At 48.3% G+C, this 51,730-nt stretch carries 37 protein-coding genes and 1 riboswitch (1 of these 38 only partly in view); of the genes, 35 read left to right on the plus strand and 2 right to left on the minus strand.

Going from position 1 to position 51,730, the window contains the following annotated elements; all coding sequences use genetic code 11:
• The 27 genes from H8B09_RS31055 to H8B09_RS18915 all read left to right on the plus strand — a co-directional run.
• Positions 1-985, plus strand: partial view of an S-layer homology domain-containing protein gene (locus H8B09_RS31055; RefSeq protein ID WP_191205069.1) — the final stretch only. Its footprint begins 3,167 nt before the window's first position; the window shows 985 of its 4,152 coding nt (coding positions 3,168-4,152); its start codon lies beyond the left edge, outside the window; it ends in the stop codon at positions 983-985.
• A 567-nt stretch (positions 986-1,552) separates the two neighbouring features.
• Positions 1,553-4,339 (plus strand): S-layer homology domain-containing protein, encoded by a 2,787-nt coding sequence (locus H8B09_RS18790; protein WP_191205070.1) that lies wholly within the window; start codon positions 1,553-1,555, stop codon positions 4,337-4,339.
• A gap of 243 nt (positions 4,340-4,582) precedes the next feature.
• Complete coding sequence (locus H8B09_RS18795; RefSeq protein ID WP_191205071.1) at positions 4,583-7,090, plus strand: hypothetical protein; 2,508 nt, start codon at positions 4,583-4,585, stop codon at positions 7,088-7,090.
• 62 nt (positions 7,091-7,152) lie between these two features.
• Positions 7,153-7,707 carry a hypothetical protein gene (locus H8B09_RS18800; protein ID WP_191205072.1) on the plus strand — a complete coding sequence of 185 codons (555 nt, stop codon included), beginning with the start codon at positions 7,153-7,155 and terminating at the stop codon, positions 7,705-7,707.
• Between the two features lie 201 nt (positions 7,708-7,908).
• Positions 7,909-8,199, plus strand: coding sequence for an alpha/beta-type small acid-soluble spore protein (locus H8B09_RS18805; RefSeq protein ID WP_191205073.1), 291 nt, complete (start codon positions 7,909-7,911; stop codon positions 8,197-8,199).
• A 144-nt stretch (positions 8,200-8,343) separates the two neighbouring features.
• Entirely contained in the window at positions 8,344-9,546 is a 1,203-nt protein-coding gene (gene metK / locus H8B09_RS18810) for a methionine adenosyltransferase (protein ID WP_191205074.1), read from the plus strand.
• Positions 9,547-9,673: 127 nt separating this feature from the next.
• On the plus strand, positions 9,674-14,032 hold the full coding sequence (locus tag H8B09_RS18815; protein WP_191205075.1) for an Ig-like domain-containing protein: 4,359 nt from the start codon (positions 9,674-9,676) through the stop codon (positions 14,030-14,032).
• Between the two features lie 192 nt (positions 14,033-14,224).
• Positions 14,225-16,954 (plus strand): stalk domain-containing protein, encoded by a 2,730-nt coding sequence (locus H8B09_RS18820; RefSeq protein WP_191205076.1) that lies wholly within the window; start codon positions 14,225-14,227, stop codon positions 16,952-16,954.
• A gap of 156 nt (positions 16,955-17,110) precedes the next feature.
• Entirely contained in the window at positions 17,111-18,271 is a 1,161-nt protein-coding gene (locus H8B09_RS18825; protein ID WP_191205077.1) for a sensor histidine kinase, read from the plus strand.
• 7 nt (positions 18,272-18,278) lie between these two features.
• A complete protein-coding gene (locus H8B09_RS18830) occupies positions 18,279-19,007 on the plus strand; it encodes a response regulator (RefSeq protein ID WP_191205078.1) in 729 nt (242 codons plus the stop codon).
• Between the two features lie 310 nt (positions 19,008-19,317).
• Complete coding sequence (locus tag H8B09_RS18835) at positions 19,318-19,767, plus strand: glycosyltransferase family protein (protein ID WP_191205079.1); 450 nt, start codon at positions 19,318-19,320, stop codon at positions 19,765-19,767.
• 323 nt (positions 19,768-20,090) lie between these two features.
• Positions 20,091-22,631 (plus strand): helicase-related protein, encoded by a 2,541-nt coding sequence (locus H8B09_RS18840; protein WP_224753729.1) that lies wholly within the window; start codon positions 20,091-20,093, stop codon positions 22,629-22,631.
• 4 nt (positions 22,632-22,635) lie between these two features.
• Positions 22,636-23,520: a ComFC family protein gene (locus H8B09_RS18845; RefSeq protein WP_191205080.1), complete on the plus strand. Its 885-nt coding sequence runs from the start codon at positions 22,636-22,638 to the stop codon at positions 23,518-23,520.
• Between the two features lie 116 nt (positions 23,521-23,636).
• Positions 23,637-24,038 carry a TIGR03826 family flagellar region protein gene (locus H8B09_RS18850; RefSeq protein WP_191205081.1) on the plus strand — a complete coding sequence of 134 codons (402 nt, stop codon included), beginning with the start codon at positions 23,637-23,639 and terminating at the stop codon, positions 24,036-24,038.
• 123 nt (positions 24,039-24,161) lie between these two features.
• Positions 24,162-24,446: a flagellar biosynthesis anti-sigma factor FlgM gene (flgM, locus tag H8B09_RS18855; protein ID WP_191205082.1), complete on the plus strand. Its 285-nt coding sequence runs from the start codon at positions 24,162-24,164 to the stop codon at positions 24,444-24,446.
• Between the two features lie 18 nt (positions 24,447-24,464).
• Positions 24,465-24,962: a flagellar protein FlgN gene (locus tag H8B09_RS18860; RefSeq protein WP_191205083.1), complete on the plus strand. Its 498-nt coding sequence runs from the start codon at positions 24,465-24,467 to the stop codon at positions 24,960-24,962.
• A gap of 69 nt (positions 24,963-25,031) precedes the next feature.
• Entirely contained in the window at positions 25,032-26,567 is a 1,536-nt protein-coding gene (gene flgK, locus H8B09_RS18865; protein WP_191205084.1) for a flagellar hook-associated protein FlgK, read from the plus strand.
• 90 nt (positions 26,568-26,657) lie between these two features.
• On the plus strand, positions 26,658-27,566 hold the full coding sequence (gene flgL / locus H8B09_RS18870; protein ID WP_191205085.1) for a flagellar hook-associated protein FlgL: 909 nt from the start codon (positions 26,658-26,660) through the stop codon (positions 27,564-27,566).
• 30 nt (positions 27,567-27,596) lie between these two features.
• Positions 27,597-28,166, plus strand: coding sequence for a DUF6470 family protein (locus tag H8B09_RS18875; RefSeq protein WP_191205086.1), 570 nt, complete (start codon positions 27,597-27,599; stop codon positions 28,164-28,166).
• A 144-nt stretch (positions 28,167-28,310) separates the two neighbouring features.
• Entirely contained in the window at positions 28,311-28,721 is a 411-nt protein-coding gene (fliW, locus tag H8B09_RS18880) for a flagellar assembly protein FliW (RefSeq protein ID WP_191205087.1), read from the plus strand.
• 2 nt (positions 28,722-28,723) lie between these two features.
• Positions 28,724-28,990, plus strand: a complete 267-nt coding sequence (csrA, locus tag H8B09_RS18885; RefSeq protein WP_191205088.1) for a carbon storage regulator CsrA — start codon at positions 28,724-28,726, stop codon at positions 28,988-28,990.
• Between the two features lie 94 nt (positions 28,991-29,084).
• Complete coding sequence (locus tag H8B09_RS18890) at positions 29,085-29,894, plus strand: flagellin N-terminal helical domain-containing protein (RefSeq protein WP_191205089.1); 810 nt, start codon at positions 29,085-29,087, stop codon at positions 29,892-29,894.
• Positions 29,895-30,081: 187 nt separating this feature from the next.
• Positions 30,082-31,014, plus strand: coding sequence for a flagellar filament capping protein FliD (gene fliD, locus H8B09_RS18895; RefSeq protein ID WP_191205090.1), 933 nt, complete (start codon positions 30,082-30,084; stop codon positions 31,012-31,014).
• A gap of 19 nt (positions 31,015-31,033) precedes the next feature.
• Complete coding sequence (locus tag H8B09_RS18900) at positions 31,034-31,387, plus strand: flagellar protein FlaG (RefSeq protein ID WP_191205091.1); 354 nt, start codon at positions 31,034-31,036, stop codon at positions 31,385-31,387.
• 8 nt (positions 31,388-31,395) lie between these two features.
• Positions 31,396-31,785 (plus strand): flagellar export chaperone FliS, encoded by a 390-nt coding sequence (gene fliS, locus H8B09_RS18905; protein WP_191205092.1) that lies wholly within the window; start codon positions 31,396-31,398, stop codon positions 31,783-31,785.
• The gene (locus H8B09_RS18910) at positions 31,782-32,141 is read left to right on the plus strand and encodes a hypothetical protein (protein WP_191205093.1); all 360 of its coding nucleotides are present in this window, start codon (positions 31,782-31,784) and stop codon (positions 32,139-32,141) included. The genes fliS and H8B09_RS18910 overlap by 4 nt, the downstream gene beginning before the upstream one ends.
• Positions 32,142-32,206: 65 nt before the next feature.
• Positions 32,207-32,305: riboswitch (cyclic di-GMP riboswitch) on the plus strand.
• 69 nt (positions 32,306-32,374) lie between these two features.
• Entirely contained in the window at positions 32,375-35,272 is a 2,898-nt protein-coding gene (locus tag H8B09_RS18915; RefSeq protein ID WP_191205094.1) for an IPT/TIG domain-containing protein, read from the plus strand.
• 72 nt (positions 35,273-35,344) lie between these two features.
• Here the strand turns inward: H8B09_RS18915 and H8B09_RS18920 are convergent, their stop codons facing one another.
• Positions 35,345-37,270 (minus strand): glycosyltransferase, encoded by a 1,926-nt coding sequence (locus tag H8B09_RS18920; protein WP_224753730.1) that lies wholly within the window; start codon positions 37,268-37,270, stop codon positions 35,345-35,347.
• Between the two features lie 168 nt (positions 37,271-37,438).
• The gene (locus tag H8B09_RS18925) at positions 37,439-41,137 is read right to left on the minus strand and encodes a FlgD immunoglobulin-like domain containing protein (RefSeq protein WP_191205096.1); all 3,699 of its coding nucleotides are present in this window, start codon (positions 41,135-41,137) and stop codon (positions 37,439-37,441) included.
• A 240-nt stretch (positions 41,138-41,377) separates the two neighbouring features.
• Here H8B09_RS18925 and H8B09_RS18930 point away from each other — a divergent pair, with 240 nt between their 5' ends.
• The 8 genes from H8B09_RS18930 (at position 41,378) to argB (ending at position 51,419) form a co-directional block, all read left to right on the plus strand.
• A complete protein-coding gene (locus H8B09_RS18930; protein ID WP_015847290.1) occupies positions 41,378-41,575 on the plus strand; it encodes a cold-shock protein in 198 nt (65 codons plus the stop codon).
• 297 nt (positions 41,576-41,872) lie between these two features.
• A complete protein-coding gene (gene hpf / locus H8B09_RS18935) occupies positions 41,873-42,418 on the plus strand; it encodes a ribosome hibernation-promoting factor, HPF/YfiA family (protein ID WP_191205097.1) in 546 nt (181 codons plus the stop codon).
• Between the two features lie 286 nt (positions 42,419-42,704).
• On the plus strand, positions 42,705-45,218 hold the full coding sequence (secA, locus tag H8B09_RS18940) for a preprotein translocase subunit SecA (protein WP_191205098.1): 2,514 nt from the start codon (positions 42,705-42,707) through the stop codon (positions 45,216-45,218).
• A 257-nt stretch (positions 45,219-45,475) separates the two neighbouring features.
• Positions 45,476-46,595 (plus strand): peptide chain release factor 2 gene (gene prfB, locus H8B09_RS18945; protein WP_191205099.1). Its coding sequence is split into 2 segments (ribosomal slippage): positions 45,476-45,547 and positions 45,549-46,595, totalling 1,119 coding nucleotides; the frame shifts between segments, so codons are not numbered across the junction.
• A 328-nt stretch (positions 46,596-46,923) separates the two neighbouring features.
• Entirely contained in the window at positions 46,924-47,823 is a 900-nt protein-coding gene (locus H8B09_RS18950) for a YitT family protein (RefSeq protein ID WP_191205100.1), read from the plus strand.
• Between the two features lie 225 nt (positions 47,824-48,048).
• On the plus strand, positions 48,049-49,101 hold the full coding sequence (gene argC / locus H8B09_RS18955; RefSeq protein ID WP_224753731.1) for an N-acetyl-gamma-glutamyl-phosphate reductase: 1,053 nt from the start codon (positions 48,049-48,051) through the stop codon (positions 49,099-49,101).
• Between the two features lie 278 nt (positions 49,102-49,379).
• Positions 49,380-50,612 (plus strand): bifunctional ornithine acetyltransferase/N-acetylglutamate synthase, encoded by a 1,233-nt coding sequence (argJ, locus tag H8B09_RS18960; RefSeq protein ID WP_191205101.1) that lies wholly within the window; start codon positions 49,380-49,382, stop codon positions 50,610-50,612.
• Positions 50,613-50,633: 21 nt separating this feature from the next.
• Complete coding sequence (gene argB, locus H8B09_RS18965) at positions 50,634-51,419, plus strand: acetylglutamate kinase (RefSeq protein ID WP_191205102.1); 786 nt, start codon at positions 50,634-50,636, stop codon at positions 51,417-51,419.
• Positions 51,420-51,730 lie beyond the last annotated feature (311 nt).

Genomic DNA, 51,730 nt, shown 5'->3' on the forward strand with positions numbered 1-51,730 from the left:
ATCGCGCTTCTCGAAAGCTTCGCCAGTTTACTGGATCGATGCTGGTCTGGCCGATGATACGACGACCAAGGCAACTTATGATCCGCTTACTAATGGCGTTGAGCCTTATCAATTCCCGAACAGCGGAGTTCCTTCGTATAACGATCGCGCGAGCGATCGTGAATTGATTGCTTCGAAGTCAGGCCAACTGACGTTGTCGTTCGACAAGAATATGAAGGATGCGATCGGAACGCTCATAACGGTGTACCGTTATGACAATCAGAATAAGTACTGGGAGAATGTCGGCGGTGTCGTAGATAACAAGAAGAATACGATCACCGTTCCATTCACGAAGTTTGGCTATTATGTAGTTGGTAAGATGGTTTACTCGTTCAGCGATATTACGGGTCATCCATACGCACGTAACTACATGGAGGCGATCTTCTCCAAAGGTATTTCTAATCCGGTAGGCTATGATGATTTCGGTGCTGATATGTATACGACGCGCGGCGAGTTCGCCCGCATGATCGTCAAGGCACTTGATCTTCCGCTTAATTACGAGATGGGCAACCCGTCGTTCGACGATGTGCCGGTCATCGTCAATGCAGATGCGATCTGGGATTACCGTTACATTGAGACGGCAGCTCGCGCGGGTATTATCCGCGGTACGCAGCCTCGTACTTTCGATCCAAGCGGCAACCTGACTCGCGAAGAAGCGGCTGTTATTCTGGCAAGGGCGCTTGAATTGAAGCTGGATACAGATCCAACGAAGATCAGCAAGGCGTTGGAGAAACAATTCAAGGATCACGGCGATATCAACTACTATGCGAAAGCGTCGGTATCTGCCATTGCTAAGAAGGGCTACATTGTAGGCGCTCCTGTCGATCCGAAGGATCCGAAGAAAGGCAATGTTTTCGAGCCGCGTTCGAATCTGCTTCGCTCCGACGCAGCGATTATCGTAGGCAAAATGCTCATTGATTTGAAGAAACTTCCGAAGTTGAACTAAATAGGCGAGACGAGGCGGTGCTTGCTATGATGCAAGCGCCGCTCTTATATTGTCGACCAGCTGATAGATTTCGACACGAACCGATTCATAGATTCTTGGTAAAACTTTAGCATCGACGTTATTCGTCCTTACAAGCTATACTTAAGAAGTTCCTGAGAGGGAACGAATGTCTAGAACAAAAAGAATTAACCAAAGGAAGAAAAAGTTTTAGCTATACCGCAACTTTTCATTTCCTGCTGCGTCTAACGATAAGAACGAAGAAACACAAGCTACTTAATTCTCTGATAGAAGCGATACTTATTCTTATCGACCTCTTTACGCTACAGGTAGTCTACTGTATAATGTTATAGTGGCCTAGCTTCTCTACCAGAATTTTCTTCATGTGTTTACAAGTTTCTGCGACATGTTTTTACATAATGGGTTTAACATGATTGCAGACATCATTTATATCCAATTACTGCTCAACTCTGGAAAGGGGGTGAATCGGCGATGAGGGAAACGAGCAATTCACTATCCACTCAACACTCTCAACAACCGAAGCAATTTAGAGGAGGAGAAAAAAAGGTTATGAAGAAAAGTTTGTCTCTGCTCGTAGCTATCACCATGGTGTTCTCGATGTTCGCATCGGTAGCATTCGCGGCTGATAAAGCGGCACCAACACAAAATGATAAATTCAACGCACTGAAAGATCTCGGTATTTTCACTGGTTTCCCAAATGGTGACGCAGGTCTTGACCAAAACATGACTCGCGCACAATTTGCTAAAGTTCTCGCATTGGGCCTTAACCTGGATGAGAACGCAGCAGCTTCTAAGTACAGCGACGTATCCGCTTCGCACTGGGCTAAGCCATTCATCGGTGCTGTAACGGCTGCTGAACTGATGCAAGGTAAAGGCAACAACAAATTCGATCCTAACGGCAACGTAACGATCGAAGAACTCGCTAAAACGCTTGTTCTGGGTCTCGGCCTTGAAGAGGTTGAAGGCGCAACTGTTACAGGCGCAAGCGCTTGGGCAGCAGGTTATGTGCAAGCAGCACTTGATGCAAAAATCATTCCTACTTTCACGAACTACAAAGCAGCTGCAACGCGCGGTCAACTTGTTGACGCTATCTACGAAGTTGTAGGCGGCGAAGTAGTAACAGTTAAATCCGCAGTAGCAACTGATGCTAAAACGGTAGAAGTAACGTTCTCCGATGACAAAAAAGTAACGAAAACGCTTGACACGGCTCTTGAGATCGGTAAAGCGACTAAAGTATCCGTTGAGTACAACGGCAAAACGTATGAAGTTGAAGTGACGCTCGAAGGTCTGAAAGTAGCAAAAGCTACGCAAACAGGCGCTAAGAAAATCACGCTCGAATTCAACAAAGCAGTAACGAAAGATCTGGCGATCGAAGTTAAATACCTGTCGACGACAGTTGCAGTAACGAAAACTTTCGCAGAAAACCTGAAATCGGTTGTTCTCGAAGCTGGTTACCTGCCTGCAGGCGACCTCACAATCAAAGCTGGCGATGCTGAAGCTGTAACGGTTAAAGCTGAAGCAGAAAAAGCAACGAAAGTAAGCATCACGACTGAATCCCTGCAAAAAGCTGATGGCCAAGATCTGGGCATCAAGAAGTTTAACCAATTCGGCGAAGAAACTTCCGTTGGTCAAACAGTAAACAAAAACGTTTACAACTCCACGCAAGGTAAAGACCTGGTAACGGGTGGCTTTACGACTAGCGTAGCATCGAGCAAAGTAAACCTTTCGACTGATGCTGCTGCTAAAGTAGACGACACGATCATCGTTTCTGCATACACGAACGATGGCCTGAGCGATACTAAATCGTTCAAAGTAACGGCTGCAAGCTCGGCAACGAAGATTGAACTGTCCGCTGTTCAACCTAAGAAAGACAAAACGCGTATCACGGTTGGTGAAACAGGTCTGGTTCTTCCAGTTAAACTGACTGACCAATTCGGTAAAGAACTGAAACTGGCTGCTGGTACTGCAACTGTAGCTAACGGTCAAGTTAAACTGAGCGGTATCACGTTCCTCGTGGGCGGCGACGGCGCAGTTGATAACTTCACTGTAGACAGCAACAATGTAGTAACGGTTGATGCAACAAAAGCTGGTAACGTTATTCTTTCCGCAAGCAACCCAGCAACGGGCGCTTACAGCACGACTACGTTCAAAGTAGAAGCTGCATCAGCTTTGAAAGAACTGAAACTGCAAAACCCTGTTGGAATGGCTGTAGTTGGTGAAGATGTTGTAATTCCTTTCACAGCACTTGATTCGTTCGGTGGTACGATCGCAGGTAAAGACGTTGATCTGTCGAAAGTGCAACTGCTCACGACGCAAACGGTTGCTGCTAAATATCCAAAAATCAATGCTAAAGGCGAACTCGTTCTGAACTTCACGACGAACGGCACTGCAACGATCCAAGCGGTAATCGGCGGTGTTATCACGTCGACGATCTCCTTCGACGTTCTGGCTAAAGCAAAGATTGAATCGGTTCAAGGTCTGAAAGACGTAGCTACGACGCTGGAAAGCGGCGCGAGTGTAGATCTTGCAGCTAAACAAATCAAAGTTGTTGACAACTATGGTCGCGTTAAAACGATCGACGAAATCAGCGCACTGAACCCTACGTTCAGCGTGGGCGTTGTTAGCGGTGACTTCACTTACGCTAATGGCAAACTGACTGCAACGGCTGGTAAAAACGGTACAGGTAAAATCCAAATTACGTACAACGATGCTGACCATGTAGGTGCAGCAAACGCACTGAAATCGTCCGAAATCGTTGTAACTTCGGTTAAAACGAGCGACATCAAATCGTACGAAATCAAATCGGTTGGTACGGTTTATGGTAACAAAGACAACAAATTGGGTGACAAATACTCGAAAACAATTGAGCTGAACGGTAAAACGGAAGGCGGCACAGTTGTTGCTCTGGTATCCCCTGCACCTGCATTCGTAACGAGTTCCGATGAGTCTGTACTGGCTGTAAATTCGGCTGCTGCAAACGTATCGGGTCTGAAAGCTGGCAAGTCCACGATCGCAGCTTACCTGAACGGTAACAAAGTAGCAGAAACTGAAGTAACGGTTTCTGATGCTACTCCAGTTGCAACGACAGTTAAGCTCGACAAATCGGAATACTCCGTATTCGTACTTGCTGCAAACGGTAGCCAAACGGCAACTGTTTCTGTAGAAGTTAAAGACCAATATGGTGTGGTTATTACGCCAAATGGCTTCCTTACTTCTAAAGACGACACGGTTTCGATCAGTGGTCTTACTGTAACAGCTGTTAAAAAAGGTACGGCTACAATCACTTATGTAACGTCGAACGGTGCTTCGGCAACGGCTACGGTACTCGTAGAGTAGTCTATCCAAAACAGGTAGAAGCTTAAGCTTCTACCTGTTTTTTTTGTGTTTAAAGTTTCGAGTATTTCTTAAATCTTAACCTTGCATTAGTTAACATCAAATCTCATGTGTAGTAAAAGTGAAAAATTATTCATGTAAAGTTCATAAATGGAAGTTATAATGAGAAGGGAGATATTTCGAATTTAGAGAAACTATCTGTAAGCTTTTTACGTCTATTTGATAAACCGATTAGGAGGAATATCATTGAAGAAGAAATGGATTAAGAGAAGCACAACTAGTATCGCTGTGGCTGCATTGATGTTAGGCGCTGCTCCAGTATGGACAGAACAGGCAGTAGTAAATGCAGCAGTATCTGAGAAAACTCTAAGCTCACAGGTGGTTAATTTAAGTGCCAAGTCTACGATTTCAGTTCGCAGCGCACAATTCCTTATGCAGGATAAAGGAAAAGTGTTAGCGTTTACCGTCAATATTACGAATAATGAGAATAAAACAATTGATCTTGGTGACTACACGCTGCGCGTGAAAACAAAAGACGGTAAATCGTTCAAGGTGAATGTAGCGAGCGCCAATAAAGATACAACGTCAATTACAGCGAATACAAGTCAGTACATAACCTATTACGCAACTGTTGATAATGGTACCAAGCTTTCCGACCTTCAATTTGAAGTCGTGAAATGGGACTTCGATGCTCCGAATTATGAGAGAAAGCTTGGAACCATTAAAGCGGCAAGCAATGAGAGCAATCAGGTTGCACCATTCGCGGCGAAGACAATGAATGTGAATAATGCGAGTCTTCGCTCAGCAATCAAAGGTGCGTTTATTACGAAAGATCAGACAAGCGCTTATCTAACGATTAATTATTTGTTCGAAAATACAGGGCTTCAAACGATTGATTTGTCCAAATATAGCTTTTACATTCAAACGCCTAGTTATTCTGTTTATAAAGTAAGCGCATCGGAGCTCTCGCAGCTAACATTGCAGCCTAATGAGAGAAAAATTTCGACAATGACGGTTAAGCTCCCATTAACAGTAGCAGGCAAGAAGCTTTCCCTCGTAGTAGCGACGACGGACGATGCGAACAAGGTCGACCTTCCAGCAGGCGAGTTTCTGCTTCCAGCGTTGGCAGCTGCGCCAATAACGGCTGTTGGTCAGAGCAGAAACGTATTCCTCTCCGGCCAGTCGGTCAAAACGACATTAGGGAAAGCATCGTTGGATGATTCGGGCGCTACCGAGAAGGGCATTTCGATTGACTACACGTTGTTGAACCAAGGGACCGACTCGATTAAGCTGCCAGACCTTGAAGTGTATCTGAAGACGAAGCAAAACGTAAATTATCCGCTTACGTTCACGAAGGATGACACCAAGCTGCTGCCAGGCATTGAGAAAACATTGACGCTGACGGGCAGCATTCCAACAACTGTTAAAGTAGAAGACGCAGAAATCGTCGTCAGAACGGTTGGAACAGATAAAGATCTAGGCTATGTAATCGGCTCTTACAAGACGACTTCAACAATTCAACAAGGCAGTCTTGGAAGCACATTCGCCATGGGAGATTATCGTGTGTCCCTGAACGCTATACAGAGATCGCCGCTTGAAGATGTGGATATGCTCGTAGCTGATATAAGCATTACCAATACGACTTCTGTATCGAAGAAGATCCCAGTCCTTAGCGGTTATTTCCTCGTTAACGGCGTTAAGATTGAGAATGCATATAACGTAGTAGGTCTAGACGATTCGATTACGATCGCGCCAGGCCAGTCCTACAATATGATCGTTTATACACAAATTCCTTATACGGCGGTCGTCAGCAACATTGCTTTCGTGGCAACCGAGCCTGTGACGGATAAGACATCGAAGGTGCTTTATCAATTCACAAGCCAGAACCTGAGCACGATTCCGGTCATCAGCAAGGATAAAGCTTATGAGATTAATAGTACAGGCAAAAAAGCTTCCATTCAGCTTACGCGCAATGCGATCTTCAAAGGTACGGCGAATAACCAGTTCTACGCGGAATTCGTTATTCAGAACAAAGAAAGTCGTCTAGCCGCAGTGAGCAATCTTGGCGGATATCTACTTGATCTGAATGGACAAGTCGTACCAATAACGTTCGCAACGATGAAGAATAAAGTGCTTCCGAACGGCAAAGTGCTGTTGTCCGCGTATGCGACACTTCCGAACGGATTTGACGAAGGGCACTATGATCTCTATTTGGGTCAAGCCATATCGAAAGCAGCTGGAACCGGTGAGACGGCTGCACAAAACGCAATTGCCAAAATTGTATCCTATCGTCTGAATGGCGAGAAACCGGCAGCAATCAAAACCGATTTCCAGCATATTAAGATTGCCGGATTTGATATTTCGTTTAACAACATCCGTGCAAGTCTCAGATCAAGTGGAGGCTTTGCAGTTGACGGCATGAACTTGAACTTGGATTATTCGCTTGCTAGAGAGACAGAGTACGACTACGTTGCAGGCGACCACAAGCTGGTTATTGAATTTGTGAACAACGATAACCAAAAGCTGACTTTCAAGAAATCGTACAGTTTTACAGCAACAGAAGGATCGCAAAACGAGATTCTGAAAGAAGGCAAGGATCTCGCATTGTTAACTTCCTTCGACGAGAATTCGATTCAAGCGAAAATCACAGACTATAAAAAATATACAATTAACGTATATGACGAGTTCCAAGGCAACCAATTGCTGATTGCGAGCAGCAATTTCGATTGGTTCCCAACTAAATCATCACAATAGGAGTAGCCTCCACCCTCGTAATCTAGTATCCTAGAGACACGAGAAGGAGGAATGAACTGGATATGAAACAAACAGGAAGAAAGCTGATATTGGCGGCTGTCCTTCTCGGAGGCGGAGCGCTAATCGGGGCACAATTCACGGACAAGGCCAGTGGTGATGGAGTAACCGTCACGCCTGGTTCCATAGACGATCCGGTCGTTACGAAGAGTTATGTGGATCAGAAGTTGGGAAGCCAGAGCGGCGGTATGACAGCTGATGAGGTTCAACAATTGCTGGATCAGAATAAGCAGGAATTGACGAAGCAGCTGACCCAACAAATCACAGAGCAGCTAAGTGCTAACAGTAATGAAGTCGTCGTTGTCAGTGTGCCATCAGGCAAGACACTTATTGCAAAGGACGGAGCTGAATTCGTTGTACGTGCAGGCAAGGCTGTTGCTTACAGCAACGATGCCAACGGCATTTCGGATCTAACAGATGGCAAAGATATTACGAGCGGTAAATCCGTTCCTAATAATCATCTCATTCTGTTCCCTCGCGGCGGAAGAGGCGTTCAGCCTGATCCGAAGCAGAAGAATGGTCTGACTGTACTCGTTCGCGGTCAATATCAACTGCAATAATATTTTGTCACCATAGTAGGAAAAAGATGTACATAAGGCGGTCTCCCCTCGGAGGCCGTCTTTGTGTATTTGTTCACACTATGCAATGCCACCTAATTCTTCCCTTGCTGACAAAAGGTTATACGCTTCAAAAGGGCTCGAAGCGAGCACGATAATAGCACGTTCCTAACTATCCATTATGACTTCGGAGGTGCTCTAATTATGGGTCGTTCTCGCTCTAATCGTAAGGTTGTTCCGGAATGTCGTGAGGCCCTCAATCAAATGAAATATGAGATTGCCGCTGAGCTCGGACTTGTTCAGCCATCAGGATTTGCAGGCGATGCTGATACCGAATTCGCCGGCGAGTTCGGAATGATGGGAGCTGCTACAAGCGGCAGCGTCCCATGGTCACAGCTGGAAACTCGCCAAGCAGGTGCCGTAGGTGGTGCAATTACGCGCAGGCTTGTACAGCAGGCAGAGGCTGTCCTGAATGGAAACGGGTCATTCCATTGACACACCATATTCGATCGCGTATCATAATATGTTAGAAGTGTTGTAACTAACAACCTTTTCCTACCGGAAAAGGTTCATTTTTTGTGTATGGGCATAACGCAATTATTGCGCATAATAAAGTAAAGGTTTTAGGAGGTTGATGAGATGTCGTTGAAAGGTAAACATCTGTTTACTTCGGAATCTGTAACAGAAGGTCATCCGGATAAGATCTGCGACCAGATCTCTGATGCAGTACTAGACGCATTCCTTGAAGCGGATCCGAACGCGCGTGTAGCGTGCGAAGTGTCGGTAGCGACGGGGCTCGTGCTTGTCATTGGCGAAATTAGCAGCCGAGCAGACTACATTGATATTCCAGCCATTGTGCGTCGCACGATCAAAGAAATTGGCTATACCCGTGCCAAATACGGCTTTGATTCGAGCACTTGCGCTGTTCTTACTTCGTTGAATGAGCAGTCGGCTGATATCGCGCAAGGCGTTAACGCTGCTCTCGAATCTCGTGACGGTAAAGACGTTCAGCAAGAGAATGAAGATATCGGAGCAGGCGACCAAGGCCTTATGTTCGGCTTTGCTACGAATGAAACGCCTGAACTGATGCCGCTTCCTATCGCGTTGTCGCACCGTATCGCACGTCGTCTGTCCGAAGTTCGCAAGAACGGTCAACTCGACTATCTGCGTCCGGACGGTAAAACGCAGGTTACGATCGAGTACCAAGACGGCAAGCCTGTTCGCGTCGACACGATCGTCGTATCCACGCAGCATGCAGAAGAAATTACGCTGGAGCAAATTCAGAAAGATATCCGTGAGCATGTCATTGCACCGGTTGTTCCAACGGAATGGCTGGATGAGCAAACGAAATACTTCATCAACCCTACGGGTCGTTTCGTCATTGGCGGACCACAAGGTGATGCGGGTCTGACGGGACGCAAAATTATTGTCGATACTTACGGCGGATATGCTCGCCATGGCGGCGGCGCTTTCTCGGGCAAAGACCCAACGAAGGTTGACCGTTCGGCAGCATACGCAGCACGCTATGTTGCGAAGAACATCGTAGCTGCTGGTCTCGCTGACAAATGTGAAATCCAACTGGCATACGCAATCGGCGTAGCGCAGCCAGTATCGATTAACGTCGATACTTATGGTACGGGCAAAGTGAGCGAAGAGAAGCTGGTTGAAGTCATCAAAGCAAACTTCGACCTTCGTCCTGCAGGCATTATCAAAATGCTGGATCTTCGCCGTCCGATCTATGGCAAGACAGCGGCATACGGCCACTTCGGCCGTACGGATATCGACCTTCCATGGGAACGTGTCGACAAAGCCGAACTGCTCAAAGCTGGCGCACTCGCTTAAGCTGCTCTAGTGATCCAATATGAACCGAATCGCAAATTGCGATTCGGTTTTTTCGTGTGCAACCTAAACTTTCCCACGACTTGAACCGACAAAATAGGTACGACTGTCTTGCTGGGGAGAGGATATTTTGAAACATTATCGGAGAAGCATAAGCTTCATTATTGCCGCAGTTCTTATGCTGCAGCTAGGAATGCCTGACTGGACAGGTTTGTCTGGTCAAGTAGAGGCTGCGACGACAACGCCAGTCATTGTAGGCACATATCCTGCCAACGGCGCTACTAACGTTCCAGGCAATGCTAATTTAAAGATTACTTTCGATGAACCAGTAATTAAGGGATCTTCATCTGCCTATATTCATGTCCGTAGAGTAGATACGAACGAGGAAATCAATACGATTGCAGCGTCCTCGTCTTACGTCTCGCTTAACGCGACTGGGTATGTGGCGACGATTGGACTACCTACTAATCTGACTGCCGGCTTAGCTTATTATGTACGGATTGATCAAGGCGCTTTCGTTAATGTATCGAATGGAGCGAACTTCGATGGATTGAGCGACGCTACGGCATGGCGTTTCGAAGTAGGAGCAGCGGACACGACAGCGCCCTACGCGACTGTCTATTCACCGGCTCTGAGCGCAACGAACGTTGTACCTACAACGCCTTTGACCATTACGTTCAATGAGCCCGTCTATGCCTCCACCGGCTATATTACAATTACAAGAACGGGCGGAGATACGCAGAGCATTGATGTCGGCTCAGCATCGGTTACTGGTAGCGGGACTAGCATAATCACGGTTATACCTGATCTGCGTCTGCAATCCTCCAGCGATTATTCAGTGAGCGTACCGGCTGGCGCGTTCAAAGATAGCGCGGGCAACAATTACGCTGGTATTTCAAACTGGAATTTCAGTACGGCAAAGCCGCCTATGACTGTGAAATATACGCCTTCGAATTATGCAATGGGGATAAACACAACGGATGATTTAGTAATGACCGTAACGAATTTCTCCTCACTGACTAAAGGATCCGGCAACATCACCATTAAACGAATTGGGGACAATTCGCAATTTCAACAAATTGACGTAAATTCAAGTGCAGTCTCGATTAATCAAAATGTCATTACGATTCGTCATTCTTCTTTTGAATCGAACAAAAGCTATTATGTGCTGGTCGATGCAGGAGCATTCCTGTCCGGCAGTACGGTGTATCAAGGCATCAATAACGCATCAGAATGGACATTCTCCACCACTTCAGGAGTTGATACAACAGCACCTAAAGTGACAGCGTTAACCCCTGTCACGAACGGGGCCGTATCGGTAGCATCCGCAAGTCTTGTGATGACATTCGATGAGCCGGTCTATCCGAGCGGCGGCAGCATCGTGATCAAGAATAGCAGCACGAATGCTGTCTTCCAGACAATTATGCTGACTTCCTCGAACGTAAAGGGCGGGGGAACGAATACGATAACGATCGACCATAATCCATTCATTACGAATACCTCGTATTATGTGGAAATCGGTTCGCAGGCGTTCCGTGATCTTGCGGGCAATTATTATGTCGGCATGACAGCGAGTACGGATTGGTCATTCCGCGTGACGACGGATTCTGTTCCGCCAGTCATTGCATCGCTGGCACCCGTTAACGGAGCAGACAATGTGCCGATTGATTCCAAGCTGTCCATTACGTTTAATGAGTCTATCCAGCTGCTGAAAAGCACAGGAAGTGCTGTCATTCGTCGGAGCGGTTCGACCACAGGTGCGATAAATGCGACATTGTCGCTCGATTCAACGGATTCGAAGAAACTGATTCTTACACCGCAATCGAGTATGACAGCTTCGGCAACCTATTATGTTGAACTGGCAGAAGGCGCAATAGCCGATCTGGCGGGCAATCGATTCGCAGGCATTCAGAACGAAGTGCAGTGGAAGTTCGGCACGGTTGGTTCGGACCGCACTGCGCCAATATTCAGCAACGCTGTTATGTCTGGCTCTTCGACCATAGTACTGACCTATAACGAAAACCTTGATACGACATCGGTGCCATCAACGGGCAACTATTATGTGACGGTCAATGATGAGCCGCGAGGCGTCATTCAGGTACAGGTTTCGGGTAACACCGTCACATTGACGTTGGCAAGCGGCGTTATTTACGGACAGACCGTGAGACTGACGTATTCCAAAGGCACTCGTCCTATTCAGGACTTGTCGGCTAACACAGCATCAAGTATGTCCAACGTGAACGTCACGAATACGATTAATACGACACTGCCTAAGCCTATAAGCGGATCCGTTAGCGGAAATGTAATTATGCTGACGTTCAATCAGGAATTGGCAACACTCAATAGTTATGCTTACACGCAGTTTAATGTCAAATTTAATGGATACTCGGTTTCCATTGCAGGCATCGAGAAGGCGGGGGCAGTATTGTTGATTCGTTTAGGATCTACAATATCATCGGATTCCGCGGTATCGGTCAGTTATACGCAAGGTTCATATCCGGTGTATGACAACAACGGCAACGCGCTGCAGACGTTTGGCGATTTCTATGTGACGAATAGCCTTGATACTACCGCTCCTGTTCTGCAATCGATATCGGCAAGCGGTTCGACTTTGATCCTCACTTACAACGAAGGATTGAATACTTCGTATTTGCCAGGAAAATCATCGTACTCGGTTCTCGGCAATGGAATATCGAGGACGATCAATGCGGTTGAAATCTCGAATAATCAAGTCATTCTGACGCTGACAAGCTCACTGGCAGGTATAGGGAATATTCTTGTTACGTATGTGCCAAGCACATCGGCGCTGCGAGATTTGAACGGTAACCTTGCCAGCGGTTTCAGCGGCATTCAAGCTGTTTCTACCGGCAATTCAAGTGTGGCTTCCGCCATTGTGAATGGCACGACACTGACATTGCAGTTCAATCAGACGTTGCATTCATCCTATGTACCGAAGACGAATCAATTCACCGTTAGAACAGCAGGTTTAACAACGCCTGTCGCCAATGTACAAGTATCCGGAAGCAGCGTGACGCTTACGCTGTATACGGCGATCGTAGCGAACAATACGGTAACCGTCAGCTATTCATCGGATTCAGGCGGATTGCGGAACACATCCGGCGTATTAGTATCTTCCTTTAGCGACATCAATGTATTTAACCAGACATCGTCGGGATCAACGGGCGGCGGCAGCGGCGGTGGCGGCGGAGGAACGTTCGATGCAACGCCAGACGGAGCGATCGTCCTGCAGCCAGGTCATTATACGACTGGCTCGTCGATGTCACCAGGCAGTCAACTGGCGAACCAGTACACGGTCCTTGAGGAGAGCTTGAACAATGCCTACAAGGCAGCACGCTCGATTAGCACGTCGAACCCGCGGGTACAGCTGAATATTGGTGATTCCGAGAAAGCAGGGCTTGCTTCCATTCCGCTGCAGGCGCTGGAGAACGCCAAGAACTCAGGCGGCACGCCAACCTTCATCGTAAAGTATGGTGATATCACGTATGAAATCCCATGCAACGCGCTGGACTATGCACAAATTGCGAAAACGCTGAATGTCGGGGGCACAACGGGTTACTTGCAAGTTAAGATCGACAAGAATGCACCAAGCTTGTCCTACACGCTTACAAGTGCAATTAACCGTGCCGGTGCGATTACTTATGTTAGCCCGGTACGCTTTGAACTTGACGTCACAGCAGGCGGCGTGGTGAAAGAGTGGACGGATCTCACGCAGTATGTGACAAGAAGCTTCACAACGACGGCGGCGGTAACGGGACGCCAGGCGGCAGTTGTGTGGGTAGACCCGGCAACAAACGTTCTCTCCTACTTGCCGACGAAGGTAACGACAGAGGGGAACAGCTATAAAGTATCCTTCATGAGCAAAGGAAACAACAGCTACGCAGTCGTGAAGGGGAATGTGACTTACAGCGATACAAGCTCGCATTGGGCGAATACGAATATTATGCTGATGGCGAACAAGTATATCGTTGAAGGACGCAGTACGTCGAAATTTGAGCCAAGCAAGCCGATTACGCGTGGCGAATTCGCGATGTTCATCGCTCGCGGGCTTGGACTCTCCGGCGATAAGAATGCTGCTGCAGCATTCTCCGACTTGAAGACGAATACAGCGCTTGCCGCTTATGTCGGCGCTGCATCGAAGGCGGGCATTGTCCAAGGCAACTCGGATGGAACCTTCAAGCCGAACAACTTTATTACAAGACAGGAAGCGGCTGCGATGTTGAACCGTGCGGCATCGGTAGCAGGCAGCAATGTTACGCTGCCTCAGACAGCGACAGCTTACCTGCAGCGGTTCAAGGATAAGAAGCAGATTGGGCAATGGGCGCAGCAGGATGTTGCTAAGTCGGTCTATACAGGCTTTATTACTGGAACGACCTCGACAACATTCGCCCCGCTATCGAACACAACGCGTGCGGAAGCAACCATTATGATTCAACGGCTGTTAACGTACGTCGGGTTTCTTCAGTCTTAATTAATCGTGAAGAACGTCCTCCACAGGATCGATAGATGATCCTTGGGAGGACGTTTTATTTTGGAGACAAGTTGATAGAGGATTTTTCATATGACTGCACCGTTAATAGAGTTATTCTATCGGCTGTAACTTTTCTACCGTATCGTAGTCTATACTTAATAGACTTTACGGATGGGAGAGTTGCGTAAAAACATGGTTGTGAACAACAAGAACCTTCAGATGATATCATCGCGAAGCGTATCGAAGCTTGTCATATTGGCGCTAGGGGGCGTACTGCTGCTGCAGCCGCTCCAGTCGGGCGCCGTCATTTATGCAGAAACGGTTCAGACGCAGACGACAGCTACTTCGGCAGCAGTTGAGATAAAGACGGCAAATGCAAAGCTGACGCAGCAGAAGCAGGAAATGATCGCTTCAGGCGTGAAGCGGGTTGATTATGTATGGTCACCCCTCACAGGTACTGGGACAGTCAACATTCATGTAGTCGAAATTGATTTGACGAACCCTTATGTGCAATTAAATGCAATCAGCGGCAAGAACAACACGGTTGCTAGTTTGAATAACGTATTGAACATGGCGAAGGAAACGGGCGCAGTCGCAGCGATTAACGCCGACGTGTTCCAGACAAGCAGCTCCTCGGAAGGCTCGCCAATGGGACCGCAGATCACGAGCGGCAAGCTCATGTCGGGGCCGATGGCGCTTCAGGGCATGTATGCGTTCAGCGTATCGAAGGACAAGGTGCCATCGATTGATCTCTACGGATTCGACGGCATCGTAACGGCTGCAGACGGTACAACATTCCCTATCGCGGGGATGAATGAATCGGCCTATACGACAGAGCCGGACAAACAGTCAAGCCATAAGAACTCTATTTATTTATATACGGATTCGTGGGCTGCATCGAGCCATCCGAAGGACAGCAGCACAACGCCAACCGAGGTGCTGGTATCTGGCGGCATCGTACAGCAAATCTCGGATGGGACGACGCTCACTGTAACGCCGCCTGCAGACGGTTATATTTTGCGTGCGCATGGCACGGCAGCGAAGTTTGTGCGAGAGCATCTGACGGTCGGTTCGAATGTGACATCCGATTATAATCTTGTCTCGAAGACGACGGGCGCTAAAGTGGACGCTTCTTCGATGCAAATGATGGTCGGCGGACATACGATTCTCGTCGATCAAGGCAAGGCCGCAACGTTCTCACGTGATATTACAGGTGTGAGCGGTGCTAGTAACGTATATCGTACGGCAGTCGGCTATACGAAGGACGCGAATAAGGTACTGCTGTTCACAGCGGAAGGGACGTCCACACGCAATGGCATGTCGCTGAAGGAACTGCAAGAAGCGATGGTCGGACTTGGCGTATGGAAAGGCGTCAATCTCGATGGCGGCGGTTCGACGACGATGGTGGAACGTCCGCTCGGCGAGTTTGCGCTGAAAGTAACGCATCCAACGACCGGCGGTACATATCTGCGTCCAGTGGCTAACGGAATCGGCGTATACAGCACGGCGCCGCAGGGCTCGCTGAAAGGGCTGGTAGCCAGCGGACCAAGCACGATGTTTATCGGACAGACGGCGACTTTCGGACTTAAAGCATATGACAGCTACTACAACCCGGTTGATGCGAGTACGCTGCAGCAGCAGTGGAAAACGAATGGGTCTATCGGAATGTTCGCAGGAAACACGTTCACAGCGCTGAAGAGCGGATCGGGATCGATCCAAGTTGCGTCCGCGGGCATTACGGGCGAATACCCGGTTTCAGTAATTGGCGCGGATCAGATTGCATCCATGTCTATTGACGCATCGGCTGCAGGACTCGCTGCTGGGACCAATATAACAGCAAACGTAAAAATTACGACAAAAGACGGACTTAATTTGACAGTTCCTCCCGAATCGATTAAGTGGGAATTCAAAGGATTCAAGGCAACGACGAATGGTAATGCCATTACGATTACCAGCGTGAATGATAGCGCGGAAGCAGGATATGCAATCGCACGCTATGACGGCTATCCAGTCATGCTCACGCTGACGAAGGGCTCCGCTCCTGTTATGTGGGAGTCGTTCGAGAAAGTCGGTTACGGTATCACATTCCAAGGAACGGAAGGTGCGGCTGGCAAGGTTGCGATTGTATCGGGACTTCAAGGAAAAGAAGCATCGAATGCGCTTCAGCTAACGTATGACTTTACGAGCGGCATTGGCAACGGGAAGACGCTTGCAGCATACGCCGTGCTGAACGGCAATGGCAAAGAGGTAAGCGGTTCGCCTACCGGCATGCAACTCGATGTTTATGGCGACCAAAGCTTCAACTGGCTGCGGATGGAAGTGAAGGATGGAGCGGGTAAGCTCCAGTATGTCGATCTGGCAAAGTCGATTGACTGGACAGGCTGGAAGACGCTGACGGTTGACCTCTCTTCATACGGCTTAACAGGGCCAATAACGATCAAACGGATGTATGTGGCTAACATTGCGCAGGACCAGGATGAGCGTGCTGCCGCTGGGGCGATCGCCTTTGACGATATGAAGATGCTCTATCCGCCGGTCGTGTCTGATTTAACGCGCCCTGCGATCAAGCTGACGATCAATAAGAAGACCGCAACGGTCAACGGAGCAGATGTTAAGCTGGATACTGCACCAATCGTGTTGAGCGGCGTTACGTACCTTCCGCTTCGTTTCATTGCAGATGCTATGGGAGCAGAAGTTGCATGGGATCAAACAAGCAAGAAAGTAACCGTTATTCGGGGAGACAAGCTGCTGGAGCTCCAGATCGGCAACGCTGATCTTATTGCAGGCGGCATTAGACAACCAGCGCCTGCGGCGCCATTGGTACGTGATGGTCGTACGCTTGTACCGCTCCGATTGATCTCCGAGCAACTGGGATTGCTAGTGAACTGGGACGGGTCAGCGAAGACCGTTACAGTGAAGTAAAAAGATCCGCTGTTTACCAATCTGTTTATTGAAAATGGTTTCCTTGGAAAGCGGCAAGTTTGCTATAATAGAAAAGCTGGACTATTGAACAACCTCTATAAGTTCACTTTCAAAAAGTGAAGCAGCTTTCGTTGTAGAAAGGAAACCGACGCAACCATGGACAACCGGATTAATGATATCAATCGGATTATTAGCAATGCGATCAATGTCATGGAAGACAGCAAGGTGCAAATTTTCGAAATATGCGAATCGGCGCGCCAGGAGCTGCAGATGCTGGAGCTTGAGCTGAATACGGTTATTCAAGAAACATCCGAAATCATCAAGAAGGCGGATGAGCTTGAACGTCAGTATCGGTTGGCGCGCATTCGCTTGACTGAAGTAAGTCGTGATTTTGTCAAATATAACGAGCATGATATTAAAGCCGCTTACGAGAAAGCTACACAAATTCAGATTGAGAAAATAATGGTGGCCGAGAAGGAACAGCATTTGAAGGCGCGCCGGGACGAGCTTCAGAAGCGAGTGAAGAACGTTGATCTGTCCATTGAACGGGCGCAGACGATTCATTCGCAGATTAACGTCGTACTGGAGTATTTGTCAGGCGACCTCAATCATGTAACCCGAATTCTCGAGTCCGCTAAGAACCGCCAGTTGATTGGACTGAAGATTATTCTTGCGCAAGAAGAGGAACGAAAGCGGATGGCGCGCGATATTCACGACGGGCCTGCGCAGTCTCTTGCCAATCTAGTTCTAAGGATGGAAATTGCCGAAAGAATGATTGTAAAGCAGGAATTTCAAATGGTGCAACACGAATTAATAGATTTGAAAGCACAAGTACGCTCCGGCTTAGAAGAGATTCGAAAAATCATTTTCAATCTGAGACCGATGGCATTGGACGATCTAGGATTAGTCCCTACGTTGCGTAAATATGTGCAGGACTTTGAGGAAAAAACGAGGATTCGAACCACATTCGAAACCGTCGGCCGAGAGATTCGTTTGCCTTCGGCAATGGAGGCCGGCATCTATCGTCTCGTCCAGGAAGCGTTCACGAATGTCATGAAGCATGCTAATGCGACGTATGTGTCCCTCGAGATGACGTATCAAGCCCAATTGGTTAAATTTATTGTATCGGATAACGGTATCGGCTTTCAGGCCGAGCATCAGGAGCCGATATCTACTAATGGGGCGCATTTCGGCTTAATCGGAATGAGAGAACGCGTCGAGCTGCTGGAGGGGAGGATGGACATCGAATCAATTAAAAATCAGGGAACGAAGATTATAATCCAAGTTCCTATAAACGCACAGGATAGAAAGGAGTAACATGACGATGGAACAGAAAACCCCAGGCGATAAGAAAAGAATCAAGCTGCTAATCGCAGACGATCATCAATTGTTTCGCGAAGGTCTGAAGCGCATATTGAATATGGAAGATGACATCGAAGTTATCGGAGAATGCTATAACGGTATTCAAGTGCTTGAGTTTTGTAATCATACGCAGCCCGAGATCGTACTCATGGACATCAATATGCCAATCGAGAACGGTGTTGTTGCAACCGAACGGCTGCGCGATATGTTCCCAGAAATTAAAGTCATTATCCTATCGATTCATGACGACGAAAGCTATGTGTTCGAGACGCTCCGCAAAGGAGCTACGGGTTATCTGCTGAAGGATATGGAGGCAGAAGCACTCATTAATGCTATTCGTTCCGTTATGAACGGTTACTCGTACATTCATCCGAAGGTGACGGGCAAGCTGATCAATCAGCTGCGCCGCATGACGTATCTCGATGAGATGGGCGCGGTGTCGGCTGCTGCAGCAAGCAAAGAGCCGGGCGTGAAGTTCATCGCAAGCGAAGACAATCCGCTGACGCGCCGCGAAGCCGAAGTGCTTCGTCTGATGGCGGAAGGCAAGAGCAACAAGACGATCGGCGAGTTCTTGTTCATTAGCGAGAAGACGGTCAAAAACCACGTCAGCAGCATTTTGCAAAAGATGGAAGTGGACGATCGTACGCAAGCCGTTATTCATTCGATCAAATTCGGTTGGGTCACGTTATAATTGGAATTATAAAATGCAGAGCCGTTCTCGGACATTCCGAGGACGGCTTTTATTGTGCTGTCGCGGAGGAGCGGGATCGTAGAAGGCGCGGCATGAAGCATGAGGAAGAGCGAACATGCAAGATTGATGCTAAATATATAGCCGCGGTCAAATGAACCTTTATAGCTGATTATGGTCGTTTTCGAATATTGTTGTCCTTTTCGCCCGTAACCGATGGGCGGTGCGGCGCATATATTGTCGCATAAAGTGTGAGTTCAAAAAGTTCGGTTTTCAGCACTTTTTGAACGACCTCATAAAGGAGGTGGCCGAGATGATTTCATTAATTGCGCTTGTACTCGGCAGCTACGTGCTTGCGGCGTTGTCGGTGCACCTACTCCGATATTACGGCAGAAGCAGTCATACGAACAGAAGTCGGCATTATGTAATATATGCACGCAATGAAGAGACGCGAATGGAGTGGTTTCTCCGCTCGATCCATTGGTTCGCTCATCGCTCGGGTACAGATGTACGAGTGACCGTCGTTGATTGCGGTTCATCGGATGAAACGTTTGCGATTGTTGGGCATTTTGCCGCCAAGGACGGTTGTACGATAGAGTCGGTAACGCCGGAAACGCATCGGCTCATTCGCGCAAGCGGCATCGAGCGCGGAACGGGAGGAACGCATTTTGCCCATGCAGGGGAACCGTCCTCGCGTGCTAATCATGCGGTATTCGTCGATTTGAACTGTCCGGATGATTTGGCGAAGCTGCCTTTGTTCTGAACGAGCAGCGCTTGTTAAGGGCGAACGCAGAATTCCAATAGCCAAAGGCAATGTCACAATGCCGCTAGCATTGTATACGCTTGCGTGTCGATGTGGAATTGATTTACAATGAGAAGAAAGTTAGCTGAGTGGGAATCAATTGATGTTAAGACATGGATAGAAAGTTAGTTGAAACAATTGATAGTAAGACAGTGGATTGAAAGTTAAATGAATAGGCAGCAATTGATGATTAGGACGTGAAGCACACTCCTTACGCCGGAAACGGCGAAGGAGCGTGCTTTTTTGCGTTTTCAGGAGAAAATCAGCGGAGTAGGGAGAGGGGAATGAAAATGAAGGTTCAGCTTTATTTGGTACGAGCGAGAGGCAGTTGGTCGGTAAGATGGACGCTTGCGATGGAGGTTGATTTGGCTTATTGGGAGAGAGTGCTGGCGGGGAAGGAATGGTGTGAAGTGTCTGGTGAAAGGAATGATGGAGGGCTGCTAGGCAGCGATAGACAGGGAGATGGGAGGGATAAGGAAGGCAGGAGTGACCTAATGGTGAGGGAGGGGGCAGGAGGAGAAAAGGGGGAAAGGAGTGAGGTAGGGACGAGTGAGGGGGACCGAAGGCAAAAGGGAAGCAGGATAGACACAAGGACGGGAGAAGAAGAGCGAGCGGAAATTGTACTGCATGTGTGGCGTACGCTGCTGCCGCTTGGCTTGGCCGAGGAGGCGGCTGCAAGATGGAAGACAGAGAACGGTGGCCGTATTGCTGAAGAGCTGGCGGCGGTGCGAGCGTTTAGGAAAGTCGTTCAGGCGGCGGTAGGGTTCGAGATTAGAGGGAAGGGCGAGGAGAATTGGACGGAGCGGGTTGTGGTTGGGGGAGGGGGTCTGAGGCGAGGACTTAGGGGAGCGGGAAGATTAGGTCAAGGGCATATTCGAGGGAATGAACGAGAACAAGTGCAAGTGCAAGGGCTAGTGCAGGGACAAGTGCAAGTGCAAGGACAAGGGGAAGCGCAGGGACAAGGACAAGTGCAAGGGCAAGGGCAAGTGCAAGGACAAGTGCAAGGGCTAGTGCAGGGACAAGTGCAAGGACAAGGGCAAGGGCAACGGCAAGTGCAAGGGCGAGTGCAAGGGCAAGTGCAAGGGCTAGTGCAGGGACAAGTGCAAGGACAAGGACAAGGACAAGTGCAAGTGCAAGGACAAAGTGAATGGGGGTATTTCGAGGGAGAGAATTATAGGGTGATCGATGATGGTCTGGTACAGGCGATTGCCGATCGGCTGCAAGGACGGGCTGCGCTGCTAAGCGAAGCGCAGGAGCTGCTCGCCGCGGGACCGCCAGCATGCCGGGCGGTCGCCGCCGGCGGCTGGAGCGCGCTGGCTCCCGCGCTCCAATGGGCCGCGCTTCGCGGCCTCGTGCGACTGCGATGCGCAGTCGCACCGCAGCAGCCGGCGGCTTCGCCGCTTGGCCGGCTGCTGCTGCCCGCGCCGATGCGGCGCGGGCGTTGGCTTCGCCGCTGCATGCGATGCGGCAGCGGCGAAGCGCGGATGAACCGCACCGCATGCGCAGCGTGCGGTTCATCCGCTTGCGCGTACTGCGAGGCCTGCCTCACCATGGGACGCAGCCGCGAATGCGGGCTGCTGATCCTGGGTGGAGGCATGGCAGGCCTCGCAGACGCGCAAGGCGCCGCCATGCCTGGGGCGGCGCCTGCCGTTGCCGCGGCGAGTGCGCACAGCGTGCACGCGCCGACGGCGGTAGCTGCGCGGTGGGGCCTAAGCCCCGCGCAGCAGGCTGCTGCCGAAGCGGCGCTGCGCTACGCGCGGCCGAGGCTAACTACTGCATCCCGGCAGCCCCTCACAAACGTCGCCTCACAGTTGCAGTTCCTCATCTGGGCTGTAACAGGTGCCGGGAAGACCGAGATGGTGTTCCCGCTCATTGAGGCGGCGCTTGCGGCTGGCGGGCGAGCCTTGATCGCAACGCCGCGCCGGGACGTTGTACTGGAGCTGGATCCTCGTATTAGGCGCGCCTTTCCTGCTGCCGATGTTGTCACCTTATACGGTGGCAGTGAACAGCGCTGGGAGGATGGTGATATTACCATCGCAACGACCCATCAGCTTTTCCGATTCCAAGAGCGGTTTGATCTGGTCATTATAGACGAACTTGATGCCTTTCCCTACCATGGCGACGAACGGCTTCATTATGCGGCGGCAAAGGTTGGTGTTCCTGGCGGGGCTATCATTCTACTGTCAGCTACACCTCCCCGCGCGATGCAGCGGGATGTCCGACGAGGGAAGGTCGGCTGCGCACGGGTGCCGGTAAGGTTTCATCGCCATCCGCTGCCTGTTCCTCTCCAAACCCGAATGCCGCGTGTATCGGAGCTGCTGACTAAGCGCAAGCTGCCGCGTCCATTGCTTGCCCGTCTTGCTGCATCTCTAACCCGGGGCGCTCAGTGTTTTGTATTCGTCCAGCAAATCCGGCATGCAGAGCCGTTGGCTCAGCTGCTTCGAGCTGCGCTTCCTGACATTTCGATCGGTGCAACCTCCTCGAAGGATGCAGAACGAGCGCAGCGCGTGCAAGCTTTTCGCAATCGGGAGATCCGCGTCCTTGTTACGACGACTATTCTTGAACGTGGTGTTACGGTACCGTTCAGCGATGTTTTCATCCTTGATGCGGACGGCAAGTTATTTGATGAATCGTCGCTTGTCCAGATGGCGGGACGGGCAGGCCGGTCTGCCGACGATCCGAACGGGAGAGTTTATTTCTTCGCCTCTACAAGCAGCCAATCCCAGCGTCGAGCTATTGCCCAGATCCGAAGCATGAACCGCGAGGCCAAACGCAATGGCTACTTGCTTCAGCCGAATCCTACAACGCATAGGCAGGAGGGATAACCCTATGCAGATGTCTCGCAATCCCATCATCCAATCCATTCGTCGCTTTGCGGGCGTATTAGGCGACCTCTTAAGCGAATCGCATGCACCATGTCCGTTATGTCAAATGCCGGCTCGAAGGTCTGATCCCGATCCATTCCTACGTACGTCACTCCCGCGTGATGCAAGGCTGCTCCAGCTCTGCCGCAATTGTTCGGCTGCTGTTCCATGGATAACGCATATTGCTTGTGCTGTTTGCGGGCGGCCAGATCCTTGTCCCGATTGCAGGAGAAGGAGCGATGCTCATTTCATAATCAGTCGAAGCGCTGTTCGCTATGATGATTCCGTTCGGGAGTGGCTTGCTCTGTTCAAATACCGCGGAGACGAGCGGCTGGTTCACCCGCTCGCGGACATGCTTGACGTCGCCTACATACGGCTTGATCGGGAGCTTCGCAGTCGAAGGCCGACTCTTCGTTGGGATGCCGTCATCCCTGTCCCGGTCAGCTCGGATCGGCTGATGGAGCGCGGCTTCAATCAGGCGGAGCGAATCGCTTCTCAGTTAAGTGCTAGAAGAGGAATCCCGATGGCTGAGCTTCTAGTAAGGACGAGGCACTCGGAGAAAAAGAGCCTTCAGTCCCGCCTCGCGCGACTGAAGAGCGTCGATGGCCTTTTTACCGCGGATCCCGAGGTAGTCGCTTTATTCATCTCCAATTGTCTAAGCCGGGGATTGATTCCATCTCCAAACCACCGATCCGTCCCGCGGCATCCTATTCGTCTACTTATCGTTGACGATATCTATACAACTGGCAGTACAATTGAGGCATGCGCAGCGGCGCTTCATCAGGCATTCGGCAGCCAAGCACCACGTCTGCAGCTGGATATTTATGCGATAACTTTGGCGCGATCATGAACTTTCGACAAGCTAATTGTATAATCGACACAAAACCTCTATGAAAATACCATTCATCTGCGTTAAAATAGGGCTAATCAAACGAAGCGGCCGTATGGGCCAAGGGGGATGACGTAATGAATATTGACAACTGTCCTCGCTGCGGAAGACTATACACGAAGAATGTCCGTGATATGTGCCCGGCTTGCATCAAAGAACAAGATCAGAAGTATGAGATGTGCGCCAACTATTTGCGCGAGAACCGCGGTGCTACTATCTACGAGCTTTCAGAAGCTACCGAAGTCAGCATCGCGCAGATTACGCGTTTTATACGTGAAGGCCGTATTTCTCTTATGGATGTACCCAACATGGGTTATCCATGCGAGACATGTACCAACCTAATCCGCGAGGGCAACCTATGCGAGTCCTGCCGTTCGCGACTGATCAAAGATATTAACAAGCTTAATATCGATAAAAACAAGTCGTCTTTTGCGAGCAAGAACGGTAGCGGGACCTACCAGACCTATGAACGTGAGTAGGACGACCTAACATTTATACACTTTTTGCATTCTATAAAAAAATCCAATACACTGGCCGATAATACAAGTAGTTGATTATCGGCCAGTTTTATTTTTAGGCCTGAGTGAACGGAGCGATTAATAATGAAAATCAATGAAACCCAGCGGCTTGGAGCCGTCAATCCATACCGGAACAAAAGCGACTTGCGCGCTGCTCAAACGAATAACAAGCAGAAGCGCGACAACTTGCAAATTTCATCCGAAGCGATGGAAATGCTGCAGTCGCAGAATGTCGAAGGCGCAAAGTCGCCTGAGCGTCAACGCCAGCTCGACGAGCTGAAGAATCAAGTGTCGACCGGGACCTACCATGTAGAGTCCGGCAAGCTTGCGGAGAAGCTGCTTCCTTACTTGTATCGGAATAAGAACTAGAAGCGGGTGTGACACCAGATGTCAGTACAAGTTATTTTAGACATTTTGCACAAGCAATCCGAGGTGTATGAGCAATTGCTCGAACTTGCCAATCAGAAGACGCCCGTACTCGTGAGCAATGATGTTCAGCAGCTTAATGCGATATTGCAGCAGGAGCGCAAGCTGGTTAAGCGGTCGGAGGAACTCGAGTTTTCTCGCATGCAGCATACGAACATTTTTTTTGCCAATATGAGATCGCACTATCGTCTCGGCAAACTCAGCGATTTGATTAAGGCGGTTACCAATGCGGACGACAAAGTCGCTTTATCCCGCTATCACCGAATACTGGTAGATCTGCTTGATGAGCTGAAGAGGAAGAATGATCAGAATCAACAACTTATCGAGCAATCGCTGTCGTTTCTCGATTTCTCCATTCAGCTGCTGACAGACGATCCTAACGATGAGTACACCTATAAGCATCCGCAGTCGCTCGCGTACGGGAAGTCGCAGGGTTACGGCCTAGATATCAAACGGTAAGCGAGATTACAAGAACACGGAGCGCCAGGCAATGGTTGCTACCCTATGAGACAGTAAGGAGTGTAACGGATGAGATCGACATTCCATAGCATAGAAACGGCCAAGCGTGCCCTATTCACAGAACAGGCGAACATCAGCACAACGGGCCATAATATCTCGAATGCAAACACCCCAGGCTTTTCCCGCCAGCGTGTTAACCTCGTAGCTTCGCGTCCGATCGAGGCGCCTGGCTATATGCGAAGCAACATCCCGGGCCAGCTCGGCACCGGCGTCGAGTTCACGTCCATTACGCGTGTGCGCGAGAAGTTTCTGGATGACCAATTCCGCAATGCGAACCGCAGCCTGGGAGAGTGGTCAGTTAAGGCTGATTCACTAAGCAAGTTGGAGTCTGTATTCAACGAGCCATCCGATTCCGGTGTGCGTACCGTTATGGATAACTTCTGGAAATCATGGACCGACCTCAGCAAAGATCCCGAGAGCATTACCGGTCGTAAAATCGTCCGGGAGAACGCGCTTGCCCTCGTCGATGCATTCAACGAGACAAGCAAGCATCTGACGGACCTGCAGGCTGATTTGACGACGAGTATTTCGACAATGACGGACCAGATCAATTCAATGTCCAGTTCTATCGCGGATTTGAACCTCGAGATTAAACGTCTGGAAGCCTATGGCGATAATCCGAACGACCTGATGGATCAGCGCGATTACCTGGTTGATCAACTGTCCAAAATGATCAATGTATCGGTAGTCAACACATCGGACGGTTACGATGTTTCCGTTGGCGGCATCACGCTGGTAGACGGGGTGAATGCTGTCGGCACTAGTGTCGACGCGCTAGAAGCGCAGTTCAATGGCGGAGGCGTCGTCGGCGGACAAATTGAAGGGATGATCGTCTCGCGCGACCAGATCGTAACCGACTATCAGAGTCAGCTCGATGCCATGGTGGACACGCTTGCGAACGGTGAGATTACACTCACGTTACCTGCGGGTTCGACTTACCAAGGAACAACTTTGGCGGCAGATCAGACGGTTACGGTCAAAGGCATTAACGGGCTTCATCAGCTGGGCTTCCTGTTCAATGCGCCTTCTGCCGCTCCGCAGCAGGCAGGTGATATATTCGTGACGAGCGACGGATCGGGCACGTTCACGGCTGCCAATATCCGTCTCAGTCAAGCGATCGTCGACGATCCGATGAATATCGCGACCTCCATGCGAACCGTCATATTGAACGGCAACGAAGAGACGGTCAAAGGTAACAACACATTGGCGAACCTCATGGCAGGGCTGAAGGAGACGAAATTCAAATTCACGCCGATTGCAAGTCAGAACGGCATTACGGACGGCACGATCGACGAATTCTATGCATCGATGATTGGTCAACTAGGTCTTCAGTCTCAAGAGGCGGATCGTCAGTCAACGAACCAACAGGATATCGTAACACAAGTCGATTCCCGCCGCCAATCGGTCAGCGGCGTCTCGCTCGACGAAGAGATGTCGGATCTCATTAAGTACCAGCATGCCTATTCCGCTGCGGCACGCTTCATGACGGCAATTGACGAGACGTTGGACAAAGTCATTAACGGCATGGGCGTAGTGGGACGTTAATCACCTATTTAGCGGTTAAGGGGCGGGCATCGGTAGCCCGCCTTTACCCTAAATGAATCAGCCAGCCTATATTCCGAGGAGGAACCGAACATGGCACTTCGCGTAACGCCAGGCATGATGCAGAGCCAGCTCATGCGCAACATCAACCATAACCTGACCCGCATGCAGGGGCTTCAGAATGAGCAGTCGACAGGCCGTAAGCTGAATAAGCCATCGGACGACCCGGTCGGCATCACTTATTCGCTGCGCTATCGCAGCGAGCTTTCGATGAACGAGCAGTATGACAAAAACATCGCACAGGCCAAATCCCAGTTAGAACACACGGATACAGTGTTGGGACAGTTGAGCGAACTAGTCCAAAGAGCGCAAGAGTTGGCGGTTCAAGCTCAGAACGACACGAATCCGCAGACTGCATTGGATGCAATCGCTGTCGAGATAAATCAAATTTATGAGCAGGCTATTATGATTGGCAATGACCAGTTGAATGGCAAATATATTTTTAATGGACAGATGACGGATATCGAGCCGTATGATTCGGCTACTGCAGCTACTGCTGCTGCTCCAGATACAGACGATCAAACCGTTAAGGTAAGGTTTTCTGCGGGGGTAACGGTTGCTGTTGATATAACCGGAGGGGAAGTCTTCGGCAAGACGGGTGACAATGATAATCTCTTTAAAACCTTAAAGGATATCTACAACTCCTTGACTCCGACAGCCAACAAAGCTGCATTGCAGACTGCTGCTAATCAGTTGAATTCCCGTTACGAAAAGATAATCAATACGCGTTCGGAAGTTGGGGCACGAACTAATAGGGTTGACCTTATCGATCAGCGTATGCAGGACTTGAACTATAACTTGACAGAGCTGCAAAGCAAAACAGAGGATGCCGATATGGCGGAAACGATTCTGAAGTTTAATCAAGAAGAAGCGGTTTATCAAGCTTCCTTGTCAGTTGGTGCAAAAGTGATTCAAAGAACGCTAGTTGATTATTTGAATTGATGTTGAGGAACAAGGGGGCAGATGGAGGCCATGAATGATTTAAGATTGTCGATTCGGCAGACCTATGCTGCAATTGGAATCCACTCGGAGCCATCTCGTTTGGAAATCAACTCATCCCCTGGAGAGCAAGCAATTGAGCAGCCTGCTGCAAAGATGGAGTTTGAATCTACGTCCTCGAAACTGACGATTGATTCGACCGAGGCGTGGCACGCACTCGGACACGGACCGAATCTGGAATGGAACAGCGGGATTTATAGCCAAATGCCGTCCATTTTTTTGCAGCAACTGGCAAGGAAGGTTGAAGAGGGACGGCGAATGGCGGATATTACGAATCCGCGCAGTGCATTTGCGGATCTAGCGAAGGATGCGTTATTCCGGTCCAATCCGGTCAATTATCAGATCAAGGCTCCCGGCTACAATAATGTAAAGGTAGAGTATGAACCTGGCACTGTTCATACGGAGATTGAGGCATCAGCTGTCCAAATTGACTACACACCGCATCGACCGGAAATAAAGGCGCAACGTGGGAATTTTGAAATATATATGCGCCAGAAGAATGAAATCAATATACAGGTTACACCATACGATTGGTATAAGTAGGCGTGCTATAGCGAAAGCTATAGCATTGTTTTTTAACGACCATTAATTGTGATTGAGTAGTGAAAAATTGATTCCTTGAATTTTTATGTTTCTGTTTTAGAGCTGGATGTGAATAAGATCGAAATCGGGTTTGGAGGTTAAGCGATGAATGTGTTAATAAATAAAAAACTGGATTTGGGGGATAGTATTTTTGGATTTACGGAATTCCGCTACTTTCGGGTAGAAGAAATGGATGATGAGGCGGGGTTCCTACTGCTGCAGAGCGAAGAGAACGAAAGCGTTGGCTTTATAGTTGTGTCACCTTTTCACTTTTATCAGGATTACGAATTTAAATTAAACGATGAAGTGATAGCAGGGTTGCAAATCGAAAAGCCGGATGATGTTGCTGTATTCACCATTGTTACTATTAATCAGCCATTTAGTCGTTCTACAATTAATTTGGTAGCACCGATCGTAATAAACATCAAGACTGGTCACGGAAGACAGGTCATTTTGAATGATACATCGTATTTGATTCATTCGGCTCTATTCCCCACTACGGAAGGCGGGATCTGACCATGCTCATATTGAGCCGGAAGAGGGGACAAACGATCGTTATTAATCAGAATATCGAAATTGTTATTACAGCGATCGAAGGAGACCAAGTAAAGATCGGAATCCAAGCGCCAAGAGAATATAGTATAGTGCGAAAAGAAGTCATGGAGGATGTCAAAGCATCCAATCGAAAAGCTATATCGACTTCTACGAGTATGAAGGATTTGAAGGAATGGGTACAAAGTCGCAAAAAAACGGATAAAAATAAAAATATAATTAGAAAACTATAAACTCTTCTTCGAAAACTGCCGATGATAATTATGCAGGCGGAAACGACTGCTCCACAAGGAAGTGGATAATACAAATTCAGGGAGGAAATAAATCATGATTATCAACCACAATCTTAACGCAATGAACTCGCATCGTAACCTGGTGTTCAACAACATCCAACAAGGCAAGTCCAGCGAAAAACTTTCTTCGGGCTACCGCATCAACCGTGCTGCTGACGATGCAGCAGGCCTGTCGATCTCCCAAAAAATGCGTGCTGACATCCGTGCAATGAACCAAGGTATGCGCAACACGCAAGACGGTATCTCGATGGTACAAGCAGCCGAGGGTGCGATGAACGAAGTTTCCGATATGCTGACACGCATGAAGGAACTTACTACTCAAGCATCGAACGGAACGTTGACTGCGGCTGATGATATCGCTGCGATTCAAAACGAATACAGCAACCTTGCTGGTGAAATCAACCGCATTGGCACGAACTTCACATTCAACGGCATTACGTTGCTCGACGGCACAGGTGGCAATGTCACGATTCAAACGGCAGGTAAAGATGCTGACCAAATCGTACTTGATATGAGCGGAATCGATGTTAAGAGCCTCACTTTCGGAACAATTACGAGCCAAACTGATGCTCGTACAGAAAACGGTGTTGTTGATACTGCCATCTCTACGATCAATACGGCGCGTTCGACGCTGGGTGCTTACCAGAACCGTCTGGAACATGCATACAATAACGTTGGCGTGAACGCAGAAAACCTGCAAGCAGCAGAATCCCGTATCCGCGATACGGACATGGCTGCAGAGATGATGAACTACACGAAGCTCAACATCCTGCAACAAGCTTCGACAGCAATGCTTGCGCAAGCTAACCAAGCGCCACAAGGCGTACTGCAATTGCTCCGTTAATTCATTTATTGCAGCAAGGAGGGGTCCACGATATTTGTGGACCCCTTTTTAATAGATAAGTTATGAAGATAGCACATAGGACATAAGTATTTGTTCTCATAAATTTTAACTAACGGTCTATAAATTAATGTCACTATGAATTCGATATATATATTAAAGAAGAAGATTACGGAAAGAAGGGGACAACGTGCCTATTCGGTTGACCGGTATGAGTTCGGGACTTGACGTAGAGTCAATGGTTAAAGAGCTTATGAAAGCCGAACGTATTCCTGTGAATAAGCTGCAGCAGAAGAAGCAGACCATTCAATGGAAAGTAGATGCCTACACTGGCTTTAACCTCAAGTTTTCGGCAATGCGCGAATCAATATCGACTTTGAGGTTTTCAAGCGGCTGGAAGAAGACGGATTCCAATGGTAATACTGTTCGACTTAGCACGGATGAAATGGTAACTAAGATCAAGGACTTTGTAAGCAAATATAATGAAATGGTCACTTCTGTGAACGGTGATTTAACAGAAAAAGTTGACAACAATTATAGACCGCTTACTTCAGACGAGAAAGCTGCCATGAACGAGACTGATATTACAAACTGGGAGAACAAAGCGAAGGAAGGATTGCTTCGTAATGATTCTATCCTACGGACTGTACTCAGTGATATGCGTGGAATTCCATCTGCCGTTCTAACAGGCACTGGTGTAAACACGAATTATGACACATTGAGTGAAATTGGTATTAAAACGAATATGTTCGTTATCGGTTCCTCTGAGAATGGCAAACTGCAAATCGACGAGACGAAGCTTCGGGCGGCAATCGAAGCAGATCCTGACGCTGTCGTTTCTCTATTAACCAAACAAGGAACAGGTTCGGATCGAGGACTCCTTCAGCGAGTCTACGAAACAATGAACACAGCTATGACGCAAGTATCTCGCAAAATTAATGGCGGTATAGGAACGGCAGCTAGCCTAGTAAAGCAAATGTCCGATATTGATAAAAACATAATCAGTAAGAATACTATGTTGGACAAACGCGAAGAGTTCTACTATAAAATGTTCTCTAATATGGAAGCGGCTGTGAATAAAGGAAACGCTCAAATGGCTTGGCTATCGCAACAATTCGGATAATGAAAGGGCTGTGAGTAGAATGGAAATTTCAACTCAAGTACAGCCGGTTCAGTCACAAACGTTCAAAGAGTCTGCTTCATTTCAACGAGTAGCCGGGGAGTATCAGGTTCTGAAGGTTAAAGGTAAAACTAATATTCTGTCCGTCAGTGAACAGGCGCTGGTTAAAGCGATTGAGAAAGCGAACCGAGCCGTGCAGGGAACAGAGCATACGTTCCATTACAAAATTCATGAGGCGACACACGATGTCATTGTGCAAATTCTAGACAAGAAAACGAATGAAGTCGTACATGAGATCCCTTCCGAGAAATTTATAGACTTGATCGAAAAGCTGAAAGAGCTAACTGTGGGAGCTATCATTGACGAAAAAAGGTGAGATAAAATATGCAGCAGGCACAAAATAGTTATTTGCATACGAAAGTTCAAACTTCTTCTCCGGGACAATTGACGCTTATGCTTTACAATGGATGCCTAAAGTTTATCAAGCTAGCTGTAATCAGCATCGAGAAGCGGGACTATGAAGGAAAGCATGTAAACTTTGTAAAGGCACAAAATATAATTGAAGAGCTTCAGTCAACCCTGAAGATGGAATATGAATTGTCGGTGCAGTTAAGTCAGCTGTATACTTTTATCAATCAGAAGCTCATAGAGGCGAATGTGAAGCAAGATATTAAAGCTGCGGAAGACTGCATTCATTTAATATCAGAGCTTCGCGACACATGGGTTGAGGCTTTGAAAGAGTTGGGTCAAGGCGGAATGGTATCATCACTATGAAAACAGTAGATGAATTGCTGAAAGAGCTGAAGGATGTCGCCCATTCAGTTCTACAAATTAATCTGAAGGAAGAAGCAAACCATGGTTTGCTTCTTTTATTGCAAGATCAACAAGCCGATATTAGGAAGAAAATCGATGAAGTCACCTCGGATTCATTTAGTGGATATACGCCCGAGCAACTAGATATACTGAGGGATTGCATAGAGATGGAACAAGAAAATATAAATCGGGTGGAATTGATGAAAGCGGAGATAGGCGAGAAGATCGCTAATTTATCCAAGAGTAAGATAGGTCGAAATGCCTATCAAGGTGAAATGATTCAACATATCGGGTATTTTATTGATAATCATCAATAAATTAATTGTATTTATGGTTAAAATATACTAAAATTACTATTGTAAATAGTTGTTTCTGTATTAATCGAACATATTGGCAAAACTGTAGAAATACAGCGACGCAAAGCTATGGGTCTTCATTCCTGGGGGGAAATCACTAGGATTAAGATTGCCAGGTTGCCCATTGTTTTTGTATTCCAAAACAATAGCAACCTGCTATTGTTTTTTTTTATTACATATTAGGGGGAAATGGTATGGTTAAAGCAAGGCAAGGTATTATGCTCTTGTTTGCGATGTGGATTGCAATCAGCGGACTATTCCTGCAGCCACAGCAAACAAATGCAGCGACTACTGACTACGTTACAGTAACAAAGTCAGCTAATCCGTCTGCAATCACGACATTGGATGAGGTTGATGTTCAACTTAGTATTACGGGCACACCACCTGTTAATGTGACAGTGCCAAACGATGTCGTTTTAGTAATTGACAAGTCGGGCAGTATGGCTCCATCTTATAACAATGGCGAAGACAAAATGAAGAACGCGAAAGAAGCGGCTAAAGGCTTCGTCGATTTGATGGATTTATCGGTACATCGAGTAGCGGTCGTCGATTTTTCCTCGACGAACATGATTGGAAGCCTTGATTTTACAACGGATAAACAGCAGGCTAAAAATTATATCGATACAATCTCGGCAAATGGATCTACCGCTACAGGCGATGCAATTGATGTTGCGAGAGGTTTGCTTGCCAACCACCGTCCTGAGGCTCAGCCGGTGATCGTAATTATGACAGACGGAGATGCAACGCAACCATCTACAGATCCTTACCAGTATGCAAAAGATAAGGCGATGCAAGCCAAAGCGGAAGGAATTATCTTCTATACGATTGCATTGCTTAAATCAACTGATAACCCAGATACAAGCGGTCCCAACATCTTGCTAAAGGATATGGCTACGACAGCGAACCATCACCACTTTGTATTGGGGTCAACGGGTCTAAGTGAAATCTATGCGGCCATTGTCAAAGAAATCGGCTTGGCCAGTGCGTATGATGTTAAGGTGACAGACATAGTAAGTAATGATTTCGAGATTGTGCCTGGTTCCTATGATAATAATATTCCGAAACCTGTTGTGAATGGGAATACATTGACTTGGACCTTTAACGAATTGAAGAACAGCACGTTGAACTTTACTTATAAGATTCGTCCGGTAAGTAAAACGAAAACAGGCAAATTGCCTATATCATTGACGACTTCGAATATTTCTTACAAAGACTATGCGGGTGCGACTCGTACTAAGGCTATTCCCGTTGTAAGTGTGGACGTCAAACTGCCGGCTCCAATCGTAACGTCCGTAACGGAGCCTTCCGGACCTCCGGCAGGAGGACAAACGGTTACAATCAAAGGTAAAAATTTCGTTCAAGGCGCGACTGTAACATTTGGTTCTACCCTTGCGAAAAACGTAGTTGTCGTAAGTGACTCGGAAATTACGGTGACGGCACCGGCTGGAGCACAAGGAACAGTAGACGTAGCTGTTCGAAATCCAGATGGCCAAAATGCAAAGGGCTCTTATCAATATATTATTGATCCTATTGTTACTGCAATAACTCCGCCGAACGGACCGCTTGCTGGTAGCAATATCGTTACAATTGATGGGAATTATTTCATGAAAGGCGTAACGGTTTTGTTTGGAGATAAGGCCGGTTCAGTTTCAGTCTTCTCTGTCGCTCAGTTGAAAGTGGTTGTACCGGTAGGGGCGCAAGCTGGTCCAGTAGATGTGAAGATTACAAATCCTGATGGAACCAGTGTTACTGTGTCTGGAGGTTATACGTACGATGCAGCGCCGTCTACAGATCCAGAAATAACGTCTGTATCTCCTAACTCCGGGCTTGTAACTGGCGGAAATACAATCTACATTAATGGTAAAAACTTTAAATCAGGCATGAAAGCAGTTGTAGGCGGTAAAGATGCAGCAACTGTATATGTTACTAATGCGCAATTGAGATTAACGGTTCCTGCCGCTGATCAACCAGGAACGGTCGACGTTGCAGTTCGTGATCTGGATGGAAAGTTATTCGTTAAAGAACAAAGCTATACGTACAATCCCATTGTATATCCGACTCCAACAGTGACATCCATTGCACCTGTTAGTGGTCCGCTGGCTGGTGGAAATACGGTTTACATTTATGGTACAAACTTTGTTAATGGCGTTTCGAAAGTTTTTATCGGATCAAAAGAAGTAACGGCGGTATATGTGAACTCAACAACACTGCGTTTCACTATGCCGGCAGGTGATGCCGCTGGTAAAGTCGATGTAAAAGTGGCAAATACAGACCAAGAAGCTGTGCTGCCGCAGGCCTATGAGTATATCGCACCAGTTATTTCACAGGTTAAAATCACAGACATCAGTCCCAATACGAGTACTGTTTCCGGTGGAATTATCGCTTATATTAACGGAGAGAACTTTATGTCAGGGGCTACCGTTACGTTAGGCGGCACCAATGCCAGTACGGCATACGTGAATGCAACACAACTTCGAATCACCGTACCTGCAGCGACTGCACCAGGTTTAGTCGACTTGACGGTAACTAACAAAGACGGTGGTACTGCAACATTGACGGGTGGGTTTGAATATACACCGGTGCTTCCGCAAATTACGGGTGTGAGTCCAGGGAATGCGAGCCGTGCCGGCGGAGCATTGATCTATGTTAATGGTACGAATTTTAACACGTCCGCAATCGTAAGCATCAACGGTGTAAATGCTACTACGGCTTATGTTAGCACTCAACAATTGCGGGTAACGGTGCCAGCAAGCTCGACTGTTGGAACGGTTCCGCTTGTTGTTACATTATCAAATGGACAGACGGCATCGACTACTTTTGTATACGATGATCTGCCTACTACGCCTCCCCCTACATTGACGAGTCTGACTCCGACAAGCGCGAAGGTAGGAGCTACGATTTATATTTACGGTAAAGACTTCAAGAATAAACCGAAAGTGTTCTTCGGTTCTGTAGAAGCTACGAGTGTCACATATGTAAATACGACGACCGTACGGGTAGTTGTACCTGCTGGAAACACCGGCACAGTTGAGGTGAAAGTCGTAAATCCAGATACACAAGAGAGCAATACGCTAACATTTACGTATAACTAATAGCAAAAGGCAGAGCTGATGGTTACATCAGCTCTGCCTTTTTGCTGTGCCCTAACGACGTTCCGTAGACCACTAGAGAAATACACAAGTGGATTTGTCAGGAAACATATTAAAGTAATTAGGGGAAAACGAGCGGTAATCGGTTTTGTCCGCGTTTTCTTTAATTCTACCTATTACATCCAAACTTGGAGCTGTAGCAAACGCAGCCTTGTAAAACATTGTTCCATCAGATGTATTGCCGTTATTGTAGTACCATTGACCAACATTAGCATGCCCTTGTGCTTGTAAAGCTTCATTATCCAGTAATATGCTGTAGAGATCGATTGCTAATTCTATCAGTCCATGATCATAAAACCAATTAGCTATAAAATTTATTGTTTCCGTATTCGCCATATTTTGTATAAGAGCTGTATATTCGGCGATATATTCATATTTCCACATGTTTAATATTACATTTGCCAATAATTCTTCGTTTTCGATAATAGTTTCTTGGTTCCAATCTTTTTGTTCAAGGACTAACATTGCTTGAACAGAGAGTTGCTTGCATACTTCGAAGTTATACCAGCTCGCCGGTATGAAATTAAGATTCTTGCTAAGAATGGCTGAGGTAACTGCTAACGAATCAGGTACAGATTGAAGGTCATGTTGAATGTACTCGTGAAGCGATTCTTTTTGAGACATTCTTCTGATTAGTAAATCGGATATATCTAGATTTATATGTAATTCATCTATTTGATATCCATAATGTTCAATGAGCTTGCGGTTTCCGATTTTCAATGAAATTTTAAATAAAACGATGGAATTAAGCTGATCTTGTGGCGGGTATATTCGCTCAATGAAAGGAATCACCGCATCAACAGGTTCAAATAGTAGTAGATGCTCAATAAGGCGCTGCAGAACGTTATAGTTTTTGGGCTGCAACTGTAGTGTCTTCACCCAATGATTTATGGCTCTCGAGAAGTCTCCTCTTTTACGTGCGATTTCGGCTAACATCTGATGTGGAACGATTTGTGCATAGGTTGGTTGAACGGGTTTGTGTTGAAGTGATCTACCATTCGATACAAATCGATTTGAGATGTCAATACAATGCAGAAACTTCTCCTCAGCTGCAGTCCATAGACCTAACGTTTCATAAAGCAGGCCCTCCATACAGTGGAGATCCGTATTGAGTGGGGCTAGTTTAATTTCCTTTTTCAAGAGGGATGAAGCTTCACTATGTTTGCCCTCTTTTAGAAGTAATGAAATGTACCGGTCTAGAAGATGATAGTACCATGCATCAGCTGGTTTGGATTTTGCATAAGAACGTCGATATATGGTCAATGCCTCGCTATTACGTTCAGCATTACTATATTCATTTCCGAGCGTAAAACAGAAGTACGGATCATGCTGTTTTTCAATTGTATTTATTTTCTCGAATAAGGCTAGGTTACGCTCCGACTTATTCTTGTTACGTACGATAGAATCAGTATAGCCAGTATGATAAATAGTAGTTGTGATCGGCAATGGCGAGAAAGAAATATGTCCTAGATTTGAAACGAGTTGCTCGTGAATGATACCGTTATAACGGATGGAACCGTCATTGAAAAATAAACGGGCTCCCGTCGAGGCCATTACATTTTGTTCGTCATAACCACTTCCGGTAAAATTCAAAATATTCAAGGTGAATCCGATTGGGTGGTTTATATTAGCGTTGTTCTGTAATAGGTCACGAAGTTGCTGATGTCCATCTGTGCTCATATACTCATCGGCATCCAGAACTAGGATCCATTTACCTGTGGCGTGGCGGATAGATTCGTTGCGTGCAGCCGCAAAATCATTATTCCAGCAGAAATCGTATACGCGATCGGTGTATTGAAGCGCAATTTGTTTTGTTTGGTCGTTAGAACCCGTATCAACAATAATGATTTCATCTACAAGCGTTTTCACGCTATCCAGACATCGGGCCAGGACATTCTCTTCATTCTTGACGATCATACATAACGATATTAAATTGCACATAGGTCCTCCAGAAGATGTGTCGTTGATTCTATTTAATATATCGGATTGCAGCCATGTGTCAATTAATCAAAGAACGCAACGGCATTTGCGTTCTACAGATAGGCCGGATGCTTCCTTAAAAATAACAAAAGCGATTGATCGAGGGATGCAATCGCTTTTGTTAAGTGGTTATTGAACAGTTACGTTGATTGTTGCCACCGTTTGAAATCCTGCAGCGTCGATAACGGTTATTTTAACCGTATAGATTCCTGCAGCTGCTGCGACGTTGGTTGATTTTGTGCCGTTCCAAGCTGCTGTATAAGAGCCGGCATCTTGTTGAGTACTAGATTGAATAGTTCGAACTAACGTGTTCGTAGAAGTATACACAGCGATCGTTACTTTGCTTGCCTCGGAGATTGTATATCCGATTGTTGTCGTTCCGCCAACTGCAATCGTCATCGGGGATGCCGATAAATTAGTTACGCTAGGAGCGGTTTTATCAGTATCGATCGTGCCGGACGCTTCCTCAGCCGAGTGGCCCTCAAGATCAATGGCATTAATCTTGTAAGTATACGTGCCATCCTCGACAAGTGCTCCTGCATCGTTCTTGCCATTCCAAGCAATTGATTTGGCGCCGGCAGTTGTAGCGGCTTGATACAGTGTCCGTACAAGAATGCCTTCAGCATTATAAATGTTAATCGTTACATTGGCTTCCTCGGACAACGTGTACTTAATGGTAGCGGTTGATGTTCCGGTCACTTTCAACAAAGCAGGCGTTGCACTTACGGACGTAATCTTTGGAGCGCCAGTCTCAATATCGAACGGAACCGACTGTGTACTAGTGAAGCCGACAGCATCTGTTGTCGTTACTTTGATGGAATAAGCGCCGTCGGTAGCGAATGTCGTTGTCGTAACTTTACCGTCCCATTCAACCGTTTGGGCCCCAGCTTCTGTAGCTTTGCTGCTCCAGAGCGTCTTCACCGTTGCGTTCTTGCTGTTGACAATTGCTACGGTCGTCTTGCCGCTCTCGGATACGTTAAAGCCGATCGTCAGGCTATTGCTACCGGTAGGAGCGAAGACGGAAGGTGATGCGGATAGATTGCTAATCACAGGTGTTGTTTTGTCGGTTGTGATCGTTCCCTGCGACTCAGCCGTTAGTCCGGTTCCATCCTCAACCGAAATCTTATACGTGTATGTTCCATCCTCGACAAGTGCGCCCGCATCGTTTTTGCCATTCCAAGTGATAGACTTGGTGCCAGTCGTTTGGGCTGTTGCATTCGCGAGCGTGCGAACGACATTGCCTTGTGAATTAACAATAAGAACGGTTGCGGCTACTGGTTCGGACAGCGTGTATTTTATTGTAGCATTGGCTGTCCCTGTTACCTTGAAAGGATTCGGTGTTGCGCTGACCGAAGTGATTTTCGGGGCGCCCGATTCAATTGAGAAGGAAACCGATTGCGTTGCGGTCAAACCGACAGTATCGGTCGTCGTTACTTTTAACGTATACGTTCCGTCTGGTGCAAATGCAGTTGAGGAGGTTTTACCGTCCCAAGTCAGCGTCTGAGTGCCGGTCGTTGTAGCTGCATTGCTGGCGAACGTTTTAACAGTAGCGTTACTGCTGTTAATTAATGTAACGGTTGTTTTTCCAGGTTCAGAGAGCGTGTAGTTAAAGGTAATCGAATTGCTGCCGTTAGGCTCGAATAGCTCAGTTGATGCGGCTAGCTCAGTAATCGCAGGAGCTGTGGTATCGACTGTAATGGTTCCTGTTGCTACATTGCGGAATCCAAATTCATCGATCTCCGCAGTAATGAGATAGGTATAGATTCCGTCTGGCACAATTAATCCGGAATCGTTTTTGCCATTCCAAGCAACTGATTTTGAACCTAATGTTTGCGACACATGGTCAATAAGTGTACGTACGATGACTCCATCGGCATTTTGAAGCGTTACTGTAATAGCGGCGTCATCGGACAATGTATATTTGATCGCTGAAGTATTCGTTCCAGTCGGCTTAAAGGGATTTACTGTTGCGCTGACCGACGTTAAGTACGGCCCTTTATAATTGATATAACCAAACTTTTCAATTTTCGTTACGTGACCCGCGGAGTCTTTTGCCTCTACACGGTATGTATATTTACCTTCAGCTGTGATGCCGATATTGTTGGCAGTATCATGAATAATGACCGAGTTGTATCCAGCACTCTGCGGCTCGTTCGATAAGAAGGTATACACGAGTTTATTCAGATTATTGTATGCCGTTACTGTAACTAAGCTATCTTCTGACAACTCATATTCATATCCGAATACCCCACCTTCATAATAAAAGTGTTTGAAACCTTCCAAAGCAGGTGCTTCGCTATCGACCGTAATGGTGGCGTACTGGGTCTGGAATCCGATCCCGCTTGCTGAAGCGTCAAGCTCGATCTGGTAGTCGCCGGATGGCACGAGCGCGTTCGAATTGTTTTTGCCATTCCAGGTAAAGGTATATGTGCCGGCGCTTTTCGTGACATTGGTTTGAACAGTTTTAACCAGATTCATGGCCGAGTCGTAGATTTTGATAGAAACAGATGCTGATTTATCCAGTGAATAGGATACAGAAGTTGTATTAGAGCCGGTTGGTCCGAATGGATTGGCCGATATTTGATTAAATCTCAGGCCAAGCGTATTAGCATTAGGATTAGCGTTTAATGCGGCGTTAACGTCGACCAGCCCGTAGCCAAATGTGTTATCTCGTCCGACAGTGCCGAGATCAACTGTAGTCGTCATGAGCAAGCGGGTAAGGTCTGCTGTTCCGAGTTCAGGGTGATGAGACCAGACAAGAGCGGCAGCGCCTGCTACTACAGGAGACGCCATAGATGTACCCTGCTTGTACTCGTAACCGCCGCCTGGAACGGTACTCAATATTTCGGTGCCTGGCGCGGAAATGTCGACTGTTGATCCATAGTTGGAGAAGCTTGCCTTCTTATTGTTCTGATCCGTTGCAACGACACTAATAACATTGTCTAATGCAGCCGGATAGTTCGCAGCCGAAGAATTGTTGTTCCCCGCGGCAGCTACGACCAATACGCCATGGCTATTTGCATAATTCACGGCATCCTGCATAGCTTGCGAGTAGCTGCTGAAACCTAGGCTCATATTTATAATAGAAGCGCCATGGTCAGTAGCCCATTGAATAGCCTCAATAACATCCAGTGATGATCCTGTTCCGCCGTCGTTCATTGCTTTAAGGGGCATGATTTTGCTTGAAGCAGCAATGCCTGCTATTCCTTGGCCGTTATTCATCGTTGCAGCAATAATGCCTGCTACATGGGTGCCATGACTATGAATATCTTCCGTGTTAGTCGTATTGTCTATCGTATTATAGCCTGCTACTAGGTTGGTTACGAGATCGGGATGGTCGGAGTCAACGCCTGTGTCGATAACGGCAACGACTGTACTTTGGCTCCCGGTGGTGGTGTTCCATGCTTGATCGGCTTTGACTCTAGGTACGTACCACTGCTCGGCATAACGTGTGTCGGATGGGTTGTCGAATACGGTGCCGATATAGTTAGGTTCTGCATACTCGACTCGTGCATCTGCCTGCAGTTTAGGCAATTCTGTAGCTACAGTGGCACCTGGAGCGAGTTCAATCGTCGAAACATCGAGTGGACCACTGGCTGCACCAGCGGCAACGTCGCCATTCACGACTTCGGCTACTGTGTCGGGATTCACGCCAGGCTTGAATTTCACGATTAGCTCTCCTTCTATATAAGGAAGGTTTGCATTGTACACCTCGCCTGACTGATTACTGGATTGCTCCCCGAATGCAACAGGGGAAGCGAAGGCGAGACTTTGCGCTGTAACTAAAGCAGCGAGCGCAATTTTCCACTTGCGAGATTTTAAAGCCATGATAGACCCTCCTGTATGGTAATGCTTTAAATATCGGCTTTAAGAAGGAGGGAAATGAGAGTTTCTACTAATTTTTTATTACTAAAGTCTTGGTTTATAAGGGTCGAAAGTCCTTGTTTCATGCTCTTGTATCCGTTTTCAAAAAAATGTTTGACAATTATATGAAGTCAAGGTATATTCGTGTTGTGGGCCTAACATCAAGGCCGGACACAGCATTTGAAGATGAAGGGAATGTTATGCATGCAAGGTAAAGTAAAATGGTTTAACGCAGAAAAAGGCTACGGATTCATCGAGACGGAACAAGGTGGCGACGTTTTCGTACACTTCTCCGCAATCCAAGCTGAAGGCTTCAAAACGCTGGAAGAAGGCCAAGCTGTAGAATTCGACATCGTCGAAGGCGCACGTGGTCCACAAGCTGCAAACGTAGTTAAACTGTAATTATCGGCTTATTATAAGCCCACTTCATAGATGGTGTCCACACCAGACATGAGCGACGAAACCCCGGGTTCCCCGGGGTTTTCTTATGTCTTTCAATCGCCAGGATCAGGAAAGCTCAAAACTCGACTAATTCCATCAATTTCATAGCGAAAAGAATGCAGTATTTTGAGGGTCGGACTCGAAACAATAGAGCGTTTCCGTAATGATTTTTCAGAAAATTCACAAATAACTGAAAATACTTATGTTCGAGGCCGATATCATATGTTATAATAAGAACAAGTAAAGGAGGAGTGCCCCATGAAATACAACATTCGAGGTCAAAACCTACCAGTGACGGAAGCGCTGCGCGAGTACGTCGAGAAGAAGATCAGCCGCCTGGAAAAGTATTTTGAAGCACCAATCACCTCCGAAACAAACGTTACCCTATCGGTAACCAAAGGATACCACGCAGTCGAAGTTACGATACCGCTTACAGGTGTCATGCTTCGGGCAGAAGTGAAGAGCGAGGACATGTATGCTTCCATTGACGAAGTAGTGGACAAACTGGAACGTCAAATCCGGAAGCACAAGACGAAGGTTAATCGTAAAATCCGCAACGAGAGCGGCATTCGCACCTTCTTCAGGGATTCGGGTTCTGCCGCGCGCGTACTGGAAGATGAGGAAGACTTCGAGGTCGTTCGCACGAAGCAAGTCACGTTAAAGCCGATGGATGTGGAAGAGGCAATCCTTCAGATGAACATGGTCGGGCATAATTTCTTCGTCTTCGCGAATGCGGATACGAAAGAGGTAAACGTCGTTTACAGACGCCATGATGGCAGATACGGGCTTATTGAACAGAGCTAGTATATTAATGAAACGAAAATATATGCAGGACATATTCGGGTAAATCAAGCCCCTTTTCCTTACAGGAAGAGGGGTTTTCAACTATTAAGCAGCAATTGAGTCTTATGGCAATACTGGAAACGCTATTCGGCTCATTGCGACAAGGTTCACAAACTGTTACAATTTATGCATTAAGAGATAGCGCAAAGGTCGTCATCTGATTACTCGGCGACCGCTGAGGCAGAAGACAGACATAAGTTTGACGTTTATAGAAGACGGGGAACGATGAAAGGAAGGGCGGTTGCTGATGCTCGGATTGGTGAAGAAAATATTCGGCGATGCGAATGAGCGCGAGATTAAACGGTTGATGCGCACCGTCGAGGAGATTAACGGAATAGAGTCAAAGTTCACGGGACTGTCGGACGAAGAGCTGCGCGGCAAGACGGCAGAGTATAGAGCGCGCCTGGAGAAGGGCGAGGATCTGAATGATCTGCTGCCAGAAGCGTTCGCTACCGTTCGCGAAGCGGCTAAGCGTACGCTCGGCATGCGTCATTTTGACGTACAGTTGATCGGTGGTATGGTGCTGCACGAAGGCAAGATCTCCGAGATGAAAACCGGTGAAGGTAAAACGCTTGTCGGTACGCTGCCGGTTTATTTGAACGCGCTGCTCGGCAAGGGCGTGCACGTCGTTACGGTCAATGATTACTTGGCACAGCGCGATAGCGCGCTCATGGGTCAAGTATATGAGTTCCTTGGCTTGACAGTAGGCTGTAACCTTCATGGCCTGACGCATGCTCAGAAACAAGAAGCCTATGCATGCGATATTACGTATGGTACGAATAACGAATTCGGATTCGACTACCTGCGCGATAACATGGTTCTTTATAAGGAACAAATGGTTCAGCGTCCGCTCTACTTCGCGATCATTGACGAAGTGGACTCCATTCTCGTCGATGAAGCAAGAACGCCGCTTATCATTTCCGGTCAAGCAGCGAAGTCAACGGAAATGTATTTTGCAGCAGACCGTTTCGTTTCGCGTTTGAAAGTGGAAGAAGACTTCACGATCGACATCAAGCTGCGTAACGTTACAATGACTGAAGCAGGCGTTGAGAAAGCGGAGAAAGCATTCGCGATCGAGAACCTGTTCGACCACGCGAACGTTCTGCTCAATCATCATATCCAACAAGCACTCAAAGCACATAACATTATGAAACGCGATGTTGACTATGTTGTTCAGGATGAAGAAGTAGTTATCGTCGACGAATTTACTGGCCGTCTGATGGCTGGCCGTCGTTACAGCGATGGTCTGCACCAAGCGATTGAAGCGAAGGAACAGATCAAGGTGCAGAACGAGAGCATGACGCTCGCAACGATCACGTTCCAGAACTACTTCCGTATGTACCGCAAGCTGGCCGGCATGACGGGTACGGCGAAGACAGAGGAAGAAGAGTTCAAGAAAATTTACGGCCTCGAGGTCATTCAAATCCCGACGAACCGGACGAACATCCGTAAGGATACACCGGACGTCGTATACAAATCGGAGAATGGCAAGTTCAAAGCGGTTGTCGAAGAAATCGTCAAACGCCATGCGAACAATCAGCCAGTGCTCGTCGGTACCGTATCGATCGAGAACTCTGAGCGTGTATCCGAGATGCTGAAGAAACGCGGCATCCAGCATAAAGTACTCAACGCGAAGTACCATGCCGAAGAAGCAGAGATTATCTCGCACGCTGGCCAATGGGGAGCGGTTACGATCGCAACGAACATGGCTGGCCGCGGTACAGATATTTTGCTTGGCGAGGGCGTAAGTGAACTCGGTGGTCTTCACATTATCGGTACGGAGCGCCATGAGAGCCGCCGAATCGATAATCAGCTTCGCGGTCGTGCAGGCCGTCAAGGCGACCCGGGTTCTTCGCAGTTCTATCTGTCGCTTGAAGATGAACTGATGCGCCGCTTCGGTGCGGAGAACATCATGGGCATGATGGAGCGCCTCGGCTTCGACGAAGATCAACCAATCGAGAGCCGTATGATCTCTCGTGCCGTTGAATCGGCTCAGAAGCGCGTTGAGGGCAACAACTTCGATATGCGTAAAGTTGTCCTGCAATACGACGATGTCATGAACCAACAGCGTGAAATCATCTACAAACAGCGCCGTGAAGTGCTGGAGTCGGAGAATATCCGCCTCATCGTCATTGAGATGATCAAGCCGGTTATTGAACGTATCGTTGCTGCACACTGCGAAGGCGACATTCCAGAGGAATGGGATCTGCAGGCAATTGTGGATTACGCGCATGGCAACCTGCTGCAAGAGGGCACGCTGACGAAGGAAGAGTTGTGGGGCAAGGAAACGGAAGAAATCACCGACCTGCTCTTTAGCAAAGTCGAGAAGCTGTACGACGAGCGTGAAGAACAGATCGGCACGGAGACGATGCGTGAGTTCGAGAAGGTTGTTGCGCTTCGCGCGGTAGACTCGAAGTGGATGGACCATATCGATGCAATGGATCAACTCCGTCAAGGTATCCACCTTCGTGCATACGGCGGTACCGATCCGCTGCGTGAGTACCAGTTCGAAGGCTTCGAGATGTTCCAAGAGATGATCGAGAACATTCAAGAAGAGATTACCAAATACATTATGAAGGCGCATGTCGAGAATAACCTCGAGCGTCAAGAAGTTGCGAAGGGTCAGACGGAATCAGGCGGCAGCGGCGAACCAGCGGCGAAGCGTCCGGCTAAAGCTTCAGAAGCTGACCGAATCGGTCGTAACGATCCATGTCCTTGCGGCAGCGGCAAGAAATATAAGCTGTGCCACGGCAAAGCTTAACAAGCATTAACGATCATAACGTTTAATGCGCAATAAAGTTAATGCTCAGTAAAGTTAATGATCCCAAATCTTAATGCCGACAAAGTTTTAAGCGATGAATCATTAACGTCATATAGCCGTAAGGATCAGATGGCGGACGCGCACAGCTTCAATCGCGCGCTCCGCCTCTGTTCACATCCGTTTGCTATAGGGCATAGCTTGTAGCAGCACAGCTGTACTAATAACGTTGAAACAACGATTTTGAGGTGAAGCGAACCATGATAGATATTAAGGTCAAGCAAGACCTGCGTGAGATGGCGAAGCGACTCCAAGAGCTCAGGGGGTCTCTTTGACTTCGATCTGAAGCAGGAGATGATCGCCAACTTCGAGGAGAAGATGACGGCACCGGATTTTTGGGACGATAATGACAAAGCGCAAGCGGTCATTGCAGAACTGAACGCAGTCAAGTCAACGGTAGAGAAGTATGAGAAGCTGGCGTCAGATCATGAGGAACTCACGATGATGTTGGAGCTGGCTGAAGAGGAAAGCGACGATTCGCTTGAGGCTGAACTGACACAAGGCGTACAGTCTCTTGTCGAGCGCATTAGCGAATTCGAGCTGACGCTGCTGCTCAACCAACCGTATGATAAGCTGAATGCCATTCTTGAGCTTCATCCAGGTGCTGGCGGCACCGAGTCGCAGGATTGGGCGCAAATGCTGTACCGCATGTATACACGCTGGGCAGAGAAGAGTGGCTTCAAGGTTGAACTGCTCGATTATCTGGATGGTGACGAAGCGGGAATCAAGAGCGTAACGATCTTGGTTAAGGGATACAATGCATATGGCTACTTGAAAGCGGAGAAAGGCGTGCATCGGCTCGTTCGTATCTCGCCATTCGATGCGTCAGGCCGACGTCATACGTCATTCGTATCTTGTGACATTATGCCGGAGATCGACGATGATATTGAGATCGAGATTCGTACCGAGGATCTTAAAGTTGATACGTATCGGGCCAGCGGTGCAGGCGGACAGCATATTAATAAGACGGAATCGGCTATTCGTATCACACATATGCCTACAGGCATCGTCGTTTCCTGCCAGACCCAGCGCTCCCAGATTCAGAACCGCGAACAAGCGATGAAGATGCTGCGTTCCAAGCTGTATGAGCAGAAGATCGAAGAACAGCAGAAGCATCTAGCCGAGATTCGCGGCGAACAGTCGGATATCGCTTGGGGCAGCCAGATTCGTTCCTATGTGTTCCACCCGTACAGCATGGTTAAGGATCACCGCACTGGCGTGGAGACTGGTAATGTAGGCGCAGTTATGGACGGCGACCTGAATGCTTTCATCGATGGCTATCTGCGCAGCCAGATTCGGCAGGAGCCTTCAGGGGAGTGAGAATTTCATACACAGCAATTCTTTGGTAGCTAGACCTCCAAAGGATTGATTAGGAGTGAAAGCAACCCGTCAGGCAATTAGCCTGTACGGGTTGCTTTTTTCTTACACTCAAATTCTAAGTCTGCTGAATAGGGCAGGCTTTTTTATTTGCTTACCGATCGAAGGGCCGTTTCATATATCCCCCTTTTCTGAACGATACTAACCATACCGCTGTCTACATTACTACTCTAGGCTTCTACAAAAATGCTATCCCTGTGCGATAAGGATGTATATAATGTTAACGCAATCTTATCTATAGAATGTTACTCGTCCTAGGAGGCCCGACATCATGAATCAACCCGCAATGCCCAAATCCTCTCGAGCGCGCCGGCGCCGCGCCACCGGGCCGTCGAATCCGCTTACGCAAGCGATATGGGCGATCGCCCAGCTGCTTGTTGGCGCTTTTATTATCGCAGCAAGCTTCAATCTGTTCCTGGTCCCGAATGGCATCGCCTCTGGCGGGGTCTCTGGCTTATCCATTATCGTCAAGCAAGCACTCGGGATTCAACCTGCGTTCACCCAGTGGACGATTAATATACCGCTGTTCTTTGCCGGACTATGGCTGCTGGGCAAACGGTTCGCGCTTAAGACATTGCTCGGGTCTTTTATGCTGCCTTTATTCGTATTGTTGACTGCTCATTGGCCGCCGCCGACAGATAATCCGCTTCTTGCGGCTGTTTATGGGGGCGTCGGTGTTGGACTTGGTCTTGGACTTGTTTTCCGCGGGCGCGGTTCGACAGGCGGCACAGACCTTGCGGCTCAAATCCTTCACAAATACACGGGAATGTCGCTTGGCATAACCGTTGTTTGTTTTGATGGACTTGTGATCCTCCTGGCAGGTATTTTTATCTCACCGGAAAATGCACTGTACGCCTTGATCGCGTTGTTCGTTACGAGCAAAACGATCGATCTGCTTCAAACGGGCCTTGCGCTCTCCAAAGTTGCCTTCATTATAAGCGATCGCACGGAGGAACTTGCCGACGTTGTGCTGACGCAGCTTGACCGCGGATTGACCGAGCTTGATGCGCATGGCGGCTATACGGGACAGCAGCGCACCGTATTGATGGTCGTCGTCAGTCAGAACGAAGTGCCGAAACTCAAAGCGATCATTCGTTCCGTCGACCCAGGCGCATTCGTCATCATCAGCCAGACTGCAGAAGTCATTGGTCAGGGGTTCAAAATCGAGTGAATACGCCTTGCATGCAGGTTTGCTCGACAAACTACGACAAAGCGCATAGCGGCGCGGAAAAAGCCGCTTTTTTGTCGTTGTATTTATATTAGTGTGGATGTATAATAATACGAAGTTAGAAACGGAATCGTTCATTTCACTTTGGCTCGGAATCATGTACAATGGGTTATTAGGGAAATAAGTCCAAGCATAAATAAAGCTTCAATAACGATGGGAGAGACGTTAATGAGCAACCATACATTGAACGCAGCCATTATTGGCTCTACTGGCTACGGCGGCGTAGAATTGATCCGTCTGCTGGCCAGTCACCCGTACGTCCAAGTGACGTCGGTTGTATCATCTTCGAGCGAAGGAACACCGATCGCAGACGGTTTTCCGCATCTAGTTGAGATTCGGACCGACCTGCTGGATGGCGTTGATGCGAAGGCAATCCGCGCGAAGGCAGATGTCGTATTCCTTGCAACGCCAGCAGGCATTGCAGCGAAGCTGACGCCTGAACTGCTGGAAGCGGGACTGAAGGTTATCGACATTTCCGGCGACCACCGTTTGAAATCGCCTGCTCTGTATGAGCAGTGGTATAAGAAGACTCCGGCTGACGAAGCGTATCTCGCTCAAGCTGTATACGGACTTGCAGAAGTTTACGGGGACCGCGTACAGGGCGTAGACCTGATTTCGAACCCAGGATGCTTCCCGACGGCAACGCTGCTCGGTCTTGTTCCGGCAGTAGCTGCGGGCTGGATTGATCCGGCTACGATCATTATCGATGCCAAGTCGGGCGTATCCGGCGCAGGCCGCGGTGCGAGCCTGGGCACGCACTACTCCGAGCTTAACGAGAACTTCAGCGCGTACAAAGTAAACAAGCATCAGCATATCCCAGAGATCGAGCAAGTGCTGACGGATATCGCTGGCAAGCCTGTTACAACAACTTTTACGACACACTTGGTTCCGATGACACGGGGCATCATGTCCACCATGTATGCAACTGTTATTGGTGATCACGGTGACGACGACTTCGTTCAGCTGTACCGTCAATACTATGAGGGCCGCAAATTCGTCCGCGTCCGCGACACGGGCAAATGGCCGAAAACGAAGGAAGTATGGGGCTCCAACTACTGCGATATCGGCTTTATCAACGATCCTCGCACTGGCCGTGTCACCATCGTTTCCGTCATCGACAACCTCGTCAAAGGCGCAGCAGGTCAAGCGATCCAAAACCTCAACCTCTCCATGGGCTGGGACGAAACGCTAGGCCTCAACTTTGTACCGGTCTATCCATAAGTACCCTTAGGATGTTAGAAGTGCCGCGCACCAGCACGGAGCGAAGCGGGCGAATACATTCTGGAGAAGTGTCAACGTTCGCCTTTGTCACTCGGATTGTTACCATTTCTGAATCTATACAATCAGAACAATCCGAGGACAACAGCGATCGGAAGAATGTATCGCACGCGGAGCGGTGTCTGCATATAGCACTTTTCTCTTTTGAACTTACATCGCACACAATCTAATCAAAACGAAACGAACCCAGGCACTTATTACATCCTAAAGGAGACACAACGATGGCAAGCAACAACCTTTTCGACATCGTGGCTGACGGCAGCGTCACGACACCCCGCGGCTTCCAGGCTGGCGGCCTGCATTGCGGTTTAAAGAAAACAACGCGCCATGACCTGGGCGCGATTATTTGTGAAGTGCCGGCATCGGCAGCAGGCGTATATACGACGAACGTATTCCAAGCCGCTCCTATCCGTGTAACGAAGGAGAGCATTGGCGAAGAGGGCCTGCTGCGCGGCGTAATCGTTAACAGCGGTAACGCTAATGCCTGCACGGGCAAGCAGGGTGACGCTGACGCATTCGAGATGCGTGCGAAGTTTGCGGAAGCAATCGGCGTACCGGCAGCACACATTGCAGTTGCATCAACTGGCGTAATTGGCGAGAACCTGAAGATGGACCGCGTTCGTGACGGTATAGCGAAACTCCCGGCCAAGTTGGCTGCAGATGTACAAGGTGCAGCGGACTTCAATCAAGCGATTCTAACGACGGATCTTGTTGAGAAAACAGCTTGCGTACGCCTTGAGTTGGATGGACAAGTTGTTCATATTGCAGGCGCCGCGAAGGGCTCCGGCATGATTCATCCGAACATGGCGACGATGCTCGGCTTCGTAACGACGGACGCTGCAATCGGCAGCGCTGAGTTGACGACGCTGCTTCGTCAAGCGACGGATCTGTCGTTCAATATGATTACGGTTGACGGTGACACCAGTACGAACGACATGCTTGTTGCAATGGCAAGCGGTCTTGCAGGCAACACGACGCTGACGCCAGCGCATCCGGGCTGGAATGCATTCGCAGAAGCTCTGCGCTATGTATGCGAGGTGCTTGCGAAGGCAATCGCTCGCGACGGCGAAGGCGCAACGAAGCTCGTTGAAGTGCAAGTACGCGGCGCAGTGAGCGACGATGCTGCACAAGCAATCGCGAAGACGGTTATCGGTTCCTCGCTCGTGAAATCCGCTGTATTCGGCGCGGATGCGAACTGGGGACGTATTATTGCGGCTGTAGGCCGTGCGGGTCAGCCCGTTAACCCTGAGACGGTCGATATCCGGCTTGGCGATATTGTAACGTTGGAACAATCGCGTCCAATCGGCTTTGATGAAGAGGCGGCGCTCGAGTATTTGAAAGGCGACACGGTCGTCATTCACGTCGACCTGCATATGGGCGAAGGTTCGGCAACAGCATGGGGCTGCGATCTGACGTATGATTACGTCCGCATCAACGCAGCATACCGGACGTAAGGCGAAGGAGAACGGATCGAGATGGAACAACGTTTTGTTATGAAATGCGGCGGCAGCACGCTCGCTGCACTGCCGAATGCATTTTTTGCAGAGCTCAAAGAGCTTCAACAGTCGGGCGTTCGTCCTGTTATCGTACACGGCGGCGGCCCTGCGATTAGCGATACGCTTGGCAAGCTCGGCATCGAGACCGAGTTTGTGAACGGCTTGCGCAAGACGAACGACGACGTTCTTGATGTCGTGGAGATGGTGCTTGCAGGCAAGATCAACAAAGAGATCGTTCGCAAAATCCAACTGAACGGCGCAAAGGCGCTTGGTCTGTCTGGCGTTGACGGCAAGCTGATTCAAGCGAAGCCTGTTGCGAATGCGGACGAGATCGGCTTTGTCGGCGACGTTACGGACGTGAACGCCGCTGTTATTGAAGGCGTTATGGGCATGGGCTACATACCGGTCATCGCGCCAATCGGCATCGATGATGCTGCTCAACGTTACAACATCAACGCTGACACGGCGGCGGGAGCCGTTGCTTCCCATCTTGGTGTAGAGCGAATGATCGTTGTAACCGACGTGCCGGGCATTTTGAAAACGGTGGATGGAGAGAAGCAAGTTCTGCCAACCGTAACCGTTGCAGAGATTGAAGCAATGATTGCTTCAGGCGAAATTTATGGCGGCATGATTCCGAAAGTGCGCGCAGCGATTCAATGCATTCAAGGCCGTGTCAGCGAGGTTGTCATCGTCAAAGGTGATGAGCCGGGCGTTCTGACGCGTGCGGTGCTTGAAGGCGGCGTAGGCACACGAATCGTGCGTTAGATAGAGGAAGTTCAAAAAGTCCGCTTTTGATCACGAAGCATCACAAGTAGCGTATTCGGCGTCGAATCTTGGATGAAGCAGAGACTTCCGGTTCTCACGTAGCAAATCACTACGCTCCGATCCTCATTCCCTGCTTGCTCCAACCTTCTCGGTGCTGAAAAGCGAACTTTTTGAACGCGCATTTTGTAGAGGAAGTTCAAAAAGTCCGCTTTTGATCACGAAGCATCACAAGTAGCGTATTCGGCGTCGAATCTTGGATGAAGCAGAGACTTCCGGTTCTCACGTAGCAAATCACTACGCTCCGATCCTCA

This window comes from Paenibacillus terricola (assembly GCF_014779765.1).
Taxonomy (GTDB): Bacteria; Bacillota; Bacilli; order Paenibacillales; family Paenibacillaceae; genus Paenibacillus_T; species Paenibacillus_T terricola.

Excerpts from the sequence above, each read along its gene's own strand:
- H8B09_RS18925 (WP_191205096.1), bottom strand. The coding sequence starts at position 41,137 with ATGGCTTTAAAATCTCGCAAGTGGAAAATTGCGCTCGCTGCTTTAGTT.
- hpf (WP_191205097.1), top strand. The coding sequence starts at position 41,873 with ATGAAATACAACATTCGAGGTCAAAACCTACCAGTGACGGAAGCGCTG.
- H8B09_RS18790 (WP_191205070.1), top strand. The coding sequence starts at position 1,553 with ATGAAGAAAAGTTTGTCTCTGCTCGTAGCTATCACCATGGTGTTCTCG.
- H8B09_RS18900 (WP_191205091.1), top strand. The coding sequence starts at position 31,034 with ATGGAAATTTCAACTCAAGTACAGCCGGTTCAGTCACAAACGTTCAAA.
- metK (WP_191205074.1), top strand. The coding sequence starts at position 8,344 with ATGTCGTTGAAAGGTAAACATCTGTTTACTTCGGAATCTGTAACAGAA.
- H8B09_RS18930 (WP_015847290.1), top strand. The coding sequence starts at position 41,378 with ATGCAAGGTAAAGTAAAATGGTTTAACGCAGAAAAAGGCTACGGATTC.
- argC (WP_224753731.1), top strand. The coding sequence starts at position 48,049 with ATGAGCAACCATACATTGAACGCAGCCATTATTGGCTCTACTGGCTAC.
- fliW (WP_191205087.1), top strand. The coding sequence starts at position 28,311 with ATGAATGTGTTAATAAATAAAAAACTGGATTTGGGGGATAGTATTTTT.
- H8B09_RS18825 (WP_191205077.1), top strand. The coding sequence starts at position 17,111 with ATGGACAACCGGATTAATGATATCAATCGGATTATTAGCAATGCGATC.
- csrA (WP_191205088.1), top strand. The coding sequence starts at position 28,724 with ATGCTCATATTGAGCCGGAAGAGGGGACAAACGATCGTTATTAATCAG.
- H8B09_RS18840 (WP_224753729.1), top strand. The coding sequence starts at position 20,091 with ATGAAAATGAAGGTTCAGCTTTATTTGGTACGAGCGAGAGGCAGTTGG.
- flgM (WP_191205082.1), top strand. The coding sequence starts at position 24,162 with ATGAAAATCAATGAAACCCAGCGGCTTGGAGCCGTCAATCCATACCGG.
- H8B09_RS18800 (WP_191205072.1), top strand. The coding sequence starts at position 7,153 with ATGAAACAAACAGGAAGAAAGCTGATATTGGCGGCTGTCCTTCTCGGA.
- argJ (WP_191205101.1), top strand. The coding sequence starts at position 49,380 with ATGGCAAGCAACAACCTTTTCGACATCGTGGCTGACGGCAGCGTCACG.
- H8B09_RS18890 (WP_191205089.1), top strand. The coding sequence starts at position 29,085 with ATGATTATCAACCACAATCTTAACGCAATGAACTCGCATCGTAACCTG.
- H8B09_RS18950 (WP_191205100.1), top strand. The coding sequence starts at position 46,924 with ATGAATCAACCCGCAATGCCCAAATCCTCTCGAGCGCGCCGGCGCCGC.
- H8B09_RS18875 (WP_191205086.1), top strand. The coding sequence starts at position 27,597 with ATGAATGATTTAAGATTGTCGATTCGGCAGACCTATGCTGCAATTGGA.
- flgL (WP_191205085.1), top strand. The coding sequence starts at position 26,658 with ATGGCACTTCGCGTAACGCCAGGCATGATGCAGAGCCAGCTCATGCGC.
- H8B09_RS18920 (WP_224753730.1), bottom strand. The coding sequence starts at position 37,270 with ATGTGCAATTTAATATCGTTATGTATGATCGTCAAGAATGAAGAGAAT.
- H8B09_RS18915 (WP_191205094.1), top strand. The coding sequence starts at position 32,375 with ATGGTTAAAGCAAGGCAAGGTATTATGCTCTTGTTTGCGATGTGGATT.
- argB (WP_191205102.1), top strand. The coding sequence starts at position 50,634 with ATGGAACAACGTTTTGTTATGAAATGCGGCGGCAGCACGCTCGCTGCA.
- H8B09_RS18850 (WP_191205081.1), top strand. The coding sequence starts at position 23,637 with ATGAATATTGACAACTGTCCTCGCTGCGGAAGACTATACACGAAGAAT.
- H8B09_RS18820 (WP_191205076.1), top strand. The coding sequence starts at position 14,225 with ATGGTTGTGAACAACAAGAACCTTCAGATGATATCATCGCGAAGCGTA.
- H8B09_RS18860 (WP_191205083.1), top strand. The coding sequence starts at position 24,465 with ATGTCAGTACAAGTTATTTTAGACATTTTGCACAAGCAATCCGAGGTG.
- H8B09_RS18845 (WP_191205080.1), top strand. The coding sequence starts at position 22,636 with ATGCAGATGTCTCGCAATCCCATCATCCAATCCATTCGTCGCTTTGCG.
- H8B09_RS18835 (WP_191205079.1), top strand. The coding sequence starts at position 19,318 with ATGATTTCATTAATTGCGCTTGTACTCGGCAGCTACGTGCTTGCGGCG.
- H8B09_RS18805 (WP_191205073.1), top strand. The coding sequence starts at position 7,909 with ATGGGTCGTTCTCGCTCTAATCGTAAGGTTGTTCCGGAATGTCGTGAG.
- flgK (WP_191205084.1), top strand. The coding sequence starts at position 25,032 with ATGAGATCGACATTCCATAGCATAGAAACGGCCAAGCGTGCCCTATTC.
- H8B09_RS18830 (WP_191205078.1), top strand. The coding sequence starts at position 18,279 with ATGGAACAGAAAACCCCAGGCGATAAGAAAAGAATCAAGCTGCTAATC.
- H8B09_RS18910 (WP_191205093.1), top strand. The coding sequence starts at position 31,782 with ATGAAAACAGTAGATGAATTGCTGAAAGAGCTGAAGGATGTCGCCCAT.
- fliS (WP_191205092.1), top strand. The coding sequence starts at position 31,396 with ATGCAGCAGGCACAAAATAGTTATTTGCATACGAAAGTTCAAACTTCT.
- secA (WP_191205098.1), top strand. The coding sequence starts at position 42,705 with ATGCTCGGATTGGTGAAGAAAATATTCGGCGATGCGAATGAGCGCGAG.